This is a genomic window from Pseudomonas sp. GL_093, from assembly GCF_057837605.1.
The window spans coordinates 1497949-1554891 of the sequence record NZ_CM174448.1 but is presented as its reverse complement, the minus strand read 5'-3'; the positions used below and the strand labels follow the sequence as shown (position 1 = coordinate 1554891).

Below are 56943 nucleotides of genomic sequence, written 5' to 3'. Positions count from 1 at the left end.
CGGCCGTGTGATGAGTCGGTTACGGGTGTACGCGCGGATTGCGCGAGTGTTGGTGGTGGTGGCGCTGGGTTTGAGTATGGCCAGTCTGTTCGGGTTGTTCGAACGTCTGGGGATTGCTCATTCGATGGTCCGTCGCCAGCGCTGGTCGCGATTTTTCATGGCGCGCCTGAGCAATGCCCTGCCCTTTCGCGTGACCCTGCACGGTGAATTGCCGAAGGCGCCGATGCTCTGGGTCAGCAACCATGTGTCCTGGACCGACATTCCGCTGCTGGGCATGCTCACGCCGCTGTCGTTCCTGTCCAAGGCCGAAGTGCGCACCTGGCCGGTGGCGGGCTGGCTGGCGGCCAAGGCCGGCAGTTTGTTCATTCGTCGCGGGTCGGGCGACAGCCAGTTGATTCGCAAACAGATGACCCGTCATCTGGAGCAGGAACATCCGCTGCTGATGTTCCCGGAAGGCACCACCACCGATGGCCGTTCGTTGCGCACTTTCCACGGTCGATTGCTGTCTGCGGCGATCGACTCCGAAGTGAAGTTGCAACCGGTGGCGATTCGTTATCTGCGCGACGGAAAGCTCGATTCACTGGCGCCGTTCATTGGCGATGATGATTTGCTCTCGCACTTGATGCGCTTGTTTGCCCATGATCGGGGTGAGGTGGAGATTCATTTGCTCAAGCCGATCGCGTGTGAAGGTCGCGAGCGTGCGGCACTGGCGTTCGAGGCGCAGCAGGCGGTGCAGAAGGCGTTGTTTGGGGCGATCCCGGAAACACAGCAAGTCCCAATGCGCCCGGCGATTGCGGCCTGACACCTGTCTACTGAAGGAACAAAAATCCCCTGTGGGAGCGAGCTTGCTCGCGATGGCGGCTTCACATTCAACAAAGATGTTGAATGACACACCGCAATCGCGAGCAAGCTCGCTCCCACATTTGTTTTATGTCGTTGAGTAGTTCTGCGCGAAATCCTGAAGCTGCGGATAGAACAATCTGAAATCCTCGCTCAACGGTTCATACAACACCCGCAATTCCTGCATCGCTGCGGCCAGCTCCTCCGGTCGCGTCAGCCTCCGTGAAATCCCTCGCAGCACCTGCTCAAGCACCGCAAACTCCCGATAAGAACCCAACCAGTCATTGGCCACCATGTGCGGCGCGATCTGCGCCAGACGTTCCGGCAATTGCGCCTCGGCGGACAGCACCCGGTACACGCCCGAAGTGAATTGCTCCAGTGGCTGATCGGCGTACAGCGTCCAGTCCCGGGCCAGGCAATGGTCGAAAAACACGTCGAGCACGATCCCGGCGTAACGCCGGCGGGTCATGGAAAACCGTGACAACGAAACGTCCACCAACGGATGGCGGTCGGTAAAGACATCGATGCTGCGATGCAGCTGGATGGCCGCTTCGATCTCCGGATCGAACTGCCCTTGCAGCCGCCCTTTGACGAAATCGCCATACAGACTGCCGAGCAATTGACCGGGGCGCTGGCCACCGAGGTGCAGATGTGCGAGATAGTTCATGCGCGCAGCTTAGCACTGCGCCTTTGTATCGTTACACTCAACATATCGTTATAACTCGATATACCGAATTACTAGGTCGTCAGACCAAAATCATATTGGTATATCGCGAAGTACCGATTTAAAATTCGCCTCATCGCGATATAGCGTTTTACTCATCACGAGCCCAAACCATGACCATCGACCTCGACGAAATAATAAAAGCCCTGGCACACCCAGTACGCCGAGACATCCTCATCTGGCTGAAAGATCCCAAAGCCCAGTTCCCGGAACAGATCCACAACCACGAGTACGGCATTTGCGCCGGACAGATCGATCAACGCTGCGGCCTGTCGCAGTCGACCGTGTCCGCCCATTTGGCGAACTTGCAACGTGCGGGACTGATCAGTAGCCAGAAAGCCGGTCAATGGCACTTCTTCAAACGCAACGAGGACGTGATTCAGGCGTTCCTCGATGCCATCGTCAAGGAGCTCAGCGCTCCGGCAAGGAATTAACAATGCCCCTCTCGCTACTCATTCTGGCCTTGAGCGCCTTCGCCATCGGCACCACCGAATTCGTCATCATGGGCTTGCTACCCGATGTGGCGGCCGACCTCGGTGTGTCGATCCCCGGCGCCGGCTGGCTGGTGACCGGTTACGCCCTGGGCGTGGCCATCGGTGCGCCGTTCATGGCACTGGCCACCTCTCGATTGCCGCGCAAGGCCGCGCTGGTAGCGTTGATGGGCATCTTCATCATTGGCAACCTGCTCTGTGCAATGGCGACCGACTACAACGTGCTGATGTTCGCCCGTGTCGTGACCGCCCTCTGCCACGGTGCGTTCTTCGGCATTGGTTCGGTGGTGGCAGCGGGTCTGGTGCCGGCTAACAAGCGCGCTTCGGCGGTGGCCCTGATGTTCACCGGGCTGACCCTGGCCAACGTGCTCGGCGTTCCGCTGGGCACCGCGCTCGGTCAGGAAGCCGGCTGGCGTTCGACCTTCTGGGCGGTGACCGTGATTGGTGTGATCGCATTGATCGGCCTGATCCGTTTCCTGCCGGCCAAGCGTGATGAAGAGAAACTCGACATGCGCGCCGAACTGCGTGCCCTCAAAGGCGCCGGGATCTGGCTGTCCCTGAGCATGACCGCGTTGTTCGCAGCTTCCGTATTCACCCTGTTCACCTACGTCGCTCCGCTGCTCGGCGATGTCACCGGCGTCTCGCCCAAAGGCGTGACCTGGACCTTGATGCTCATCGGCCTGGGCCTGACGGTCGGCAACATCATCGGCGGCAAGCTGGCTGACAAAGGCATGGCCGCGACGCTAATTGGCGTCTTCATCTCGATGGCCGTGATCTCGACCGTGCTGACCTGGACCAGCGTTGCGCTGATCCCGACCGAAATCACCCTGTTCCTCTGGGCCACCGCGTGCTTTGCCGCCGTGCCCGCCCTGCAAGTGAACGTCGTGACCTACGGCAAAGCCGCACCGAACCTGGTGTCGACCCTGAACATCGGCGCTTTCAATATCGGCAACGCACTGGGTGCCTGGGTCGGTGGCAGCGTCATCGCCCACGGTTTCGGCCTGACCAGTGTTCCTCTCGCGGCAGCCGCACTGGCGGTACTCGCCCTGCTGGTGACCCTGATTACCTTCCGTCAGAGCGGCAATCCCGAACTGGCCCCTGCTACCAACTGATCTCTACAAGAGAGCTATTTCATGACGACTATTTTCGATCCGATCAAACTGGGCGACCTTGAGTTGGCCAACCGCATTATCATGGCGCCGCTGACCCGTTGCCGCGCCGACGAAGGCCGCGTGCCAAACGCGCTGATGGCCGAGTACTACGTACAACGCGCCTCGGCCGGCCTGATCCTCAGCGAGGCCACGTCGGTCACGCCGATGGGCGTCGGCTACCCGGACACCCCGGGTATCTGGTCCAACGATCAAGTGCGTGGCTGGGCCAATGTGACCAAGGCAATTCACGGCGCGGGCGGCAAGATTTTCCTGCAACTGTGGCACGTCGGCCGTATTTCCCACGGGTCGTACCTGGGCGGTGAAGCGCCGGTCGCACCGAGCGCCATTCAGCCAAAAGGTCATGTCAGCCTGGTTCGCCCACTGGCCGACTTCCCAACCCCACGCGCCCTGGAAACCGCTGAAATCGCCGACATCGTCGACGCCTACCGCGTCGGTGCCGAGAACGCCAAGGCGGCTGGTTTTGACGGTGTGGAAATCCACGGCGCCAACGGTTACCTGCTCGACCAGTTCCTGCAAAGCAGCACCAACCAGCGCACCGACAACTACGGCGGTTCCGTGGAAAATCGTGCGCGCCTGTTGCTGGAAGTGACCGATGCCGCGATCGAAATCTGGGGCGCTGGCCGCGTTGGTATGCACCTGTCGCCCCGTGCCGATCTCCATGACATGGGCGACGACAACCTGTCCGAGACCTTCACTTACGTCGCTCGCGAACTGGGCAAACGTGGCATCGCCTTCATCTGCTCCCGCGAGAAAGAAGATGGCGACAGCCTGGGTCCACAATTGAAAGAAGCATTCGGCGGCCCATACATCGTCAACGAACGCTTCACCAAAGACAGCGCCAACGCCTGGCTCGCCAGCGGCAGGGCTGATGCGGTGGCCTTCGGCGTGCCATTCATTGCCAACCCTGACTTGCCGGCACGGTTGAAGGCCGATGCGCCGCTGAACGAGGCGCGTCCTGAACTGTTCTACGCCAAGGGCCCGGTCGGCTACATCGACTACCCGGTGTTGTAAGCGTCCCCCCTTGAAACACAAAAGCCCCGACTCGAAAGAGCCGGGGCTTTTGCGTATGGAAGATCAAAGGATCGCTGCTTTCGGCAGCTACAGGGTGTACGCCTTTCGAATAATGTAGGCGCTATCGAAGGCTGCGATCTTGTCAGCGCTTGCGCTGTCCCCAGGCCACCGCAAGACCGCTGAGGCAAATCACCGCAATCCCGATCACGCCGAAGCTGTCCGGGGTATGGTCAAAGATCAAATACCCGTACATCCCGGCAAACAGGATCTGTCCGTAACTGAAGGGGGCCAGCATCGCCGGTGCCGCATGGCGGAAGGCCTGGGTCAGCAACATGTGGCCGAGCATGCCGCAAGTGCCCAGGCCAATCATGAACAGGCCGTGCAGCAACGTCGGCGTACTCCAGAAGAACGGCAACAGCGCACTCATGATCAGGCTGTTGAGAATGCCGGTCAGAAAGTTGCTGGTGGTCGGGCTGTCGATACCGCTGAGCAGGCGGGTGAGCAATTGATAGAAGCCAAAACACAAGGCCGAGCACAGTGGCAACAAGATCGCCGGGGTGAACAGAGCGCCGCCGGGCCGCACGACGATCAACACGCCGACAAATCCACCCAGTACCGCCAGCCACTGATTGCGTGTTACCCGCTCATGCAGCAACGGTACAGACAATGCGGTTACTAATAACGGTGCAAGAAAGGTGACGGCCGTGGCCTCAGCCAAGGGGATGTAACGCAGACCGGTGGTGAAAAACAAGCTGGTGCCGATCAAACACAGGGCGCGTAATAACTGCAGTCCGGGACGCTTGGTGCGCACCACCGCCAAAAAACCACTGCGCGGCACGAAAATCACCAGCATCAACAAGGTGTGCACCACGTAGCGCGCCCAAACCACCATCACGATCGGGTAGAAGCCGGACAGGTACTTGGACAACGTGTCGTGGCTGGCGAACAACAATACCGCCAGACAGATCAGCGCTATGCCCTTGATCGGCTGCTCGACGCCCTTGTAGCCCGGGTCGTTCACACTCATTCACACACTCGACACAAAATCCCTACAAAATACGTAGCTCGCTACCTATCAACCTGGCGAACGTACGTATATAAAAGCACCCCATTACAGAAAGGCGAGCGACGCAGGGATATTCCCCGCTTCAAGTCTTGACACAAACTGATCCAATTACACACTTTGTTTCATTTGCGCAGGCTGGGGCTGAAGCGCAGCATGTCCAACCCTGTATCGACCCAACGCTCGGCGTCGATGTGCAGTTCAAAGCTGTCGGGCGCCAACAGCCACTGATACAGGATGCCATCGATATAAGCATGAATGCTGATGGCCGCGCGGGCCGTATCGAGGTTTTCCGGTAACTGCCCCCGATTGACCGCATTGCTCAGCGCCAGGGCGATTCGCACATTGCAATCAAGGCTGACCTCTCGGCGCTGCTGGCGCAGGTCGCACATTTCATCGGTGAATTCGCACTTATGAAACAGAATCTCATTGATGCGTCGGGTTTTCGGGTCCAGGGCAACTTGATGAAACAAATGAATCAGCAGCTTGCGCATACAGCCGAGGGGATCGAGTTCATCTTCACTTTCACTGGCCTTGGCCATTTCATCCAGCGGCTCTTGCAGGGTATCAAGCATGGCCTGCACCAAATCCGCCTTGTTGCTGAAATGCCAGTAGATAGCGCCGCGCGTGACCCCGGCCAGGGTAGCGATATCCGCCAGTGTCGTGCGCGCCACGCCCCTTTCGTAAAAGGCTTTTTCTGCCGCTTCCAGTATCTGGCTGCGGGTTTCTTGAGCTTCCTCTTTGGTGCGACGGACCATGGCAGTACAACCTCAATCAGGATGCTTCAGCGATGCCTGAACATCCGCTGAATAAAAGTGGGGCGAGCGCTCTTGGGCGTCTTCCCCGGCCTACAATTCGAACCCTTGAACGGCTTTTGTAATGGTGTGGATACGCGGCCAAGGTATTTACAAACAACCATGAACGTAAGTATATTACTTAGCAAGCTACTTATCCACTCAGCGCACATTTTTTACCTTTCCACATTTCTAGTGCGCAAATTGCGCGCCTGACCCGAGGATTTTCATGCAATTCAAGCCAGCTGTTACCGCTCTGGTCACCGCCCTCGCCTTGGCATCGCTGCTCAGCGGATGCAAAAAGGAAGAGGCGGCACCTGCCGCACCACCCCCTCAGGTCGGCGTCGTTACTCTGCAACCTCAAGCCTTCACCCTGACCTCCGAACTTCCGGGCCGTACCAGCGCGTACCGCATCGCCGAAGTTCGCCCTCAGGTCAACGGCATCATTCTCAAGCGCCTGTTCAAGGAAGGCGGCGACGTCAAGGCCGGCCAGCAGCTGTATCAGATAGATCCGGCCGTTTATGAAGCCACCCTGAAAAGCGCCGAAGCCAACCTGCAACAGACCAAATCGATCTCCGACCGCTACAAGCAGTTGGTCAACGAACAGGCCGTGAGCCGTCAGGAATACGACACAGCCCTGGCCAACCGGTTGCAATCGGAAGCCGCCCTGCAAAGCGCCCAGATCAATGTGCGTTACACCAAGGTTTACGCACCACTCTCCGGCCGCATCGGCCGCTCGACCGTGACTGAAGGCGCGCTGGTCACCAGCGGCCAGGTCGACGCGATGGCGGTGATTCAGCAACTGGACCCAATCTACGTCGACGTGACCCAGTCTTCGGTTGAGCTGCTGGAACTGCGCCGCGAACTGGAAAGCGGCCGTCTGCAAAAGTCCGGCGACAACGCGGCCAAGGTCAAGCTGACCCTCGAAGACGGCAGCGAGTACAAACAGGAAGGCAAGCTCGAGTTCTCGGAAGTCTCGGTGGACCAGACCACCGGTTCCGTGACCTTGCGTGCGGTATTCCCCAACCCTGACCACACCCTGCTGCCAGGCATGTTTGTACACGCCCAATTGCAGGCCGGTGTGAACAGTGCAGCGATCCTCGCCCCGCAACAAGGCGTGACCCGTGATCTCAAAGGCACCCCGACCGCGCTGGTCGTCGGTCCGGACAACAAGGTCGAACTGCGTCAGCTCAAGGCCAGCCGTACTGTCGGTAGCCAGTGGCTGATCGAAGACGGTCTGAAGGCCGGCGATCGACTGATCACCGAAGGGCTGCAATTCGTTAAACCTGGCGTCGAAGTAAAGGCCAGTGAAGCGACTAACGTTGGCGCAAAGAACCCGGCCCCCGCAAAAGTAGCTGACAAGGCTTCCAGCGGCAAAGGGGAGTAAACCATGTCCAGATTTTTTATCGACCGTCCGATTTTTGCCTGGGTAATTGCCCTGGTCATCATGCTGGTCGGGGCACTATCGATCCTCAAACTCCCGATCAACCAGTACCCGAGCATTGCGCCTCCGGCCATTGCGATCCAGGTGACCTACCCGGGCGCATCCGCACAAACCGTGCAGGACACCGTGGTGCAGGTCATTGAGCAGCAGCTCAACGGTATCGATAACCTGCGTTATGTCTCGTCGGAAAGTAACTCCGACGGCAGCATGACCATTACCGCGACCTTCGAGCAGGGCACCAACTCCGATACCGCGCAGGTTCAGGTCCAGAACAAACTGAACCTGGCCACCCCGCTGCTGCCGCAAGAAGTGCAGCAACAGGGTATCCGCGTGACCAAGGCAGTGAAGAACTTCCTGTTGGTGATCGGCGTGGTATCGCGCGACGGCAGCATGACCAAGGACGACCTGTCCAACTACATCGTGTCGAACATGCAGGACCCGATCTCCCGGACCGCCGGTGTCGGTGACTTCCAGGTCTTCGGCTCCCAGTATGCGATGCGTGTCTGGCTCGACCCGGCCAAGCTGAACAACTTCAACCTGACGCCAGTGGACGTCAAAGCAGCCATCGCGGCGCAGAACATCCAGGTGTCTTCCGGCCAGTTGGGCGGCTTGCCTGCTGCACCCGGCCAGCAGTTGAACGCCACCATCATCGGCAAGACCCGTCTGCAGACCGCCGAGCAGTTCAACAAGATCCTGCTCAAGGTCAACAAGGACGGTTCGCAAGTGCGCCTGTCCGATGTCGCCGATGTCGGTCTGGGTGGTGAAAACTACAGCATCAACGCGCAGTTCAACGGCGCACCGGCTTCCGGTCTGGCGGTGAAACTGGCCAACGGTGCCAACGCCCTCGACACCGCGAAAGCCCTGCGCAAGACCATCGAAACCCTCAAGCCATTCTTCCCGCAAGGGATGGAAGTGGTGTTCCCGTACGACACCACGCCGGTGGTGACCGAGTCGATCAAGGGTGTGGTTGAAACCCTGGTCGAAGCGATCGTGCTGGTGTTCCTGGTGATGTTCCTGTTCCTGCAAAACTTCCGCGCCACCGTCATCACCACGATGACCGTGCCCGTGGTACTGCTGGGGACCTTCGGGATCCTCGCGGCATTCGGTTTCAGCATCAACACCCTGACCATGTTCGGTATGGTGCTGGCCATCGGCTTGCTGGTGGACGACGCCATCGTCGTGGTGGAAAACGTCGAACGGGTCATGAGCGAAGAAGGCCTGTCACCCAAGGAGGCTACCAAGAAATCCATGGGGCAGATCCAGGGTGCACTGGTCGGTATTGCCCTGGTGCTGTCGGCGGTACTGCTGCCGATGGCGTTCTTCAGCGGTTCCACCGGTGTGATCTACAAGCAGTTCTCGATCACCATCGTCTCGGCCATGGCCCTGTCGGTACTGGTCGCGCTGATCTTCACCCCGGCGCTCTGCGCGACCATGCTCAAGGCGATTCCGAAAGGCGAGCACGGCACGCCGAAACGCGGCTTCTTCGGCTGGTTCAACCGCAATTTCGACCGTGGCGTCAAAAGCTACGAACGTGGCGTGGGCAACATGCTCGCGAACAAGGCCCCGTACTTGCTGGCCTACCTCGTCATCCTGGTCGGCATGATCTGGCTGTTCACCCGCATTCCAACGGCGTTCCTGCCCGAAGAAGATCAGGGTGTACTGTTTGCTCAGGTGCAGACTCCGGCCGGCTCCAGCGCCCAGCGTACGCAAGTGGTGATCGATGAGATGCGCTCCTACCTGCTGGATAAGGAATCGAGCGCCGTGGCCTCGGTCTTTACCGTCAACGGCTTCAACTTCGCCGGTCGCGGCCAAAGCTCGGGCCTGGCGTTCATCATGCTCAAGCCGTGGGATCAGCGGGATGCGGAAAACAGCGTGTTCAAACTCGCTGCCCGCGCCCAGCAGCACTTCTTCACCTTCCGCGATGCAATGGTGTTTGCCTTCGCCCCGCCGGCGGTACTGGAACTGGGTAACGCCACCGGTTTCGACGTCTTCCTGCAAGACCGTGCCGGTATCGGTCACGACAAGCTGATGGAAGCGCGAAACCAGTTCCTCGGCATGGCCGCGCAGAGCAAGGTGCTCTACCAGGTGCGTCCGAACGGCCTGAACGACGAGCCGCAGTACCAGCTGGAAATTGATGACGAAAAGGCTAGTGCTCTGGGCATCACCCTCACCGACATCAACAGCACCCTGTCGATCGCCTTGGGCAGTAGCTACGTCAACGACTTCATCGACCGTGGTCGAGTGAAGAAAGTGTACGTGCAAGGCCAACCGGGTGCGCGTATGAGCCCGGAAGACATCAAGAAGTGGTATGTACGCAACGCCAAGGGAACCATGGTGCCTTTCTCGGCCTTCGCCAAGGGTGAGTGGATCTACGGTGCACCGAAGCTCTCGCGTTACAACGGCGTAGAAGCGATGGAAATCCTCGGTGCCCCGGCTCCGGGCTACTCCACCGGTGAAGCCATGGCGGAAGTCGAAGCCCTGGCCAAGAAACTACCGGCCGGTGTCGGTATTTCCTGGACCGGCCTGTCGTACGAAGAACGGCTGTCCGGCTCTCAGGCTCCCGCGCTGTACGCGTTGTCGCTGCTGATGGTGTTCCTGTGCCTGGCAGCGCTGTACGAAAGCTGGTCGATTCCGATCGCGGTGATGTTGGTGGTGCCTTTGGGGATCATCGGTGCATTGTTGGCAACCAGTCTGCGGGGACTCTCCAACGACGTTTACTTCCAGGTGGGCCTGTTGACGACCATTGGTCTGGCGGCGAAAAACGCCATTTTGATTGTCGAATTTGCCAAGGAACTGCATGAACAAGGGCGTAGCCTGCGCGATGCCGCAGTCGAAGCCTGCCGGATGCGTTTACGACCGATCATCATGACGTCGCTCGCTTTCGTCCTCGGTGTGGTACCACTGGCTATTTCCACGGGTGCAGGTTCGGGTAGCCAGCATGCGATCGGTACCGGGGTGATTGGCGGTATGCTCACGGCCACGATCCTGGCGATCTTCTGGGTCCCACTGTTTTTCGTCACCGTGTCGGCCATGGGGCAGCGCAAAATCGCTGACCAGGACGACGCTCTAGAACCTTCTAAAGAGGCTGGCTTATGAGCAAGTCGCTACTTTCCCTGGCTGTTGCCGCCTTCGTGCTCGGTGGTTGCTCGCTGATTCCCGATTATCAGCAGCCTGAAGCTCCGGTGGCGGGCCAGTACCCGCAAGGTCCGGCGTATTCGTCGGCCCAGGCGCCTGCCCAGGCTGCCGCCGAACAGGGCTGGAAGCAGTTTTTCCATGACCCGGCGCTGCAACAACTGATCCAGGTCGCCCTGGAAAACAACCGTGACCTGCGTGTCGCGGCGTTGAACATCGACGCCTTTGCGGCTCAATACCGCATCCAGCGTGCCGATCTGTTCCCTGCCGTGTCGGCCAACGGCACCGGCAGCCGCCAGCGGGTCCCGGCTCGGGCCTCGCAGACAGGCCAAGCGGACATCACCAGTTCCTACTCGGCCACGGTCGGCATCAGCGCCTATGAACTCGACCTGTTCGGTCGGGTTCGCAGCCTGAGCGAAGAAGCGCTGCAGAAGTACTTCGCCACTGAAGAAGCACGACGCACCACCCAGATCAGCCTGGTGGCCAGTGTGGCCAACGCCTACCTGACCTGGCAGGCCGACAAGGAACTGCTGAAACTGACCCAGGACACCCTGGCTGCGTTCGAGGAGAGCTACAAGCTCACCGCCCGCAGCAACGAAGTGGGTGTCGCCTCGGCGCTGGACCTGGCCCAGTCGCGTACCTCGGTGGAAAACGCCCGCGCGCAAATGGCCAAGTACACCCGTCAAGTCGCCCAGGATGAAAACAGCCTGGTGTTGCTGCTCGGCACTGGCGTCCCGGCCAATCTGCAAGCGGCCAAGCCATTGGCTGACGACCTGCTGAGCGAAGTGCCGGCCGGTCTGCCATCGGACTTGCTGCAACGTCGTCCGGACATCCTCCAGGCCGAATACAACCTGAAAGCCGCCAACGCCAACATCGGCGCGGCGCGGGCGGCGTTCTTCCCGAGCATCAGCCTGACGGCCAACGCCGGAACCCTGAGCCCGGACCTGTCCGGTCTGTTCAAGGGCGGTTCGGGCACCTGGCTGTTCCAGCCGCAGATCAACCTGCCGATCTTCAACGCCGGCAGCCTGCGCGCCAGCCTGGATTATTCAAAAATCCAGAAAGACATCGGCGTGGCGAACTACGAGAAGTCCATTCAAACGGCCTTCCAGGAAGTCGCCGACGGCCTGGCCGCCCGCCAGACCTACACCGATCAGTTGCAGGCCCAGCATGATTTCGTCACCGCGAACCAGGACTACTACCGTCTGGCCGAGCGTCGTTATCGCATTGGTGTCGACAGCAACCTGACCTTCCTCGATGCCCAGCGTCAGCTGTTCAGTGCTGAACAGGTACTGATCACCGACCGTCTGGCGCAACTGGTCAGTGCCGTCAATCTGTACAAGGCACTGGGCGGTGGCTGGAACGAGCAGACGGCGAAGAACGAGCCGTTGAAAGAAGAAGCGCCGAAGATGAAGTTGTTCTGATAGCGCTGTAAAACAAGAAGCCCACCGATTGGTGGGCTTTTTGTTAACCACAGGAAAGTTGTGTTGGCCTCACTGGCCTCTTCGCGAGCAGGCTCGCTCCCACAGGGGGCTACCTGTGTGTATGTCATTTGAGCCAGACACAGATCTCTTGTGGGAGCGAGCCTGCTCGCGAAGAGGCCAGCACTCACGCCACAGAACCTCAGTCCAATTCTGGTTCGATAATCGCCCACAACCCGCTTTAGCCGATTGAACCATCCGGTACATTCCCCGCACCATTCGTCGTACAAGACCAATAACAACAGGTTCGACACCATGCCCCCGCGCCCTGCCCTGTCCGGCTGATCCCGTTCGTTTTTATCCCGAATTCAAATTTTGGTCTGCAACCCCCCAAGTTGCGGCAGCGCCCCGTTTCACGCCTAAAAACTAGAGAGACCCGAGCACATGACACCTTCCAGCACGCAATACTTGTTCCCCAGCCTCATCGCCGTTGCACTGGCCAGTACGGCTCTGCCCGCCATGGCCGAGGAGTCAGGCTTTGTCGAAGGTGCCAAGGTCAACCTGAACCTGCGCAACTTCTACATCAATCGCAACTTCACCAACCCGACCAAAGCTCAGGGCAAGGCAGAAGAATGGACACAAAGCTTCATCCTCGACGCCAAGTCCGGGTTCACTCAGGGCACCGTGGGGTTCGGCATGGATGTGCTGGGGCTGTACTCGGTGAAGCTCGACGGCGGTAAAGGCACGGGCGGTACGCAATTGCTGCCGCTGGATCACGACGGTCGCCCAGCGGACAACTTCGGGCGCACCAACGTGGCGTTCAAGGCCAAGTTGTCACAGACCGAAGTGAAGGTGGGCGAATGGATGCCGGTGTTGCCGATCCTGCGTTCGGACGACGGTCGTTCCCTGCCGCAAACGTTCCGTGGTGGTCAGATCACCTCGAAGGAAATCAACGGCCTGACGCTCTACGGCGGCCAGTTCCGCGCCAACAGCCCGCGCGACGACAGCAGCATGAACGACATGTCGATGACCGGAAAACCGGCGTTCACCTCCGACCGTTTCAACTTCCAGGGCGGTGAATACGCCTTCAACGAGAAACGCACCCAGATCGGTATGTGGAACGCCGAACTCAAGGACATTTACAGCCAGCAGTACGTGAATCTGATCCACAGCCAGCCCATCGGCGACTGGACCCTGGGCGCCAACCTCGGTTTCTTCTACGGCAAGGATGACGGCAGTGCCCGGGCCGGCGAGTTGGACAACAAGACGTGGTCGGGCCTGTTCTCGGCCAAATACGGCGGCAACACCTTCTACGTCGGCCTGCAAAAACTCACCGGCGACAACGCCTGGATGCGGGTCAACGGCACCAGCGGCGGCACCCTGGCCAACGACAGTTACAACGCCAGTTATGACAATGCGAAAGAAAAATCCTGGCAGGTACGGCATGACTACAACTTCGTCGCCCTCGGCATTCCCGGCCTGACCCTGATGAACCGCTACATCAGCGGCGACAACGTCCACACCGGCACCATCACCGACGGCAAGGAATGGGGCCGCGAAAGCGAACTGGGCTACACCGTGCAGAGCGGCGCGCTAAAAGACCTCAACCTCAAATGGCGCAACTCGACCATTCGCCGCGACTTCAGCAACAACGAGTTCGATGAGAACCGGTTGATCGTCAGCTATCCGATCAGTTTGTTGTAAGGCTCAGGGACGTCTTCGCGGGCAAGTCGGATCGCCGCACCGCTCGCTCCTACAAGGGATCTTTGGTGAACGCAAATTCTGTGTTCACACCGGATAACTGTGGGAGTGAGCCTGCTCGCGATGGCGTCAGCTCAGACACCTAAAAACGCCAGGATCACTCCCGCGATTCAACCCCCAACTCATCCCACACCGACTCCGCGAGATGGAACGTCGCATTCGCTGCCGGAATGCCGCAGTAGATCGCGCTCTGCATGATCACTTCCTTGATCTCGCCGCGGGTCACGCCGTTGTTGGCGGCGGCGCGCAGGTGCAGTTTGAGTTCTTCGTTGCGGTTCATGCCGATCAGCATGGCCATGGTGATCAAGCTGCGGGTATGGCGCGGCAGCCCCGGACGGGTCCAGATGTCGCCCCAGGCGTGACGGGTGATCATTTCCTGAAATTCCGAATTGAACTCGGTCAGCGCGTTCAGGCTGCGGTCGACGTGAGCGTCACCGAGTACCGCGCGGCGGACTTTCAGGCCTTCGTCGTAACGTTGTTTCTCGTCCACAAAAAAACCCTCAATGACCTGACAAAAACGCCAACACGCGCTCGCTGAATGCAGCACCGGCCTGAACGTTGGACAGGTGCGCGGCATAGAACTCGGCGTACTCGGCGCCCTGCACATGTTCCTGAATGAAGTGCCCGCCGGACGGCGGCGTGACCGCGTCTTCGGTGCCGGCGATGACCAGCAGCGGCACCTTGATCGAGGACAGCTGATCGCGGAAATCGGCATCGCGCACGGCGGCACAGTTCGCGGCATACCCTTCAGGCGAGGTGGCCGCGAGCATGTCAGTAATCTTCTTCGCGGCAGCAGGATTGGCTTCAGCAAAATCCGCGGTGAACCAGCGCGCAATCGACGCATCACGCAAAGCGACCATGGCGGCCGGACCGTCACGCAGCACGGTTTCAATGCGCGGGTTCCATACCGACGGATCACCGATTTTCGCTGCGGTGTTGCACACCACCAGTTTGTTCAGGCGATGACCGGCGTTGATCCCCAGCCACTGGCCGATCAAGCCGCCCATGGACAGGCCGCAGAAATGTGCGCGTTCGATGTGCAACGCATCCAGCAACGCCAGCACGTCATGGCCCAGTTGCTCGATGCTGTACGGCCCCGGCGTGACCAGCGATTGGCCATGACCCCGGGTGTCGAAACGCAGCACGCGGAAATGCTCGGTGAACGCCGCAATCTGTGCGTCCCACATGTTCAGGTCGGTGCCCAGCGAGTTGGACAACACCAGCACCGGCGCATCCGCCGGTCCATCGAGTTGCGGCCCTTGTATTTGGTAGTGCAGTTCGCCCTCGGCGAGTTGTACGAAAGCCACAGCAATCTCCTTCAGGCAGTCAACGCAGAATGTTCAGCCACCGCTCGTTCGACCCAGGTATGGGCCTGACCGAGGTAATGGGCGGGGTTCAGCAGATGATCGAGTTCAGCATCCGACAGTTCGGCGGTCACTTGCGGCTCGTCGCCGAGTACCGCTCGCAGATGACGTTGTTCAGCCACGGCACGCTTGCAGCATTGCTCCAGCAAATGGTGCGCAGTGTCGCGGCCGACCCGTTGGGCGAGGACGATGCTCACCGCTTCGGCGAGCACCAGCCCTTGAGTCAGATCGAGGTTACGGGCCATGCGCTCGGCGTCCACTTCCAGTCCCTCCGCCACCAGCCGCGCCTGCTTCAGGCTGCCGGACACCAGGCAGCAAATCTCTGGCAGTGTTTCCCATTCGGCATGCCACAGGCCCAGGCTGCGCTCGTGTTCTTGGGGCATGGCGCTGAACAGGGTCGAGAGCAAACCGGGTACGCGAGTCGCAGCACCGATCAACACCGCCGCGCCCACCGGGTTGCGTTTGTGCGGCATGGTCGAAGAACCGCCCTTGCCCGGCGCAGATGGCTCGAACACTTCAGCGGCTTCGGTCTGCATCAACAGACTGATGTCACGCCCCAGTTTACCGAGGCTGCCGGCGATCAATCCCAGTACCGAGCCGAACTCCACCAAGCGATCTCGCTGGGTGTGCCAAGGTTGATCCGGTAGTGTCAGTTTCAATTCTTCAGCCAGCGCCTGGGCAATCGGCATCGCTTGCTGGCCGAGGGCCGCGAGGGTTCCGGAGGCACCGCCAAATTGCAGCACCAGCAGCCGCGGTTTGAGTTCCCGCAGACGCTGACGACTGCGAGTGACAGCGCCCAGCCAACCGGCGATTTTCATACCGAGGGTGACGGGTGTCGCGTGCTGCAACCAGGTGCGCCCGGCCAGTGGTGTGGCGACGTAACGCTGGGCTTGGCTCGAGAGGGTTTCGCCCAATTGCGCCAGATCGCTTTCGATCAGCTCCAGCGCGCCACGCAGTTGCAGCACCAGACCGGTGTCCATCACGTCCTGGCTGGTCGCGCCCAGATGCACGTAGCGCTCGGCTTCGGCATGCTTGGCCGCGATCTGCTTGCCCAACGCCTTGACCAACGGAATTGCTGAATTGCCCGCCGTGGCAATCGCCTCGCCGAGGGCGACAAAGTCGTAATGCCCGGCCTGACAGGCCGCTTCAATCGGCGCGACAGCCGTCTGCGGAATCAGCCCGACTCGCGCCTCGGCACGGGCCAGTGCCGCTTCGAAATCAAGCATCGCTTGAACCCGACCCTGATCGCAGAACACCTCACGCATGTCGCGGGCAGTGAAATAGGCATCGAACAATTGATTGCCCGGTCGCTCGTTCATAAACAGTCCCTGGAGGCGTGGGCCGGTCAGGCCCACGGGTAAAGATCAAAGGTCGTTTTCCAAATACTTCGCCTGTTTCGGCAAGCGCAGGCTGAACAGGAACGCCACCGCCATCATCACCGTCACGTACCAGTAGAAGGAGTTTTCCATGCCCCCGGCTTTGAGGCTCAGGGCCACGTATTCCGCCGAACCGCCGAAGATTGCATTCGCCACCGCATACGCCAGGCCGACGCCCAAGGCACGCACCTCCGGCGGGAACATTTCGGCTTTTACCAGGCCGCTGATGGAGGTGTAAAAACTGACGATCGCCAGCGCCACGGTAATCAGCACGAAGGCCAGGAACGGACTGCTGACGCTTTTCAGACTCAGCAGGATCGGTACGGTGAACAACGTCCCCAGAGCGCCGAACCACAGCATCGAGTTACGTCGGCCGATCTTGTCCGCGAGCATGCCGAACAGCGGCTGCATGCACATATAAAGGAACAGCGCGCCGGTCATGATGTAGCTGGCGGTCTTGGCCTGCATGCCGGCGGTGTTCACCAGGTATTTCTGCATGTACGTGGTGAAGGTGTAGAAAATCAGCGAGCCACCGGCGGTGTAACCGAGCACGGTAATGAACGCCGCCTTGTGGTCGCGGAACAGCGCACTGATGCTGCCGGCGTCCTTGTTTTCACGCATTTCCTTGCTGCTGGTTTCCTTGAGCGAGCGACGCAGGAACAGCGAAATCAACGCCGCCAACGCACCGACGACAAACGGGATCCGCCAGCCATAGGCGCGCAAATCATCCTCAGTGAGGAACTGTTGCAGGATGACCACCAGCGACACCGCCAGCAGTTGCCCACCGATCAGCGTCACGTACTGGAAGGAGGCGAAGAAACCGCGCTGGCCTTTGAGGGCCACTTCACTCATGTAGGTCGCAGTGGTGCCGTACTCACCGCCCACCGACAGGCCCTGCAACAAGCGGGCGAACAGCAGCATGATCGGCGCCCAGACGCCGATGCTGTTGTAGGTCGGCAGGCAAGCGATGAGCAACGAACCGAAGCACATCATCAGAATCGAGATCAGCATCGAATTCTTGCGCCCGTGCTTGTCCGCCAGCCGGCCGAAGATCCAGCCGCCGATGGGCCGCATCAGGAACCCGGCGGCGAACACGCCCGCCGTATTCACCAGCTGCACAGTCGGGTTATCGGACGGGAAAAAGGCAGGGGCGAAATAGATCGCGCAGAAGGCGTAGACGTAGAAGTCGAACCATTCGACGAGGTTGCCGGACGAGGCGCCGACTATCGCGAAGATCCTTTTGCTGCGCTCTTCACCGGTGTAGTGCGCTGTAGTAGCGGTGTTAGTTGTCATTGTTTTTTACTCAATGGGGACTGTGAGAGTCTAGACACACTTTGCAACAGCCCCGTTCCACAGATGCATCAGCAACACATACCCCCCCTGTAGGAGTGAGCCTGCTCGCGATAGCGGTGTGTCATTCAGCATTGATGCCACTGATACACCGCTATCGCGAGCAAGCTCGCTCCCACAGGGATTGCGGTGTTCTCAATAGTCGAAGAACACTGTCTCGGCATCCGTTCCCTGCAGGATCACATTCCACTGGTACACACCGGACGCATCTTTCTTCGCCAGCAAGGTGCTGCGACGTTCAGCCGGCACACATTCCAGCAGCGGATCCGCCACGTTGGCCGGTTCGCCATCAAAGTAAATCCGCGTCAGCAAGTGCTTCACCAACCCGCGAGCAAACACCAGCACCACCAGATGCGGCGCCTGAGTCGTGCCTTTCAAGCCTTCCACCGTGCCCGGCTTGATCGTGGTGAAACGGAAACGCCCTTCCGCATCCATCGGCACCCGGCCAAACCCTTCGAAGTTCGGGTCCAGGGGTTTGTCCTGATCGTCTTCGGGGTGGTCATACTTGCCGGCGGCGTTGGCTTGCCAGACCTCCAGCATCGCGTCGTTGACGACGTCGCCGTTGCCATCGATGACTTGCCCGGTGATCGCCACGCGCTCGCCCAGGGTTTGTTCGATGGTCAGGTCTTCGCGGTTCAGCCAGGTCAGGCCGATGTGGTAATACGGCCCGACGGTGTGGGACGTGGTCGCGTTCAGCGTCATCTTATTTCTCCATCGGCGTGGCTTCGCGGCCGCGCAAGACGATGTCCCAGCGATAACCGAGGGCATAGGAAGGGATGGTTTTTTCCAGGTCGAAACTGGCGATCAAACGCTCTTTGGCGCTGGTATCGGGTACGCAGTTGTAGATCGGGTCGTAGGCCAGCAACGGATCGCCCGGAAAATACATCTGCGTGACCAGGCGCGTCAGAATACTCGGCCCGAACAGTGAGAAATGGATGTGCGCCGGGCGCCACGCGTTGTGGTGGTTGCCCCACGGATAGGCGCCGGGCTTGATGGTCTGGAACTGGTACCAGCCATTGGCGTCGGTCACGGTGCGGCCGGTGCCGGTGAAATTCGGGTCCAGCGGCGCATCGTGCAGGTCGCGGTCATGGTTGTAGCGGCCGGCGGCATTGGCCTGCCAGATCTCCACCAGAATCCCTGGCACCGGCAAGCCATCCTCATCCAGCACGCGGCCGTGAATGATGATGCGCTCACCCAATGGCTCACCCTTGTGCTGGGCGGTCAGGTCGTTGTCCTTCTCCTGCACACGCTCGGTGCCGATGGTCGGACCGGTAATTTCCGACAGCGAATGGGGCAAAAACACCAACGGCTTGGACGGCGAGCGACGGTTGGTGGATTGATAGGCCGGGTGCAGGTATTCCGGCTGGGTGCCCTCTTGCGGGCGGCGGTAACCAGGCTTGTCAGTCATGAAGCATTCCTCAGTTCTTATTCATCAACGCTGCGCGTCAGACCCGTTCGATCGCCAAGGCCAGACCCTGGCCCACGCCGACGCACATGGTCGCCAGACCTTTCTTGCCGCCAGTCTTTTCCAGCTGATGCAGCGCGGTCAGTACCAGACGCGCGCCACTCATGCCCAACGGATGGCCCAAGGCAATGGCGCCACCGTTCGGGTTGACCTGGGCTGCGTCGTCCGCCAGCCCCAGTTCCCGCAGCACCGCCAAGCCTTGGCTGGCGAACGCTTCGTTGAGTTCGATCACATCGAAGTCGCTGACGGCCAGACCGAGGCGCTCGGTCAGTTTGCGCACCGCAGGCACCGGGCCGATGCCCATGACCCGTGGTGCAACACCGGCACTGGACATGCCAAGTACTTTGGCGCGAGCCGTCAGGCCGTGCTTTTTCACCGCTTCGGCCGAGGCCAGAATCAATGCCGCCGCACCGTCGTTCACCCCGGAAGCATTGCCGGCGGTGACGGTTTTGTCGGGACCGTTGACCGGTTTGAGTTTGGCCAGGGTTTCCAGCGTGGTGTCGGCGCGAGGATGCTCATCCTGACTGACGACACTTTCACCCTTCTTGTGGGCAATGCGTACTTCAACGATTTCTTCGGCGAAAAATCCTGCGGCTTGCGCGGCGGCTGTCCGCTGCTGGCTGCGCAGTGCGAAAGCGTCCTGATCCTCGCGGGAAATTTCGTAATCGTCAGCCACGTTATCGCCGGTCTGCGGCATCGCATCCACGCCGTATTGGGCTTTCATCAACGGGTTGATGAAGCGCCAGCCGATGGTGGTGTCTTCCAGCTTCATGTTGCGCGAGAACGCCGCGTCAGCCTTGCCCATCACGAACGGCGCGCGGGACATCGACTCGACGCCGCCGGCAATCGCCAGCTCCATTTCGCCGCTGGCGATGGCCCGGAAGGCAGTGCCAATGGCATCCATACCCGAGGCGCAGAGGCGATTGAGGGTCACGCCCGGAATGGTTTCCGGCAGGCCCGCCAGCAACAACGCCATGCGCGCCACGTTGCGGTTGTCTTCGCCGGCCTGGTTGGCGCAACCGAGGAACACCTCGTCCACCGCATTCCAGTCCACCGACGGGTTGCGCTCCATCAGCGCCTTGATTGGCACGGCGGCCAGGTCGTCGGCGCGTACCGCCGACAGGCCACCGCCGAAACGGCCGATGGGGGTACGAATCGCGTCGCAGATATAAACATCACGCATCAGGCTTCTCCGGGTGCTTGGCCGTGGGCCGCGGCAGTGCGGGCTTCCAGATCCCTGAGTGCCGTCAGTTCGACATCCGTTGGCTCGGCTGTGTTTTCAACATTTTCTGCAAAACGAATAGCCCAACCGGTAGCCGCGGTCACTTGCTCGCGGGTCACGCCTGGGTGCAACGCGGTGACCACGAATTCATGGGTGCCGGCTTCCGGTTCCATGATGCACAGGTCAGTGATGATGCCGACCGGACCGGCGCCCGGCAGGCCGAGACGCTTGCGCGAATCACCGCCCTCGCCATGGCCGACCGAGGTAATGAAGTCGAGTTTGTCGACAAAGGAACGCGCCGACTGCTTGAGGATGATCAGCACGCTTTTGGCCGAGCCAGCGATCTCCGGCGCACCGCCGGCACCCGGCAGGCGGACTTTCGGCGCGTGGTAATCGCCAACGACCGTGGTGTTGATATTGCCGAAGCGGTCGACTTGCGCGGCACCGAGGAAACCGACGTCGATGCGCCCACCCTGCAACCAATAGCGAAAAATCTCACCGGTCGGCACAACGGTGTCAGCGGTTTCCGCCAGCTCACCGTCACCGATCGACAGCGGCAGTACGCTCGGCTTGGCACCGATCGGACCCGATTCGTAGATCAGGACTACATCCGGCGAGGAAGTCAGACGCGCCAGGTTGGCGGCTTTCGACGGCAGGCCGATGCCGACGAAACACACCGAACCGTTTTTCAGACGGCGGGCAGCGGCGACGGTCATCATTTCATTGGTGGTGTAAGTCATTACTTGGCCTCCGAAGCAGCGGCCAGTTTGGCCTGGAACTCGCTGAAGTCAGCGCAGCCGTGGATGTACTCGTTGATCCACGCGGTGAAGGTTTCACGGTCGCGGGCAATCGGATCCCAAGCCTGGTAGAAACGGTTATCACGCTCGTTGTAGCCGTGAGCGTAGGACGGATGCGCGCCGCCGGGAACGTGGCAGACCGCGCTCAACGCCCAGGTCGGCAGAACGCAGGAGTTCATCGGTGCATTGAGGTCGTCGACGATTTCCTCGACGGTAACGATGCAGCGCTTGGCGGCCAGTGCCGCCTCTTTCTGTACGCCGAGAATGCCCCACAGCAACACGTTGCCTTTGCGGTCGGCTTTCTGTGCGTGAATCACGGTGATGTCCGGTCGCACCGAAGGCACGGCCGCCAACACTTCACCGGTGAATGGGCAAGTGACCGTTTTGATCAGCGGGTTGACCTTCGGCAGGTCGGAACCGGCGTAGGCACGCAGCACCGCGAACGGTAGGCCGGAAGCGCCAGCGACGTAGGCATTGGCCAGGTCGGCGTGGCTGTGTTCTTCGATTTCCAGCGCGTGGGGCCACTGCTTCTCGACGGCGTCACGCAGGCGATGCAGCGAACCGACGCCCGGGTTGCCGCCCCAGGAGAAAATCAGCTTGCGAGCACAACCGGCGCCGATCAACTGGTCGTAGATCAGGTCAGGCGTCATCCGCACCAGGGTCAGGTCTTTCTTGCCCTGGCGAATGATTTCGTGACCCGCCGCCGTAGGAATCAGGTGAGTGAAGCCTTCGAGCGCGACGGTATCGCCGTCGTTAACGAATTGCTTCACCGCGTCGTGCAGCGAAAGGATTTCAGCCATGGGGCAGGCTCCCGTTTTGTTATGAACCGACAGTGGAAGAAAAAGGCGCGATGCGCAGCGCCGGAATGACTGAAGAGTAAGCCCCTGAAAAACGCCAAACAATCCGATAATCGACTGAGTGTTCGTTTATCGAACACATTGTTGTCTCACTACCTATCCGTTTTCTGATCGTTTCCACGCGCAGCAAAGGAATGCAACCCGGGACGCTGCGCGTCCATTGAACAATCAAAAGCATCGCGAGCAGGCTCACTCCCACAGTTGACCGCGTTCCCCTGTGGGAGCGAGCCTGCTCGCGATGAGGGCCGCAAGCTCAACGAAAAATCAGAAGCCTGTCCTTAAGTCGCATCCGCATGGCTGACCATGCCTTTGATCACCACCGCCGTGGTCGCCAATGCCGCCGGAATCACCAGCGCTGTCAGCACCTGCTCGAAGTTCCAGCCCAGGCCCAACAGCGTTGCGCCCATCCACGCACCGAGAATCGCGCCAAAGCGGCCAATCCCGAGCATCCACGACACCCCGGTCGCCCGCCCCTGCGTCGGATAAAACCGCGCCGCCAATGAAGGCATCGCCGATTGCGCGCCGTTGACGCACATCCCGGCCACGAGCACCAACGTCGCCAATAGCGTGATGTTGCCCAGGCTCTGCCCTACCGCGTAGGCAAACACCCCGGCGAATAGATAGAAAATGCCGATAACCTTGTGCGGATTGAACCGGTCCATCGCCCAGCCCACGCCCACCGCGCTCAATACCCCACCAAACTGGAACAACGCACCAATGAACGCCGCCTGCTCCATGCTCGCGCCACTGTCACGCATCAGCGTCGGCAGCCAACTGGTCAGCAGATAAACGATCACCAACCCCATGAAGTAGGTCAGCCACAGCAACAAGGTGCCGGTGCTGTAGGTGCCGGAGAAAATCACCGCGAACACGTTGCGGGCCTTCACGGTTTTCTGTTCTGGCACGCTGAAGCTGGAAGCCTGAGCGACGACGATTGGATCGATGGGCGCCAGGGTCTTGCGCACTTTGTCAGTGCCGCGATTGCGGACGACGAGGTAGCGCGCCGATTCCGGCAGCCAGAACAGCAATACGACGGCGAGGATCAGCGGCAAAATCCCGCCGATCATCAGCAGACTGTGCCAGCCAAACGCCGGGATCAGTTTGGCGGAAATGAAACCGCCGCCCGCCATGCCGAGATTGAAGCCGCAGAACATGCTGGTCACCAGCAGGGATTTCTTGCGCTCCGGGGTGTATTCGGACAGCAGCGTCGTGGCGTTCGGCATGCCGGCGCCAAGGCCCAGGCCAGTGAGGAAACGCAGCACCAGCAACTGATCGACGTTGGTGCTGTAAGCCGAAGCCAGGCTGAACGCGCCGAACAACAGCACCGCGCCTACCAGTACGACTTTTCGCCCGAAGCGGTCAGCCAATGGGCCAGAACCCAGTGCGCCAAAGACCATGCCGATCAACGCCGCGCTCATCACCGGGCCGAGACTGGCGCGGTCGATGCCCCAATCCTGAGACAGGGCGGGCGCAATGAAACCCATGGCCGCCGTGTCGAGGCCATCGAGGAAAACAATCAGGAAACACAGGATCACCACTCGCCATTGGTAGCGCGAAATGGGTTGAGCATTGATGAAGGACTGCACGTCGAGGCAGTTTCCTACAGCAGACTGAGGCTGGTTCATTATTTTTATTCCACGCAAAGAACGCAGTCGAACAGGTGCCAGCCGAGGCTGACGCTGTCACAAGAAAGAGGTGTCGGGATCAGGCGATGCGGTTCCGGCAGGGAAACCGTTGGGAACAGCGACAGTCGGGAAACGTACGCATGGGAGGTGCCTCTTCTCATTATTATTGGGGTCGTCGCCCGGCAATGGAGCGAGAACAGCAGCGCCGGATGACGCTGCCGCGACATTAATGATCCAAGGGAAAGAGCGTCAATTCGATAAACGCGACTCTGTGCGTTTATCGAACAGCTTAGGCGAAGAGTTGCGCGCTGAGGTCGCGACTCGCGCTCAGGAGGCCAGGCAGGAAACGTTGTTCCAGCTCGTTGCGGCTGACTCGACCGGCGTGGGTACTGACGTTTAGCGCCGCGACCACTTGGCCGGAAGCGTCGTACACCGGAACGGCAATCGAGCGCAGCCCCTGCTCCAGTTCCTGATCGACGATGCACCAGCCTTGCTGCCGCACCTCTTGCAGGCATTCGAGCAACGCCTCGGGGGTGTGCAAGGTTCGACTGGTCTTGGCTTGCAACTCTGCATGGTCGAGGTACTCGCGCAGTGACGTATCGTCCAGCGCCGCGAGAAGAATCCGACCCATCGAGGTGCAATAGGCGGGCAGACGTCCACCCACTGACAGGTCGACGGAAATCAGTCGCTGGGTGGTGGCCGAACGAGCGATGTACAAGATGTCATCGCCTTCCAGAGTGGCCATGTTGCAGGCTTCATGCAGTTGCTCACTCATGCGGTCCAGGTAGGGCTGGGCGGAAACCGCCAACGGCGTCGAGGACACATAGGCATGGCCAAGCGTCAGCACTTTGGGCAGCAGCGAATACGTGCGGCCGTCGGTGGTGGCGTAGCCGAGTTTGATCAGCGTGTGCAGGCAACGTCGCACAGCGGCGCGGGGAATTTCCGTGCGGTGACTGATCTGGGCGATGGTGAGGTGACGTTTGCGTTCCTGGAACGCTTGCACCACGGCCAGGCCACGGGCCAGTGAGGTCATGAAATCCGGGTCGCCGGTCAGTGCCTGAATCCGCTTGGCGGGCGAGGCAACGATCGGCGGAGCCACTGAAGCGAAGGAATTGCGCATTTGATCGTTCATATAAGGTCCTTTTCCACGCGGATCAACGGCTATTACAAGCGGCAGCCGGTCCCTCACACAACCCCGGGCAGCCAAGACTGTGCGATTATCGAACCATCGGCCGATAATCGCAATCGACTCCCACCAGGACCAGCCGATTTTTGAGCGGGCTTGTACCTGTTTTTACACTGGATCTGACGCAGACTAGAAGTGGTCGATGTAATTGTCCTAACTTGTTCGACTTAATGGCGTCAGAAAGACATCACTGTAACGTCGTGCCGCCGAACGACCTAGTTAGCCGTATAAAGTTGCGAGTAACAAAACAATCACACATCAAGACCCACTTTTAACTCTTTGGCGATAGTGTTCTTCGAATCGACCGCTATAATGAAATTCAGTGGTGACCGGTTTTTAATTGCCGATTCCGCCATCCGGTAGCGCGATGTTCCATCGCCGTTACCCGCAGCTAGCGCCTGACACTCATTTCATATGCTTCGCCAAGGCGTTCGCTGAAACAGGAAACTGATGCTGCGTCAGCTGTTTATCTCTGGTGTCGTGGCCGCCTGCAACATGGAAGTAATTGATCGCAATGCCGTAAAAAATGATGCCTTTGCGGGCCTTGTCCATTCGGTGAGCGTGGTTAAATACATTTGATGCAGCGCGTTTCACCAGAATTCAACTCAACTCAATCAGGTAGCACTGTGACGAAAGACGAACTGCGCGCGGAACTTGAGCGCCAGGAACAACGTTACAAGGAAGTTTACGGCGGGGAAGTCACCACCTACGCCGCTCAGCCCGAACCGGAACGCAAACCCTGGCGTAAACGCGCCACCGTTCAGGATCAGGCTTTCACTCAAGAATTGCAGAAAATGGAAAAGGAACTCAAAGCCGAAGAGCCATAAGCCCTCGGCCTGAATCCTTTCAAGGGTCTGCGTCTGCATCCGTTAAAAACGGGATGTATCGATGATGCCTTTCGCGCCCGCTACAAGCGGGCAGCGGCCACCTCACCCATCGGATGAGGCAAATGGCTCATGTCTGGCCCTCTTTTCAGATATTTCACACAAGCGTTCAAACCTCTTGCTCCGACGAGAAGACGCCTTGTGGCTGCGGCCTTTTCAAAGAAATTCAATGACTTGCAAAACCCAGTAAAAACCTGGGGTTTTGGCTGCTGCCACAAATTAATTCGTTGAAGAATGTTACCGATGAGCAGCAAGTGCATTGATTAGCAGTCTTTTCTGGCATAATCGCGCCCCCTTACGACCGGGTCAGAAAACCTTCATGATCGATTTATTCAGCGGACTAGATGCTTGGGTGCTTGTGAGCCTCTTGCTCGCCCTGGCCTTTGTCCTCGCCTTCGAGTTCATCAACGGCTTTCATGACACCGCTAACGCGGTGGCCACTGTTATCTACACCAAAGCCATGCCGCCTCATCTGGCAGTGTTCTTTTCCGGTGTGTTCAACTTTCTCGGCGTGCTGCTGGGCGGTGTCGGCGTGGCGTATGCCATCGTCCACCTGCTGCCGGTAGAACTGCTGATCAATGTGAACACCGGTCACGGGCTGGCCATGGTGTTCTCGTTGCTCGCCGCCGCCATCACCTGGAACCTGGGCACCTGGTACTTCGGTATCCCGGCTTCCAGCTCCCATACGCTGATCGGGTCGATCCTCGGTGTCGGCCTTGCCAACGCCTTGATCAACGATATTCCGTTGGCTGATGGCGTGAACTGGCAGAAAGCGATCGATATCGGTGCGTCCCTGGTGTTCTCGCCAATGGCCGGTTTCATCGTTGCCGCTCTGGTGCTGATCGGACTGAAATGGTGGCGCCCACTGTCGAAGATGCACAAGACGCCGGACCAGCGCCGCAAGCTCGATGACAAGAAGCACCCACCATTCTGGAACCGTCTGGTATTGGTGATCTCGGCCATGGCCGTGAGCTTCGTGCATGGTTCCAACGATGGCCAGAAAGGTATCGGCCTGATCATGCTGGTGCTGATCGGTATCGTGCCGGCGCAGTTCGTACTCGACCTGGGCAGCACAACCTACCAGATCGAACGGACTCGCGACGCAACCCTGCACCTGAGCCAGTTCTACAAGCGCAATGCCGATACGCTGGGTGAGTTCCTGGCCCTGGGCAAAAGCGTGGAAGGCGACCTGCCGGAGAAATTCCGTTGCAATCCGCAACAGACCGAACCGACCATCACCGCGCTGCTCGGCACCCTTAAAGGTGTAGCGGACTACCACTCGCTGCCGTCGGAAAGCCGCATCGAAGTGCGTCGCTACCTGCTCTGCCTGGACGACACGGCGAAGAAAGTCAGCAAGCTTCCTGGTCTCGCTGCCCGTGAAAAGGCTGACCTGGACAAGCTGCGCAAAGACCTGACCACCACCACCGAATACGCCCCGTTCTGGGTGATTCTGGCGGTCGCCCTGGCCCTCGGCCTGGGTACCATGGTGGGCTGGAAGCGCGTGGTTCTGACCATCGGCGAGAAGATCGGCAAGCAGGGCATGACCTACGCTCAAGGCATGTCTGCGCAGATCACCACCGCGTGCATGATCGGCCTGGCCAACATCTTCAGCCTGCCGGTTTCCACCACCCACGTCCTGTCGTCGGGCGTGGCCGGCACCATGGTCGCCAATAAAAGCGGCCTGCAAGGTGGCACCGTCAGAACCATCCTGCTGGCCTGGGTCCTGACCCTGCCAGCCACAGTGGCCCTGTCGGCCGGTCTGTTCTGGCTGGCGTCGAAGGCATTGGGCAGCTGATACATCGCTGCAACGAAAAAGGCGCGCCTCGTAAGAGCCGCGCCTTTTTCATGCCTGCTGGAAAGTAGATCGTTCCCACGCTCTGCGTGGGAATGCCTCAAGGGACGCTCCGCGTTCCAGCTTTCGAAAGGGACGCGGAGCGTCCCGGGCTGCATTCCCACGCAGAGCGTGGGAACGATCAGGCATAGGTCGGCGTATTCCGATAGATTTTCAGACACAAAAAAAAGGGCAACCGAAGTTGCCCAAAATGCCTTGCGTGCTCATTGCTTCCAGAAAGACCTACGGTTTGCGCTTATGCGAATCCTTCCAGATAAAAAATCCAAACCCTGCAAAAAACAGAACCATGAGGCCGACTGTCAGCACTCCGGCGATCACCACGTTGTCTAAAAACATGACTGGCCTCCTGCACTTGCCTTGTTGCGATGGGGCTAAGTTAACCAATCAGGCAGGAGAAGAAATTGACCGGGATCAATGTCGCCCGAGACTGGGCGTAAAGGAGGGGGAATAACTGACCTGCATCAACCGATGCAGGGTGTTTCAACGCTTTTTCGGTTTATTCTTCGGCTTTTTCTTCGCTTTACCCAACGGCATGGCGTGCTCGAACGCCTGGCGCACTTCGTTCAGGCGCTTTTCATTAAGGTCATGAACCCGCTTGGCGCGTTCGGCGTTGAGGTCGATCAGCTTGTCGTCTTGGCTCATGGTGCTCAGTGCATCGCCTGGAATGAAATTCAGTTGCCGCATCTGCAGGCAAGGATGTGCCAATAATGCGGTCTGATGGCGGCGCTGACCAGTCGTGACCTCAAATCTGGATATCGACCCACAAACCCTGACGTGGCTGATCTTCCATCAATGGCGCCACCGGCACGGTATTGTCAGCATTGAGCTCGTCACCGGGAATCGCCAGGTGCACTTCAGGATCTTCATCGGCTTCGCGGCGGCGCCTTTGCTGTTCCTGCTTGCGACGCTGTTCCTCGCGCAGCTGAAACCCCGCCTCTTCCGGATCGCGCTGTTGCAGGTCGATGGTGCTTTCGTTGGAGCTTTCCTGCACCGGCACCACGGGGGGAATATCCGGCCGCTGGCGAATCGGATCCTGCTGTGAGGTGATTGGCACGGCACTCAAGGGGAGCATCGGTAGAAGCATAATTATTAGTCTCCTGTCAGCAGGCTGTCGGCTGAGGGGATGGCGACTTGAGCCATCGGTCGCAAACTGTGACCCGTTTGGCACGAATAGGTGCCCCGACCTGCAAGCGCTGCATCGTTGGACTAACGTAAGACTTCGGGTTTTTATGAGAGTCCTTTGGCCCTGAAGCCCTCATTCCGTTAAGATAGCCCGCTTTTTCAAGGTGGGAGTCAGGCAGCATGGCGCAGCAGTATCAACCGGGGCAACGCTGGATCAGTGACAGCGAAGCCGAGCTGGGTTTAGGCACCGTTCTGGCACAGGACGGCCGCTTGTTGACCGTGCTCTACCCGGCCACTGGCGAGACTCGCCAGTACGCGCTACGGAATGCGCCCCTCACCCGCGTGCGGTTTTCGCCGGGTGACTCGATCACTCACTTCGAAGGCTGGAAACTGACCGTACAAGAAGTCGACGACGTCGACGGCCTGCTGGTTTACCACGGCCTCAACGGGCATAACGAAGTGGTTACCCTGCCGGAAACCCAACTGTCGAACTTCATTCAGTTCCGTCTGGCCAGCGATCGTTTGTTCGCCGGGCAGATCGACCCGCTGGCCTGGTTCTCCCTGCGCTACAACACCCTGGAACACACCAGTCGCCAGTTGCAGTCTGCGCTTTGGGGCCTCGGTGGCGTGCGTGCGCAACCGATCGCGCACCAGCTGCACATCGCCCGTGAAGTCGCTGACCGCATTGCGCCGCGGGTTTTGCTGGCAGACGAAGTGGGCCTGGGCAAAACCATCGAAGCCGGTCTGGTGATCCATCGCCAACTGCTCTCGGGCCGCGCCAACCGCGTGCTGATCCTGGTTCCGGAGAACCTTCAGCACCAGTGGCTGGTCGAGATGCGCCGCCGCTTCAACCTGCAAGTCGCGCTGTTCGACGAAGAACGCTTCATCGAAAGCGATGCCGCCAACCCGTTCGAAGACACCCAGCTCGCGCTGGTTGCACTCGAGTGGCTGGTGGAAGACGAGAAGGCCCAGGACGCACTGTTCGCCGCCGGTTGGGACCTGATGGTCGTCGACGAAGCGCACCACCTGGTGTGGCACGAAGACAAGGCCAGCCCGGAGTATTCGCTGGTTGAGCAACTGGCCGAAGTCATTCCCGGCGTCCTGCTGCTGACCGCGACCCCGGAACAACTGGGTCAGGACAGCCACTTTGCGCGTCTGCGCCTGCTCGATCCGAACCGTTTCCATGACCTGCACGCCTTCCGCGCCGAGAGCGAAAACTATCGCCCGGTGGCCGAAGCCGTTCAGGAGTTGCTGGACAAGGGGCGCCTGTCGCCTGAAGCGCACAAGACCATCCACGGTTTCCTCGGCAACGAAGGCGAAGCCTTGCTGACTGCGGTCAACGATGGCGACACCGAAGCCAGCGCCCGTCTGGTCCGCGAACTGCTGGACCGCCACGGTACCGGCCGCGTGCTGTTTCGCAACACCCGCGCCGCCGTGCAGGGTTTCCCGGAGCGCAAGCTGCATCCGTACCCGCTGCCATGCCCCGACGAATACCTCGAACTGCCGTTGGGCGATCACGCCGAGCTGTACCCGGAAGTCAGCTTCCAGGCCCAGCCGGACGCCAACGAAGAAGAACGCTGGTGGAAATTCGACCCACGCGTCGAGTGGCTGATCGACACGCTGAAGATGCTCAAGCGCACCAAAGTGCTGGTGATCTGCGCCCACGCCGAAACCGCCATGGACCTGGAAGACGCACTGCGCGTGCGTTCCGGCATCCCGGCCACGGTCTTCCACGAAGGCATGAACATCCTCGAGCGTGACCGCGCCGCAGCCTACTTCGCCGACGAAGAATTTGGCGCGCAAGTGCTGATCTGCTCGGAAATCGGCAGTGAAGGTCGTAACTTCCAGTTCTCGCACCACTTGGTGCTGTTCGATCTGCCATCGCACCCGGACCTGCTCGAGCAGCGTATCGGCCGTCTGGACCGGATCGGCCAGAAGCACATCATCGAACTGCACGTGCCGTACCTGGAAACCAGCCCGCAACAGCGCCTGTTCCAGTGGTACCACGAAGCGCTGAACGCGTTCCTCAACACTTGCCCGACCGGCAATGCCTTGCAGCATCAGTTCGGCCCGCGCCTGCTGCCGCTGCTGGAAAACGCCGATGACGGCGAGTGGCAAGCGCTGATCGACGAAGCCCGCGCCGAGCGTGAACGCCTGGAAGCCGAGTTGCACTCTGGCCGCGACCGCTTGCTGGAGCTCAACTCCGGCGGTGCTGGCGAAGGTGATGCACTGGTCGAAGACATCCTCGAGCAAGACGATCAGTTCGCCCTGCCGATCTACATGGAAACCCTGTTCGACGCCTTCGGCATCGACAGCGAAGACCATTCGGAAAACGCGCTGATCCTCAAGCCGAGCGAAAAAATGCTCGACGCCAGCTTCCCACTGGGCGACGACGAAGGCGTGACCATCACGTACGACCGCAACCAGGCGCTGTCTCGCGAAGACATGCAGTTCATTACCTGGGAGCACCCGATGGTTCAGGGCGGCATGGACCTGGTCCTGTCCGGCTCCATGGGCAACACCGCCGTGGCGCTGATCAAGAACAAGGCGCTGAAACCTGGCACCGTGTTGCTGGAACTGCTTTACGTCAGCGAAGTGGTTGCTCCGCGCTCGCTGCAATTGGGTCGTTACCTGCCGCCGGCCGCCCTGCGCTGCCTGCTCGATGCCAACGGTAATGACCTGTCGGCCCGGGTGTCGTTCGAAACCCTTAACGATCAGCTGGAAAGCGTGCCGCGTGCCAGCGCCAACAAGTTCATCCAGGCCCAGCGCGATCAGCTGACGCCACGGATCAACGCCGGCGAAGAGAAAATCTTCCCGCGTCACGCCGAGCGCGTGGCTGAGGCGCAGCGTCGTCTGGCCGCCGACACCGACGAAGAACTGGCGCGCCTGACCGCGTTGCAAGCGGTCAACCCGACCGTGCGTGACAGCGAACTGGTTGCCCTGCGCAAGCAACGCGAGCAAGGCCTGGCCATGCTCGACAAGGCTGCGCTGCGACTGGAAGCGATTCGGGTGTTGGTGGCGGGTTAACGCCCCTGCTCTGCCCCGCTAAAACAAAAAGGCCCGCAGCGATGCGGGCCTTTTTTTGCCTGGTTGATTGTTGCTGTGCTGCTGATGACCTCTTCGCGAGCAGGCTCGCTCCCACAGGGGAATGCATTCCAAATGTGGGAGCGAGCCTGCTCGCGAAAGCGGTTAAGCAGTCACCGCAGAACCCACAGGCTCAACCACAGCCACCAACCCTTCCTTCATCCGCTTCGCATCGCGCACAAAACACCGCGACGCCAAAAACAGAAACACCATGGTGAAAAACAGCGCCACCGGAATCAAATACATCGCGTCATGCAAACCGACTGCCTTGAACGCCTCGGTCATCTGTTCAGCACCGGCCGAGAGCATCGCCGTATGCGCAAAGTGGTCGGACAATGCGCCCACCACCACCGGCCCCAAACCACCACCCAGCAAATACAACCCGGCGAAGAACAGCGCCATGGCCGTAGCCCGCAAGCGCGGCTCGACCACGTCCTGAATGGCGGTGTAAACGCAGGTGTAGAAGTTGTAGGCAAACAACCAGCCCACACTGAACACCGCCACAAATACCCCGATCTCGATCCGCCCGGAATGCAGCGCCCAAGCCGTGCACACCGTCGAGATGATCAAGCTGAACGCGGCAAACAGCAGTCGCCCATTGGCCACCCGCTGGTGAATCTTGTCCGCCACCCAACCGCCCAGCGTCAGGCCGAACAACCCGGTCACGCCGACGATCACCCCGGTCGCCACCGCCGCTTCCTGCAACGGCATCAGGAAATAGCGTTGCAGCATCGGTACCAGAAACGAGTTGCAGGCATACGTGGCGAAGTTGAAGCACAGCCCCGCCATCACCAGCCACAGGAAAGTCGGCACCGCCAGCACCCGACGGATCGGCCGGTCTACGCGCTCCTGCGAGACTTGCACACTCTCTGCGGCGCCGCGTTTCGGTTCCTTGATGAAGAACATGAAAATCGCGAGGATCAGCCCCGGCACTGCCGCGATAAAGAACGGCGCGCGCCAGCTGTCGAAGGCCTTGACCATGGCGCCGATGGTGAAGAACGCCAGCAGCAGCCCCAACGGCAGCCCCAGCATGAAAATGCCCATCGCCCGTGCCCGGCGGTGGGCCGGGAACAGGTCGCCGATCAGCGAGTTGGCGGCCGGTGCGTAACTGGCTTCACCGATGCCGATGCCCATGCGCACGATCAGGAAAGCCCAGAAACTCCCCACCAGTCCGTTGATTGCTGTCAGCCCGCTCCACGCCGCCAGGCCCCAGCCCATCAATTTACTGCGCGAACCGGTATCGGCCATCCGCCCCAGAGGCAGGCCGGCAATGGCATAAACGAGGGTGAATGCGGTACCGATGATCCCCAGCTGAAAGTCGCTGAGGTGCCATTCCATGCGGATCGGTTCGATGATGATGGCTGGAATGGTGCGGTCGAAGAAGTTGAACAGATTGGCCAGGAACAGCAGGAACAGAATGCGCCAGGCATTCGCCGCTTGGGTCGAGTTCTGCATGGGTCCGTCTCTTTTATTGTTATTGGGGCTTCACTGCCAGCGCATCCGAGCCCGGAGCCTGCAATCTAGTCAGGCCCGCCAGAGCTGTCTGTCATTATTTGTAAAGCTGATATCCGCCCATGGAAGATGTCGCAGCTGATACAACAGTTATTTCCAAATGCTCTAATGCTCATTCCAAAATGGTTAGGGCCAATTTGCCACTATCGTTTGCACTCTAAACATGCCTTCTATACTCCAAAGCATTCGCCAGCGTTCATGGCGTCAGCCAGGATGACAATGGGGCATGCTATGGAGTGGCTTGGCTTGCATTTCATTACCGAGCTGACGGCGAACGGCCAGGTAATACTCAACTGCACACATGACCCTTTTCTGGTACTGCTGGCGTATTTGGTCGCCTGTGTCGGCAGCTTTGCCACATTGGACATGGCCGAACGGGTCGGTCACGTGGAAAAACCCGCCTCGCAGCGGCTCTGGCGCTGGGTCGGCGCCAGTTGCCTGGCGGGCGGGATCTGGGCCATGCACTTCATTGGCATGCTGGCGTTTCAGGCGCCGATCGACATTCAATATGAATTACCCATCACTCTTCTTTCTCTGTTGATCGCCCTGCTCGCCTCGTGGCTGGCCATGCATACTCTCAGTCATCCCCGCCTGAGTTTTTGGCAATATCTCCAGGCTTCGATCTGCATCGGCCTGGGCATCGCCACCATGCATTACGTGGGCATGAGCGCCATGCGTTCGAGTGCGGTGGCGTATTACCAACCCACGCTATTCGCCCTCTCCGTTGTGATCGCCATCGGTGCCAGCCTTGCAGCCCTGCTGATATCAAGTCATCTGCGCGACGGCACCGGCCTGTTCCATCAACTGCTCAAATACAGCGCCAGTCTGGTGCTCGGGGCAGGCATCATCTGCATGCACTTCACCGGCATGGCTGCCTTCAATCTGGTGCTGCCCGCCGACAGCCTCCAGCCGCTGCCCGGCGTAAACAATCATCTGCAACTGGGTCTAACGGTGGCGGTCATGACGCTGCTGATCATCGGCAGCAGCATCAGCGCCGCGCTGGCGGACAAGAAGCTGCAAAACAAAGAGCGCGACCTGCAGCGGGTCAACGCCCTGCTCAGTCAACTGGACCAGGCGAGGATGTCGTTACAACAGGTGGCGCACTACGACCCCCTGACCAACCTGATCAACCGCCGTGGCTTCAACCAGATCTTCGCCGAGAAGCTCATGGAGAAAACCAACGAAGGCGGCATGCTGGCGGTGCTGTTCCTGGACATCGACCATTTCAAGCGGATCAACGACAGCCTCGGCCATGATGCCGGCGACGAATTGCTCAAAGTCCTGGCCAGCCACATAAAATGCTCGGTGCGCAGCCACGAAGATGTGGTTGCGCGCTTCGGAGGCGACGAGTTTTGCATCCTCATCAGCCTGCATGATCGTGATGAAGCGCGGCACATGGCCCAGCGCATCATGGCGAAAATGAAGGAGCCCATCGAGCTGTCCGGGCGGCGCATGGTCATGACCACCAGTATCGGCATCAGCGTGTTTCCGGAAGATGGCAAGACCTGTGAAGAGTTGCTGAAAAACGCTGACCTGGCGCTGTATCAGTCCAAGGACAGCGGGCGCAATGGCCTGAATTTTTTCAGCGAAAACCTGAAAACCCGCGCGACGCTGGAACTGCAACTGGAAGAAGAGCTGCGCCACGCCCTGCGTGAAAACACCGGGCTGATGCTCTATTACCAACCGATCTATGACCTGAAAACCGCTCAGGTCAGCAAACTTGAAGCGCTGGTCCGCTGGCAACATCCGGTTCACGGACTGCTGGCACCGGACCGGTTCATTGCCATCGCCGAGGCCAACGGCCTGATTGCCGAACTGGACAACTGGGTCCTGCGCAAAGCCTGTGAGGATCTGGGCGAGTTGTCGCGTCAGGGTTGCGAAGAACTCCACATCGCCGTGAACTGCTCGCCCCTGAACCTGGCGCGCGAAGAATTGGCCGATGAAATCGAACACGCGCTACGGGTCGCCGGAGTGGCGCCGCAGCGGCTGGAACTGGAAGTGACGGAAAATGCGCTGATGGGCAACATCGCCGATACGCTGGTGTTGCTGCGCCAGATTCGTGCCCTCGGTGTGTCGCTGTCGATTGATGACTTCGGCACCGGTTACTCATCACTGGCCTATCTCAAACGACTGCCACTCAACACGCTGAAGATCGACCGCTCGTTCATCCAGGACATTCCCAAGGCCACCCAGGACATGGAAATCGTTCAAGCGATCATCGTCATGGCCCACACGCTGCATTTGCAGGTGGTGACCGAAGGCGTCGAAACCGTTGAGCAATACGAGTTTCTGGAGCGTAACGGCTGCGACTTCGTGCAGGGCTACCTGCTCAGTCGTCCAATCCCGCTGGCGCAGTTGCGTCCGGTGCTGAGCGAAATCAACCAGCGCAAACACCTGCACACTGTCAGCCCTTTGAGTCTGGCTCGCGGTACAACTGCACTAGCGTCGACGGATCTTTTTCCAGGAATCCCTGGCTCCCATGCAGTCGCATCAATTGTGCGGCCAGTCCACTGATCGGCGTGGCCGAGCCTTGCTCGCGGGAAAACTTCACCGCGGTGTCGAGGTCCTTGAGCAGCGTGCGCACATGCCATTTCACTGGTTCGAAACGGCTTTCGGCCATTTGCGGAGCAAGGATCTGCAAGGGCTTTGAATCGGCAAACCCGCCTGCCAGAGCCTCGGCGATCAGACTGGCCTGCACCCCGGAACGTTCGGCCAACGCCACCACTTCGGCGATCACCAGCGCATTGCAGGCGACGATCATCTGATTACAAGCCTTGGTCACCTGCCCCGCTCCGACAGCGCCCATGTGGGTCACGCGCTGGCCGAGGCTCAACAGCACAGGCCTGACGCGCTCAAGGTCCGCCGTTTCACCGCCCACCATGATCGCCAGGCTGCCGGCCTCGGCGCCGACCACTCCGCCGGACACTGGTGTATCCAGCCAGCTCATGCCGGTTTGGCTGACCAGCGCTGTCGCCATTTCCCGCGTCGCGGTAGGTTCCAGGCTGGAAAAATCCACCAGCAATTGACCGCTTTTCGCACCTTGCGCAATCCCTGCCGCGCCAAACACCACCTCACGCACCACCGACGTGTCCGCCAGACACAACATCACCACGTCGGCGTGCCGGCACAGCTCAGCTGGCGTGGCGACTTGTCGTGCGCCGGCCTCGACCAGCGGCGCGCACTTGGCTGGATTGCGGTTCCACACCGTCAGCGGATAACCCGCTGCCAGCAAGCGCCGGCACATTGGCAAGCCCATCAGGCCGACCCCGGCAAACCCGAGCGAAGGTAACGATGCCATCATCTGGCCTCCTTTTGATTAAAGATTGGCGAATATTGGCCGATTCATCATGACTTAGGAAAGGATTCCCCCGAGTAATGCTCAGGCCAAGGCCCTGACGCTTGGGCCAAATACGCGCTAAAAAAAGACGCGAGATCCCATCCGTGATGGTTCGACGACATCGTGTCGCTCAACCAACCAGCCCAGGTACATGGCGCACAATGACTTCTAAAAACAATCCGGCCCCTGCGATATCCGATCTGACGTTGAGCCCCGCGGCAAACAGCCCCGCACCGTCGAAGCCATTGACGCCATCGCGCCCGTTGGCAACTCAGCAATACCTGTACTTCACCGAAACCAATACCGACCGCATCCTCGATAATCTCGACGGTCTGCGCGACATGGTGTTCCCGCGCCCACCGCACCTGGAAGGCGACAGTGAACATCACAGCGATCAGGAATTCCCGTCGGTGTGCCTGATCGGCCTGGGCCGCTGCGGTTCGAACATCGCGCTGGACGTCGCCGAGCTGGTGTACAACGCCCGCAAGTTCTACCTCAACGAATTCAATAACGAAGACCGCCTGTCACCGGACAAACGCTTCGCCGAAAAGGGCTACAGCCCGGCACAGTGGATTCGCAACAACCTGCGTCTGGGTCCGAACAAGGCGACCAAACCGGTATTCCTGGTAGAACCGCTGGTTATGCTCGGCGACCTGGACAAAGACATCGCCGGTCGCATCCGTTTCTCGCGCAAAGGCGAAAAAAGCGGTTTCCTGCGCGACTACAGCAAAATGAAAATCATGGACTTGTCGGAAGTCCACGCCGGTGGCGCCGGTAACGCGCCGATCCTCGGTCAGTACCTGGCCAAGATTATCCTGAACAAGGACACCCAGCGTTTCTCCAGCCCTGACTGGAAGATGATTCACTCGTACCTGATCGACAGCTGCGGGATCAAGGCCAACCAGTCGCGCCTGTATTTCTCGATCTTCAGTGCCGGTGGCGGTACCGGTTCGGGCATGGCCTCGGAATTCGGCCTGGCCCAGCAGCACTCGTACATGAACAAGACGTTCGACACCAAGCCGATGGACGAGCACGACGGCAAGAGCGGTCACTCCTTCGTCTTCGAGCCGATCTTCACCAGCGGCATTTGCGTGTTGCCGAACATTTCCGATCACCGCAGCGAAATGTCCGAGGCGCTGCATATCAACGCCGGTCGCCTGCTGTGCAAATACCTGTCGGAAGAGTGGGACTTCTCCTACAACTTCGCCAACGAAGACAGCAGCGAAGCCAGTGTCATGGGCCGTATTCGCCCATGGAACGCCATGATGCTGATCTCCAACGACATCATGCGTTATGCCGAAGAAAGCGATGACGGCAACATTCAGAACATCGACGTCAACGCGATGGAAAAGCACGCTAACCAGTACATCTCACAGCAGATCTTCAACATTCTGACGGCTCAGGCGGTGACCACCGACTACGATCAGAACTATTTCCGTCGCGCCGGCATCGACATTGGCGAAACCATTCGCCTGGACGCCAACGACCTGTTCATGAGTCTGGCCGGCCCGGTGGCGATTGCCTACGCCGAGTCCGTGGTGCCGGAAACCCCGCCGCCGAGCAGCGACAAGTTCAAGGTGTTCGAGAAAGAACCGCAGCGCCTGAACATCGACGACCTGTTCTTCCGCTCCATCGACTTGCCGCACTTCAACAAAGTGACCCAGGCAATCGAAGGCATCAGCCTGTTGCCGATCGAATCCAAGCGCTATCGCGCCTCGCTGGAGCAGTACAAGAATTCGGGGTATGACGCGGCCGCGTTGCACGACCTGCACTTCTTCAAGAACTGCTCGTCGGTGGTGTCGATTGTTTCGCTGCCAAAAGACTACAAGCTGTCCTACATGGACTTGAACCGGTTGAAGACCCACCTCAACAGCCTGTTCCCGAACACCACGCTCAAGCGTTATGCGCTGGTCATCGGCGCCTCGGCCAACCTGTCGCTGACCACCCTGATCGCCAAGAGCCCGTGCCTGTCGGACGACTTCCTGACCCTGATCGTGGCCTTCATCAAGCGTTGCTTCGCGAAAAACCCGTACCGCTTTGACGAGACCCTGGATAACTCGATCCTGGATTTCATCATTAATGAAGAGTTCGACGAGGACCGGATCGACGAACTGCTGAATGAATTCGAGAACCCGGCGAAGATCCTCGACACCAACTGGTACGCGATCAAACCGATGTACGAGAAGAAGTACCGCGAGCTGATCAACGACAAAGACAAGTTCGTCTCGATCAATGACATTCGTCTGTCCCGGGATTGCGTGAAGAAGGCGATCAAGTACTTGCGCGAGATTTATCGTCACCGGATTGGCAAGACCAAGGTTATTTCGCTGAATAACCATACCGGTAAAACCGCTTAATCAGCGGCGCCCCAATCGCGAGCAGGCTCGCTCCCACAGGGATCGCATTCTTTCTGAAGAAACGCGGTCAACTGTGGGAGCGAGCCTGCTCGCGATGGCGGTCTCACATTCACGACAAATCCCAACATCCAGAAACAATTAAGCAGCCCTCAAGCTGCTCGATAAACTGTTCCCGTTACGTTTACGTCACCGTGATGCTGGCCCGCCTGTGGCCTTTCTCTACGGCAACATGCCATCACGCTACTCGGCTACACACTTTTGCTCGACAAAGTAGCGCACCAATAGAGTGCGCACCTTCAGCTCGTCGCCCTTTCCTGGATCAGAATCCACGGCGAAACGACCACTGCCCACAGCTCCGGATCACGTTCGAAAAGATCCAGCGCCCGCGTTTCAGACAGCTTGGCGACCTTGTCGGCGGCCAGCCAGGCAGCCACTTTCTCGCCTTCATCGGTCGCGACTGCCTCCGCTGCAGCAATCAAATCCAGACCGGGGTCGACCCACAATAGGGCACCCTTGGCGAAGAACGGCTCCAGCTCCTTCCAGGTAATAGATGCGGTTTCACCAAGCAGCTTGGCATAGAGGGTGCTAGGTTCTTGAGTCATGGGTCCTGTCCGGAAAAGAAATCGACGTCATCATAACGTTGGTGGTCTGGCAGAAAAACCCGGATGCAATTGAGTTACCGATTGAAAACAGCAGGAAAGCCAAGGATTGCTGATATTTCAGCTATAACCCCCGCCGCCATTCTGTCTTTTTCTTTCAAAAAAGCGACACCCTCTGATTTTGCCCCCTGGCGCCAGCTTCCCAGGCTAACAATTGGCGCTCTACACTGTACCGGTACAGTTGCCGGGGGCATTTTCCGGAGGATATCGAAGATATCTGACCCGGTTCTGCTGCTACGGCGCCAGGACTATAAAAACTACAACAGTAAGAGTGGAGCACTATGACTAAGGCTACTAAGCAGATTTCCAAACTGTTTGCCGCTATGGTTCTGGCCGGGGTTGCCAGCCATTCGTTCGCAGCTGACACCATCAAGATCGGCATCGCCGGCCCTAAAACCGGCCCTGTAGCCCAATACGGCGACATGCAGTTCAGTGGCGCCAAAATGGCCATCGAACAGATCAACGCCAAAGGCGGCGTAGACGGCAAGAAACTCGAAGCCGTTGAATACGATGACGCCTGTGATCCAAAACAAGCGGTAGCGGTCGCGAACAAAGTCGTCAACGACGGCGTCAAGTTCGTGGTCGGTCACCTGTGCTCCAGCTCCACTCAACCGGCTTCGGACATTTACGAAGACGAAGGCGTGATCATGATCACCCCGGCTGCCACCAGCCCGGACATCACTTCCCGTGGTTACAAAATGGTGTTCCGCACCATCGGTCTGGACAGCGCCCAGGGCCCTGCCGCCGGTAACTACATTGCCGACTTCGTAAAACCGAAAATCGTTGCTGTTCTGCACGACAAACAGCAATACGGTGAAGGCATCGCCACCGCCGTGAAGAAAACCCTGGAAGGCAAAAACGTCAAGGTTGCCGTGTTCGAAGGCATCAACGCCGGCGACAAAGACTTCTCTTCGATGATCTCCAAGCTCAAGCAAGCCAACGTCGACTTCGTCTACTACGGCGGCTACCACCCGGAGCTGGGTCTGATCCTGCGTCAAGCCCAGGAAAAAGGCCTGAAAGCCAAGTTCATGGGTCCGGAAGGCGTGGGTAACGACTCCATTTCGCAGATCGCCAAAGACGCTTCCGAAGGTCTGCTGGTAACCCTGCCGAAATCCTTCGACCAGGATCCGGCCAACATCGCCCTGGCTGATGCGTTCAAAGCCAAGAAAGAAGACCCGAGCGGTCCGTTCGTGTTCCCGGCCTACTCGGCTGTGACCGTGATTGCCGACGGTATCAAGGCTGCCAAGTCCGAAGACGCTGCCAAAGTGGCTGAAGCCATCCACGCAGGCACCTTCAAGACTCCGACTGGCGACCTGAGCTTCGACGCCAAGGGCGACCTGAAAGACTTCAAATTTGTGGTTTACGAGTGGCACTTCGGCAAACCTAAAACTGAAGCCAAGCCTCAGTAAGGCGTTGCCTGACTGACTGCCAATAAAGCCCACGGCGTGCCGTGGGCTTTGTTTTACGAACGTATTGGGCCGCGCTGGCGTGATCCGCCAGTCTCCCCACCTGAAAATCTCAAAACCGTCATCAGCGGTTCGCTGGCAAACCTCGCGTTCGAAGTGGATGCAGATCCACGGGGCTCGAGCGGGAAAATGACTCCACCAGTGAAATGCGTATCAGGTTTTTAGGAGCGCTGTAATGCCTGACATCTATCACTTTTTCCAACAGCTGGTTAATGGTCTGACCATTGGCAGCACGTATGCCCTGATCGCCATCGGCTATACGATGGTTTACGGCATCATTGGAATGATCAACTTCGCCCACGGCGAGGTGTACATGATTGGTTCCTACGTGGCGTTCATCGCCATTGCGGGCCTGTCCATGATGGGACTCGACAGTGTTCCGCTGTTGATGACCGCCGCTTTTCTCGCGACCATCGTCGTGACCAGTGCCTACGGTTACAGCATCGAACGGATCGCCTACCGCCCTCTGCGCGGCAGCAACCGTCTGATCCCGCTGATTTCCGCCATCGGCATGTCGATCTTCCTGCAGAACACGGTTCTGCTGGCGCAAGACTCCAAGGACAAATCCATCCCCAACCTGATCCCCGGCAACTTCTCCATCGGGCCAGGTGGCGCACAAGAAGTGCTGATTTCCTACATGCAAATCGTGGTGTTCGTGGTGACCTTTGTCGCCATGCTCGGCCTGACGTTGTTCATCTCCCGCTCTCGCCTGGGTCGCGCCTGCCGCGCCTGTGCCGAAGACATCAAGATGGCCAACCTCTTGGGTATCAACACCAACAACATCATCGCCCTGACCTTCGTCATCGGTGCCGCACTGGCAGCCATCGCGGCTGTGTTGCTGAGCATGCAATACGGCGTGATCAACCCGAACGCCGGCTTCCTGGTCGGTCTCAAGGCCTTCACCGCCGCGGTACTGGGCGGTATCGGCAGCATCCCCGGGGCCATGCTCGGCGGGATCGTGCTTGGGGTGGCGGAAGCCTTTGGTGCCGATATCTTCGGCGACCAGTACAAGGACGTCGTGGCGTTCGGCTTATTGGTTCTGGTGTTGTTGTTCCGGCCAACCGGCCTGTTGGGCCGTCCGGAGGTTGAAAAAGTATGACTAGGAATCTTAAACAGGCGTTGTTCAGCGCCTTGCTGGTGTGGGCCGTTGCCTACCCGGTACTCGGTCTGAAACTGACCATTGTCGGCATCAACCTCGAAGTCCATGGCACCAGCAACACAACGCTGATCACCATCGCCGTGTGCTCGGTGCTGATGTTCCTGCGGGTGTTGTTCGATCAGCAGATCAGCTCGGCCTGGAAATCCTCGCCAAACATGCCGGTGATGCCGGCCAAGGCCAGTACGTTCCTGACCCTGCCGACCACTCAGCGCTGGATCATCATCGCGTTGATCATCGGTGCGCTGGTCTGGCCGTTCTTCGGCTCCCGCGGTGCGGTGGATATCGCCACGCTGGTGCTGATCTACGTGATGCTCGGCCTGGGCCTGAACATCGTGGTCGGTCTGGCCGGTCTGCTCGACCTCGGTTACGTCGGCTTCTATGCCGTCGGCGCCTACAGCTATGCGCTGCTGTCGCACTACTACGGTCTGAGCTTCTGGATCTGCCTGCCGATCGCCGGGATGATGGCGGCCACCTTCGGCTTCCTGCTCGGCTTCCCGGTCCTGCGTCTGCGCGGTGACTATCTGGCGATCGTGACGCTGGGCTTCGGTGAAATCATCCGTCTGTTCCTGCGTAACCTGACCGGCCTCACGGGGGGTCCGAACGGCATCAGCAACATCGAGAAACCGACGTTCTTCGGCCTGACCTTCGAACGTAAAGCCGCTGAAGGCCTGCAGACCTTCCACGAGTACTTCGGCCTGGAATACAACTCGATCAACAAGGTGATCTTCCTTTACCTGGTTGCGCTGTTGCTGGCGCTGTTCGCCCTGTTCGTCATCAACCGCTTGCTGCGCATGCCGCTGGGCCGTGCCTGGGAAGCGTTGCGTGAAGACGAAATCGCCTGCCGTGCGTTGGGTCTCAATCCTACCGTCATCAAGCTCTCCGCCTTTACCCTCGGTGCATGTTTCGCCGGTTTCGCCGGCAGCTTCTTCGCCGCGCGTCAGGGCCTGGTGACGCCGGAGTCGTTCACCTTCATCGAGTCGGCGACCATCCTCGCCATCGTGGTGCTGGGTGGCATGGGCTCGCAACTGGGCGTCGTACTCGCCGCCACGGTGATGATCCTGTTGCCGGAAATGATGCGTGAGTTCAGTGAATACCGCATGTTGATGTTCGGCGCCTTGATGGTGCTGATGATGATCTGGCGTCCTCAAGGACTGCTGCCCATGCAACGTCCTCACATGGAGCTGCGCAAATGAGCCGCGAGATCCTTAAAGTCGAAAATCTGAGCATGCGCTTCGGCGGCTTGCTGGCGGTCAACGGCGTAGCCCTGAGCGTGAAGGAAAAACAGGTCGTGGCACTGATCGGCCCCAACGGCGCCGGCAAGACCACCGTGTTCAACTGCCTGACCGGTTTCTACCAGCCGAGTGGCGGCAGCATCCTGCTGGACGGCGAGCCAATCCAAGGCCTGCCCGGCCACAAGATTGCCCTCAAAGGCGTGGTGCGCACCTTCCAGAACGTGCGGTTGTTCAAGGACATGACGGCGGTCGAGAACCTCTTGATCGCCCAGCACCGTCACCTGAACACTAACTTCCTGGCCGGTCTGTTCAAGACCCCGGCGTTCCGCAAGAGCGAGCGCGAGGCCATGGAGTTCGCCGAGTTCTGGCTGGACAAGGTCAACCTCAAGGCGTTCGCCAACCGTCCGGCCGGCACCCTGGCCTACGGTCAGCAACGTCGCCTGGAAATCGCTCGCTGCATGATGACCCGTCCACGGATCCTCATGCTCGACGAACCGGCCGCCGGCCTGAACCCGAAGGAAACCGAAGATCTTAAAGCGCTGATCAGCATGCTGCGTGAAGAGCACAACGTCACCGTGCTGCTGATCGAACACGACATGAAACTGGTCATGAGCATTTCCGACCACATCGTCGTGATAAACCAGGGCACGCCTCTGGCCGACGGCACGCCGGAACAGATCCGCGACAATCCTGAAGTGATCAAAGCCTACCTGGGGGAAGCGTAAATGCTGCAATTCGAAAACGTTTCCACCTTCTACGGCAAGATCCAGGCCCTGCACAGCGTCAACGTGGAAATCCGTCAAGGCGAAATCGTCACCCTGATCGGTGCCAACGGCGCGGGCAAATCCACCTTGCTGATGACGCTTTGCGGTTCGCCGCAAGCCCACAGCGGCAGCATCAAGTACATGGGTGAAGAGCTCGTGGGGCAGACCTCGGCGCAGATCATGCGCAAGAGCATCGCCGTGGTTCCGGAAGGTCGTCGGGTGTTTGCCCGTCTGACCGTGGAAGAAAACCTCGCCATGGGCGGATTCTTCACCGACAAGGGCGATTATCAGGAACAGATGGACAAGGTTCTCGGACTTTTCCCACGCCTGAAAGAACGCTTCGCCCAACGCGGCGGCACCATGTCCGGCGGCGAACAGCAAATGCTCGCCATCGGCCGTGCGCTGATGAGCAAACCCAAGCTGTTGCTGCTCGACGAACCTTCGTTGGGCCTGGCACCGATCATCATCCAGCAGATCTTCGACATCATCGAACAGCTGCGCAAGGACGGTGTAACGGTGTTCCTGGTGGAGCAGAACGCCAACCAGGCGCTGAAAATTGCCGACCGTGCGTACGTTCTGGAGAACGGCCGGGTGGTGATGACAGGCACTGGGGAAGCGCTGCTGACTGATCCGAAAGTACGTGAAGCGTACTTGGGTGGTTGAGTCTTTGCAGTAAACAAAAAACGGCCTTCGGGCCGTTTTTTTGTGCTTGAGATCAATCCACTAACGATGAAAATCCCCTGTGGGTGGTGAGCCGCTATCGTTGGAGCCGATCCAGTGCCTCGCCGCTACGCTTGAACCAGCCAATCAAGTAATCCGCCAACACCTGCGTGCGCTTCGGCAAACCGCCCTGATACGGGTGAACCAGGTACATCGGCATGCGACGGGTCTGATAGTCACGCAAGAGCCAGCGCAAACGTCCGTCAGCCAATTCCGCTTGCAGCAAGTACGACGGCAACCGCGCAATGCCGGCGCCGGCCAGTGCCGCTTTCTTCAGCAGGCTGTAATGGTTGCTGGCGAACGGCCCCGAAACCCGTACCCGCAACAATTCGTGTTGCTGGTGATAGAGCCACTCTTCGCGACCGCTGTAATGACTGTTGAGCAGACAGCGGTGCTCAGCGAGTGCTTGAGGCGTCAACGGTTCGCCGTACTGCTCAAGGTAAGCCGGGCTGGCGCAGGTCATTTCGTGCCAGGCTAAAAGCGGTCGGGCCACCAGGCGCTCGTCATTGCCCACTTCGGAGCGAACCGCGAGATCAAACCCGTCACGGGACAAATCACGGTAGTTGTTGCTCAGGTCCAGCTCGATCTGCACCTCTGGATATTTGCCAGAGAACTCCAGCAGCAAGCCATCGAAGAAGGTTTCCCCCAGCGATACCGGAACCGTCATACGCACCGGGCCGGCCATGTCGTCCTTCAGCCGCGCCAATGCCTGACGCGCCCTCTCGACCTGGACTACGAGCGCCTGGGCTTGCGGCAACAGCGCCGCACCCGCGGCGGTCAAACTCAAGCGCCGGGTGGTGCGTTGCAACAGGACCACGGAAAACCGTGTTTCCAGCAGGCTGATGCGCTTGGACAATTGGCCCTTGCTACAGCCCAATTGTTGCGCCGCCAAGGTGAAACTCCCCGCCTCGATCAACACCGCAAACGCCGCCAGATCATCCATTTCGCTCATGGATTGTTTCCATTTGAAAACCAAAGGTTGCCTATTAGCGCGCTTATCAATGGAAAAAACCACTCTAGACTTCAACCTCGTTTAACCACTTCGAGGAACAGCACGATGAAAATTCTTTTGATAGGCGCAGGCGGCACCATCGGTTCGGCGGTCGACAAGGAACTGTCCGAGCGTCACGAGATCATCCGCATCGGCCGCAACAGCGGTGATTTCCATGTGGATATCAGCGACAGCGCTTCAATCCGCAAGCTGTTCGAACAAACCGGCAAGTTCGATGCACTGGTCTGCGCCGCCGGCAACGTGACCTTCGCACCCCTCGATGAAATGACCGAAGAAAGCTTCGCGCTGGGCCTGAAAGACAAGTTGATGGGTCAGGTCAATCTGCTGCTGATCGGCCGCGAGTTCGCCAATGACGGCGCCTCGTTCACCTTCACCACCGGCGTGCTCAGCCACGACCCGATTCGCAGCGGCGCCTCGGCAGCGCTGGTCAATGGCGCCCTCGACAGCTTCGTCCGCGCCGCCGCCATCGAACTGCCTCGCGGCCTGCGCGTCAATTCGGTGAGCCCGAACGTACTGGTCGAAGCCATGGGCAGCTACGCGCCGTACTTCCGCGGCTACAAACCGGTTCCGGCAGCGGATGTGGCATTGGCCTACGCCAAAAGTGTGGAAGGCCTGCAAACAGGTCAGACCTTTCACGTGGGCTAAACCCTTGTGATGAACGGTCAGGCTGAGTAACGTGGCGGCACTTGTCTGGAGACTCAAAGATGCGTGTTGCCCGTTCCTTAGTCCTTGTTGCCCTGCTTCCGTTGTTCGCCGCTTGCCAGTTGCTCGATGGCCCGCGTGAAAGTGCCTCCCACGTGGGCGAGACCCGCATGCAGGGCCAGTTGATGGCGGCCGACGGCAAGCTGTTGTTCCAGCCGTGCAATGAGCAGCGCAGTTACGTGGTCAACGACACCGGCGGCACCAGCGTCCTGCAAGAGGCCGCAACCCTGGCCGATGCCCAGGGCAAGCTGTTTGCCGACGTGCGTGGCCGAGTCAACGCCAGCGGTGCCGACAGCCGCCTCGATCTTGCGCAGCTCTACCGCGTCGAGCGCTCGGGCACCGCGTGCAACGATCCGAATTTCAAATTGCTGATTCTGCGCGCCGCCGGTCATGGGCCTGAGTGGAACGTGAAAGTCAGCGGCAAAGGCATGGTCATCGAGCGCGCCGGTCAGCCGCCATTGGCCGTGCCCTACGTTGAAGAGCAACTGGGCGATGGCCGCTTCAACCTCAGCACCGAAGCCAATAACCAACGCATTGAACTGTGGGTTGCGCCGCAACGTTGCGTCGACAGCAGCACCGGCAGCGTCCAGCACATGAGTGCCGAATTGCGCATCGACGGCCAGGTTCAGCGTGGCTGCGGGTATTTCGGCGGATCGCGTAACGACTGATCGTTTTAGCCTCACGGGAATCATTCGTTGAGGCTTATAATCGCGGGCTTCAAACGCCTTGGCGCAGTTGTGCGCCCCGCGAACCGGATCCTGTCATGTTACGAATCACCGAACTCAAGCTGCCGATCGACCATCCCGAAGAAGACCTGCGCCCTGCCATCGTGCAGCGCCTGGGCATCACCAGTGATGACCTGCTCGACTTCACCTTGTTCAAGCGCAGCTACGATGCGCGCAAAAAGTCCTCCGAACTGTGCTTCATCTACACCATCGACCTCAACGTTCGCGATGAGGCGGCGGTGCTGCACACGTTCGCCGATGACCGTAACGTCAACGTGGCGCCGGATGTCAGCTACAAAGCGGTCGGCCAGGCGCCAGCTGATCTTGAGCAACGTCCTGTCGTCGTGGGCTTCGGTCCGTGCGGGATTTTCGCCGGGCTGCTGCTGGCGCAAATGGGCTTCAAGCCGATCATCCTCGAGCGTGGCACCGAAGTGCGTCAGCGCACCAAGGACACTTGGGGCCTGTGGCGTAAAAGCGTGCTTAACCCGGAATCCAACGTGCAGTTCGGTGAAGGTGGCGCGGGGACATTCTCCGACGGCAAGCTCTACAGCCAGATCAAGGACCCGAAATTCATCGGTCGCAAAGTCCTGCACGAGTTCGTAAAAGCAGGCGCGCCGGAAGAAATTCTCTACGTCAGCAAACCGCACATCGGTACGTTCCGTCTGACCGGCGTTGTGGAAAACATGCGTGAGCAGATTCGCGCATTGGGTGGCGAAGTGCGCTTTCAGCAGCGCGTTACCGACGTGTTGATCGAAGACGGCCAACTGGTCGGCGTCGAGCTCAATGGCGGCGAGCAGATCCATTCCAAACACGTGATTCTGGCCCTCGGCCACAGCGCCCGCGACACCTTCCGCATGCTCCACGGCCGTGGCGTGTTCATGGAAGCCAAGCCGTTTTCGGTGGGTTTCCGCATCGAACACCCGCAATCGCTGATCGACCGCGCGCGTCTGGGCAAGTACGCCGGCCACCCGAAACTCGGGGCCGCCGACTACAAACTGGTGCACCACGCCAGCAACGGACGTTCGGTCTACAGCTTCTGTATGTGCCCGGGCGGCACCGTGGTAGCGGCGACGTCCGAGCCGGGTCGCGTGGTCACCAACGGCATGAGCCAGTACTCGCGTAACGAGCGCAACGCCAACTCCGGGATCGTCGTCGGGATCACCCCGGAAGTCGATTATCCGGGCGGTCCGCTGGCGGGTATCGAGTTGCAGGAACGCCTGGAATCCCACGCTTTTGTGCTAGGCGGCAGCAACTACGAAGCGCCGGCGCAACTGGTCGGCGACTTCATTGCCGGCAAGCCGTCCACCGAGTTGGGCAGCGTAGAACCCTCTTACAAACCGGGGGTTGCCTTGGGTGATTTGGCGCTGGCCTTGCCGGCGTTCGCCATCGAAGCCATTCGCGAAGCGTTGCCCGCGTTCGAGAAGCAGATTCGCGGTTACTCGCTGCACGACGCGGTGTTGACCGGGATCGAGACGCGTACGTCGTCGCCGCTGCGGATCACCCGTGACGAGTCGATGCAGAGCCTGAACGTGAAAGGCTTGTTCCCGGCAGGTGAAGGCGCGGGTTATGCGGGCGGGATTCTGTCGGCGGGTGTCGATGGGATTCGGATTGCAGAAGCCGTGGCCCGCAACATCCTCGGCCTCAAGGCCTGACCTGCATTACCTGGAATAAATGCAAAACCCTGTGGGAGCGAGCCTGCTCGCGAAAGCGGATTAACATTCAACAGATGTGTTGACTGAGCTATCCATTTCGCGAGCAGGCTCGCTCCCACATTGGTTCAGCGTTGTGTCAGATGTTGGCGCGCAGCACGGTCGCGGGCAACGGTTCCCCCCGCTCGACACTCCCCGCCACGGCATCCATCAAACCGCTCAACTCATACCCCTGGGCCTTGAGCCAAGCCTGATCGTAATAGGTGGTCGCATAGCGCTCGCCGCCATCACACAGAATCGCCACGATTGACCCCGACTCCCCCGCCGCCGCCATCTGCTGGGCCGCCATCAAGGCGCCGATCAGGTTGGTCCCACTCGACCCGCCAACCCGTCGTCCCAAACGCTGCGCCAGGTAATGCATGGCCGCCAGAGACAACGCGTCCGGAACCTTGACCATCGCATCGATCACTTTGGGCAGGAACGACGCTTCTACCCGAGGCCGGCCAATGCCTTCAATCCGCGAACCGCAATCCAGGCGCAGACTGGCGTCGCCGGTCTGGTAGTAATCGAAGAACACCGAGCGCTCGGCATCGGCGCAGAGCACGCGGGTGCAATGTTGGCGATAACGTACGTAACGCCCCAGCGTCGCGGTGGTGCCGCCGGTGCCGGGGCTGGAGATCAGCCAGCTCGGCTCGGGGTGCAGTTCGAAGCGCATTTGCTGGAAGATCGACTCGGCGATGTTGTTGTTCGCCCGCCAATCGGTAGCGCGCTCGGCATAGGTGAACTGGTCGATGAAATGTCCATCATGTTCACGGGCCAGGCGTTCGGATTCGGCGTAGATCTGCGTCGGATCGTCGACCAAATGACTCTTGCCGCCGTAGAAAGCGATCTGCGCGATCTTCTCCTTGGAGGTGGTCGCCGGCATCACCGCAATGAACGGCAAGCCCAGCAAACTGGCGAAGTACGCCTCGGAAATCGCCGTCGAACCGCTTGACGCTTCAATCACCGGCGCCCCGGGCTTGAGCCAGCCGTTACACAGCGCATACAGAAACAGCGAGCGCGCCAAACGGTGTTTCAGGCTGCCGGTGGGATGACTGGACTCATCCTTGAAATACAACTCGATGCCCGGAAAACCCGGCAGCGGCAAGGGAATCAGGTGGGTGTCGGCGCTGCGCTGGAAGTCGGCCTCGATGATCCGGATGGCTTCGCGGGCCCACTGTCGGTTGTCGCTCATGGTGGTTTTCTCGTTGAGTCGGCCTTGTTGCAAGGCTCAGCTAACAAGCTTAGGAAAAAACCTACATCACGCACAGGTACAGCTGAGGTTCAATACGCCCGACAACTGCTAGGCTCAGGTCCCTGCTGGTCGTTCACGTTGTAACGGCATATAACAAAAAAGAATATAACTTTTGTTTTAACAACTAACGGTACGGGTTAGGGTGTGCCACCTTTTGAATTCATCGATGGAGAGCGACCTTGCCTCTGCGTAGCACTTTCACGCGTTTCTTCCAGTTGGAAGCTGCCAGCGGTCTGTTACTGATCGCCGCTGCGGCCCTGGCTTTGATCATCAACAATTCCCCGCTGTCGTGGCTTTACAGCAGTTTTCTGGACACTCCGGTAGTGGCGCAGGTCGGCGCGTTGCAAATCGCCAAACCGGCGCTGCTGTGGATCAACGACGGCCTGATGGCCCTGTTCTTCCTGCTGATCGGGCTGGAAGTGAAGCGCGAAGTTCTTGACGGTCAACTGTCGAAACCGTCGCAAATCGTCCTGCCCGGTGCGGCGGCGATTGGCGGCATGGTGGTTCCGGCGTTGGTCTACTGGTTTCTGAACCGCGAAGACCCGGCAGCCCTGGGTGGCTGGGCCATCCCAATGGCCACCGACATTGCCTTCGCCCTCGGCGTACTGGCCCTGCTGGGTAAGCGGGTGCCGGTGTCGCTGAAGCTTTTCCTGATGACGTTGGCGATTATTGACGACCTCGGCGCAATCATCGTCATTGCGATCTTCTACTCGGGTACGCTCTCGACCCTTTCGCTGTCTCTGGCCGCGACGTGCATCGTGGCCCTGATCGCGATGAACCGGCTCGGGGTGGTCAAGCTCGGGCCGTACATGATCATCGGCCTGATCCTTTGGGTTTGCGTGCTCAAGAGCGGCGTCCACGCGACACTGGCCGGTGTGACCCTGGCCTTCTGCATTCCACTGCGCACGAAAAACGCCGAACCTTCGCCGCTGCTGACCCTCGAACACGCCCTGCATCCGTGGGTGGCCTACGGCATCCTGCCGCTGTTCGCCTTCGCCAACGCCGGCCTGTCCCTGAGTGGCGTAACGGTCGAAAGCTTCACCCACCACGTGCCGATGGGCATCGCGGTTGGCCTGCTGCTGGGCAAAACCCTCGGCGTCTTCGGCCTGACCTGGCTGGCCGTGAAAATCGGCATCGCCGCCCTGCCTCAAGGCGCCAACTGGGGCCAGGTGTTGGGCGTGGCAATCCTCTGCGGCATCGGTTTCACCATGAGCCTGTTTGTCGGCTCCCTGGCGTTTGAGCCGGGTGTCAGTGAGTACGCCGGGATGGATCGGATGGGGATTTTGACCGGGTCGATACTGGCGGCATTGATTGGTTATGCGGTGACGGCGGCGGCGAGTCGCAAGAGCAGCGCGCTGCAATCCTGATAAACAGAGACAACTCCTAGAGTCATTGAAGACTCGTCCTACAGCCACGATCAGCCTCGTTCGTTAACGTCGCACAGCCCCTTTGTTGGGGGCTGTCGACGGACGAACGCAAGGAAGATCAGTGGCTGGCAACAAGGACATTCCCCGGGTTCAGAACCCACCGTCAGGCGACGGGCATCACGTCACTCACCGCTTCATGACGGCCACCGAACTGGCCGCGCGGGATGCCAGACAAAACGCTTACGACGCCATGCTCGCGAGGCAAGACGCCTTCGAACGGAGTCGTGAGGTCGTCGCGAGAAAGCACGAAGCCGTTCGCGCGGGCTGCGTCTTTGCCAAGTCCTGCAAACTGCCGGACGCCATCATCGATTACTCGAATCCTTCGGGGATGGTGCCTACCGACAGTCTCAAGGACTACGGAGAAGTCGCCTGGCTCGGCGCTCGCGAGGTAGACGATGCCGGGCTGCTGAATCTTGAAACGATCAGTGGCAGCACCGTTTCGCTTGGCATTGGCCGTCTGGCACTTCACGCCCCGGCGCTTGCCGCTCCGGCCGCTGCACTTGGCACTGCTGGATCCGCCGTATTGGCCGGCGTGGTCGCGCTGTTCTGGACGCCGAGCCTGGGCGACAGCGCGCTCTATACCGAAGATCAATTGCGCGCCCTGAAACAGGCCAGAACCCGTGTTCGTCTACAGGTCGAGCAACAGGCTGACGGTAGTCTCAAGGGGTATGGCTTCTACACCGGCAAGAACCGCGATTGGGAAATGGTCGATGTCGTGCAGTTCAGCTTGCGCGGCAGTCAGCAAGTGGCGGATCTCGGGGATGGTGTTGAGCTGATCTGGACACCGGCTGTGGATGGTTCAGACATCCTAGGCACCCCAGCGCTGGAGGCTGCGCCGCAAGCGCCGCACATCTGGGTTTATCCGCCGACGAAAGCGGCGGATAGCATCATCGTGAATCCGGTTTACCCGCCTGAGTACAAGGATTTCATTCTTGTGTTTCCGGTGGGTTCCGGGGTGATGCCGGTTTACATCGTGCTGAGCATGTCTCAGCAGAACTACCATCCAAAACCTTCGTTTCTCCCTGCATTTCCAGACGCGAAATGGGCTACTCCCAAAACACCCATCAAAGGTGGAGGAGGATTACGTCCACGATGGAAAGATAGAAGCGGAACGATTTATGAATGGGACTTTCAGCATGGAGCAGTTGAAAAGTATAACAAGCGAGGAAAACACCTTGGCGAATACGATCATGAAACTGGCACCCAGAACAAACCTGCAGATCCAACAAGGAAAGTAGAGCCATGAAACATCAAATTATGGGAGTTCCGAAAGGAGAAGACTTTCCTTCATTCGAGAAACAGATTCCCATTGCCACCAGCGCACTCAGACTCATCATGGGATGGGAGAATGACGAAGACCCGCTACATGATTACCGATTAACCGACGAACAAATCCTCGGTATAGAAAAAGCGTGCGCAATGGAGCTGCCTAAACATCTTGACTTGTTTCTGACTTCACACGACTAACAAAACATCGAAAAAAGTTTTCATAGGACGTCTGTCAGCATCCGAGTCATCTTGAACAATCCCCAAAAACACAAAACCCCGACCAGTCACCTGATCGGGGTTTTCTTTTACCCGTTCCCCCGCTTAGTGCGAAACGCGGCTAGTCCCATCTACAGTAGCAATCCGCACCCGCTCGCCAACACGGAACACTTCATTCTCCTGAACCTGCTGCACGTAGGCGCGCATGCTGCCGTCGTCTTCGCGCACGGTGATTTCCACGCCCTGGGTGCGGGTCAGGCCTTCTTCGGCTGCAGAACCTGCCAAGCCACCGGCGACTGCGCCGATAACTGCAGCAACGATGCTGCCACGACCGCCACCGATGGCGCTACCGCCGACACCGCCCACGACGGCGCCAGCTGCGCCGCCGATCGGGGTTTTGGTGCCTTCGATTTTGACCGGGCGCAGGGATTCGATGGTGCCCATGCGAACGGTCTGCACGCGACGCGCTTCGTCACGGGAGTAGGAGTCACCGGTCAGGCTCGATTGGCAGCCGGTGAGCAACATCGCCATCGTGGAAAAGGAAGCAACCAGCAGAACAGACTTACGCATAGCATCAACTCCAAAGGACAAGTATTCATTAAACTCCGCAGCTTGACGCCTGTCACGGCCTCGCCCGGATAAAATTGGTTTGATTCAGGCCCGGTACAGGCCCCTCCACGAACTCAACACACAGTAGCGGCAAATTCCGGAATCTGCGCCGCTGCCCCAAGGATTGTCATGGATTACTTCATCATTGTCGCCACTACCGTTGCCGGATTGTATTTCCACTGGTGGCTATACGTGCGGATCAAACGCTGGATGGACCGCGATCTGGCGTTGGCACTGGCGGGTAAAGACGAGCAGAAAAAGGCGTTCATGCTCCAGCAACTGGCGAACGCTCAAGCGCAGAAGATCAAGCGCCGAGACCTGCCGCAGTGGCTTGAAGCCGCTGCGGCAGGCTATCCCGATCGGTAGACGGCTTAAGGTGCCAGACGTTCAAGAATCCAGTCGGCGCCCTGCAAACGGTAGTTGAGGCGATCGTGCAGGCGGCTCGAACGGCCCTGCCAGAACTCGATGCGCTCCGGTAACAAACGATAACCGCCCCAATGCTCAGGGCAATGAGGTTGCGTGTCGCTGAAACGTTGCTCGGTGTTCTTGAGCAGCGCTTCCAGTTCGGCACGATCGGTGATCACCTGGCTCTGGGGCGAAGCCCAGGCACCGAGGCGACTGCCCAGTGGACGGACCTGGAAGTAGGCGTCGGACTCTTCAGGCGTAACCTTCACCACCCGCCCTTCGATGCGCACCTGGCGCTCCAGGGCCGGCCAGAAGAAGGTCATGGCCGCGAACGGGTTCGCGGCCAGATGCTGGCCCTTGGCACTGTCGTAGTTGGTGAAGAAGGTAAAGCCCTGCTCGTCCAGCCCCTTGAGCAGCAGAATGCGGCAATGCGGCCGACCGTCCTGATCGACGGTGGCCAGGGTCATGGCGTTGGCTTCCACCGGCGCCTGCTCGGTTTTCACCGCGTCGGCGAACCACTGATGGAACAGCGCGAACGGCTCGGCCGGGGCTTGCGCCTCGGTCAGGCCATCACGGGTGTAGTCGCGACGCATATCAGCCAGGCCCTGGGTCATGGCGCATTCCTTTTGGTTAACGAATTACTTCTTTGTGGCGTCGGCGTCGGCAGCAGCGGCGGTGACTTTTTTCGTGTCGGCAGCGGCTTTGGACGGAGCAGTCTTTTTCGCCGGGGTCGCGGTTTTAGCCGGTGCCTTCTTGGCGGCGGCTTTCTTGGCCGGGGCCTTTTTCGCAGCAGGCACATCGGCTTTCTTCGCGGCTGGTGCCGGGGTGACCGGCTTGACCACTGGCTTGACGTCCTGGGCAGCGACCAACTTCACTGGCGCCGGGGCCGGCATGTTGTACTTGCTCAGCAACGCGACCATGGTGTTTTGCGGGGTCACCAGCAGTTCAACACGACGGTTCAAGGCACGGCCTTCATTGCTGTCGTTGGCAGCACGCGGGGCTTCGCCACCCATACCGCGCAGCATCAGACGATCACGCTGCAGACCGCTGAGGCGGAAAATCGCTGCCACGGCCTGGGCACGCTCCTGGCTCAGTTTTACGTTGGCCGGTGCGGCGCCCGACGTATCACTGTGGCCGAGAATCAGCACGGAAGTTTTCGGATCAACTTCAAGAATTTTCGCGACGCGAGTGAACGGGCCGAGGGTCACCGGCAGCAGCATGGCCGGACGGTCAGGGTTGAACGAGCCTTCTACCGGCGCGGTCACCACCAATACGTTTTCACGGCGCTCGAGTTGCAGGTTGCTGCCCTTGATCGCTTCGCGCAAGCGCGGTTCGTAGTCGTCGAGCCAGGCCTGGGTAACTTTAGGATCGGGCATCGGCACGGCTTTAGCGGTGCTTTGCTCTTTGCCGCCGAACGGCCACCACCAATTGCCACCTGCATCGGCCTTGGCCTTGGCCACCTCGACCGGCTTGGCTTCAGGCTTGGCTTCAGCTTTCACCTCAGGCTTCTTGTCGAGAACTTCATCGGAACCGAATGGCCAGTACCAAGGGTTGGAGCTTTCAGCCTTGGCCACCGGAGCGGTCGCGGCAGGCTTCAAAGGTGCCGGAGCTGGGGTCGGAGCCGGACCTTTAGCGGCAACTTTGTCGGAGGAACCGAACGGCCACCAGCTGCTGCCATCCGAGTCATTTTGTGGAGTTTGTGCGCAACCGGTAATAGCGAAGCACAGGGCCAAAGCGAGAGTTTTATTGGAAGACATTGGATATCCACAAAATAAGTAATGAACAATCAGGCCGGGTTGACCCGGATAAACAGACGCTTGGAAACCATAAAGGCCTTGGGGTTCCGGCCCTGGAACCCCTGAGCGCGTTTTACAGACAAGTGGCCAGTGCGCGCACCAGCTTTTGCGCGCGCGGATCCATCAAGACGTACGGCCCTAGGGTATTTGTCACAAAGCCGAAGGCCACATCGTGTTCCGGGTCGGCAAAACCGGTGGAACCGCCGGCACCCGGATGACCGAACGCACGAGGGCCGAGGCCGTAGGTGGCGTTGGGGACGTCCGGTTGATCGAGCATGCAACCCAGGCCGAAACGGGTCCGGGTCAGTAAAGTCTTGTCCTCGCCGAGGCTGTGCTCGCGCGTCAGTTCTTCGAGCATTTCGCTTTCCAGCAAGCTGCCATCGAGCAGACCGGCATAGAACCCGGCCAGGCTGCGGGCATTGCCGTGGCCATTGGCGGCCGGCTGCTGCATGCGCCGCCACTCGGGTTTGTTGGTGCTGGTCATGATCGACGGCGGGTTAGTGAACGCCCTCGTGGTCATGGCCGTCGGCTCGCGCATGGTCACTTGCAGCAAGCGCTGGGCGGCGGCATCGCCGACATTGCCCTTGCCACGGGCGATG

General features: G+C 59.5%; 53 protein-coding genes (2 of these 53 cut by a window edge). 27 read left to right on the top strand and 26 right to left on the bottom strand.

Annotated elements, in window-relative coordinates; genetic code table 11:
* Both olsB and AC3IUE_RS07005 read left to right on the top strand, forming a co-directional pair.
* Positions 1–11, top strand: the final stretch of a protein-coding gene (olsB, locus tag AC3IUE_RS07010; RefSeq protein WP_056739359.1) for an L-ornithine N(alpha)-acyltransferase. It extends 745 nt beyond the left edge of the window; only the last 11 of its 756 coding nucleotides appear in the window; the start codon falls outside the window, past its left edge; it ends in the stop codon at positions 9–11.
* Positions 11–802, top strand: a complete 792-nt coding sequence (locus tag AC3IUE_RS07005; protein ID WP_489266396.1) for a lysophospholipid acyltransferase family protein — start codon at positions 11–13, stop codon at positions 800–802. Before olsB ends, AC3IUE_RS07005 begins: the two co-directional genes overlap by 1 nt.
* A 126-nt stretch (positions 803–928) precedes the next feature.
* Here AC3IUE_RS07005 and AC3IUE_RS07000 read toward each other — a convergent pair whose 3' ends face one another.
* Positions 929–1507, bottom strand: coding sequence for an acyl carrier protein phosphodiesterase (locus AC3IUE_RS07000; protein ID WP_489266394.1), 579 nt, complete (start codon positions 1505–1507; stop codon positions 929–931).
* 170 nt (positions 1508–1677) lie between these two features.
* On the opposite strand from AC3IUE_RS07000, the gene AC3IUE_RS06995 reads away from it, so the two are divergent.
* From AC3IUE_RS06995 to AC3IUE_RS06985, 3 genes are read left to right on the top strand one after another with little or no spacing between them, the layout of a single operon-like run.
* On the top strand, positions 1678–1998 hold the full coding sequence (locus tag AC3IUE_RS06995; RefSeq protein WP_056739353.1) for an ArsR/SmtB family transcription factor: 321 nt from the start codon (positions 1678–1680) through the stop codon (positions 1996–1998).
* A gap of 2 nt (positions 1999–2000) precedes the next feature.
* Positions 2001–3167, top strand: a complete 1167-nt coding sequence (locus tag AC3IUE_RS06990) for an MFS transporter (RefSeq protein ID WP_489266392.1) — start codon at positions 2001–2003, stop codon at positions 3165–3167.
* Positions 3168–3188: 21 nt separating this feature from the next.
* The gene (locus AC3IUE_RS06985) at positions 3189–4238 is read left to right on the top strand and encodes an alkene reductase (protein ID WP_056739351.1); all 1050 of its coding nucleotides are present in this window, start codon (positions 3189–3191) and stop codon (positions 4236–4238) included.
* Between the two features lie 142 nt (positions 4239–4380).
* Here the strand turns inward: AC3IUE_RS06985 and AC3IUE_RS06980 are convergent, their stop codons facing one another.
* Both AC3IUE_RS06980 and emhR read right to left on the bottom strand, forming a co-directional pair.
* Positions 4381–5265 carry a DMT family transporter gene (locus AC3IUE_RS06980; RefSeq protein WP_056739349.1) on the bottom strand — a complete coding sequence of 295 codons (885 nt, stop codon included), beginning with the start codon at positions 5263–5265 and terminating at the stop codon, positions 4381–4383.
* Between the two features lie 161 nt (positions 5266–5426).
* Positions 5427–6059: an efflux system transcriptional repressor EmhR gene (gene emhR / locus AC3IUE_RS06975; RefSeq protein WP_056739348.1), complete on the bottom strand. Its 633-nt coding sequence runs from the start codon at positions 6057–6059 to the stop codon at positions 5427–5429.
* Between the two features lie 265 nt (positions 6060–6324).
* On the opposite strand from emhR, the gene emhA reads away from it, so the two are divergent.
* The 4 genes from emhA to AC3IUE_RS06955 all read left to right on the top strand — a co-directional run bounded on the left by emhA (position 6325) and on the right by AC3IUE_RS06955 (position 13793).
* Positions 6325–7482: an efflux RND transporter periplasmic adaptor subunit EmhA gene (gene emhA / locus AC3IUE_RS06970; RefSeq protein WP_056739346.1), complete on the top strand. Its 1158-nt coding sequence runs from the start codon at positions 6325–6327 to the stop codon at positions 7480–7482.
* A gap of 3 nt (positions 7483–7485) precedes the next feature.
* Positions 7486–10635 carry an efflux RND transporter permease subunit EmhB gene (emhB, locus tag AC3IUE_RS06965; RefSeq protein ID WP_056739344.1) on the top strand — a complete coding sequence of 1050 codons (3150 nt, stop codon included), beginning with the start codon at positions 7486–7488 and terminating at the stop codon, positions 10633–10635.
* A complete protein-coding gene (gene emhC / locus AC3IUE_RS06960; RefSeq protein WP_489266388.1) occupies positions 10632–12092 on the top strand; it encodes an efflux RND transporter outer membrane subunit EmhC in 1461 nt (486 codons plus the stop codon). The genes emhB and emhC overlap by 4 nt, the downstream gene beginning before the upstream one ends.
* Before the next feature lie 441 nt (positions 12093–12533).
* Positions 12534–13793 (top strand): OprD family porin, encoded by a 1260-nt coding sequence (locus AC3IUE_RS06955; protein WP_489266386.1) that lies wholly within the window; start codon positions 12534–12536, stop codon positions 13791–13793.
* A 154-nt stretch (positions 13794–13947) separates the two neighbouring features.
* Here the strand turns inward: AC3IUE_RS06955 and pcaC are convergent, their stop codons facing one another.
* The 11 genes from pcaC to pcaR all read right to left on the bottom strand — a co-directional run bounded on the left by pcaC (position 13948) and on the right by pcaR (position 25038).
* A complete protein-coding gene (gene pcaC, locus AC3IUE_RS06950) occupies positions 13948–14340 on the bottom strand; it encodes a 4-carboxymuconolactone decarboxylase (RefSeq protein WP_033060940.1) in 393 nt (130 codons plus the stop codon).
* A gap of 10 nt (positions 14341–14350) precedes the next feature.
* Positions 14351–15157: a 3-oxoadipate enol-lactonase gene (gene pcaD, locus AC3IUE_RS06945; RefSeq protein ID WP_489266384.1), complete on the bottom strand. Its 807-nt coding sequence runs from the start codon at positions 15155–15157 to the stop codon at positions 14351–14353.
* A gap of 11 nt (positions 15158–15168) precedes the next feature.
* Positions 15169–16533, bottom strand: coding sequence for a 3-carboxy-cis,cis-muconate cycloisomerase (locus tag AC3IUE_RS06940; RefSeq protein WP_489266382.1), 1365 nt, complete (start codon positions 16531–16533; stop codon positions 15169–15171).
* A gap of 45 nt (positions 16534–16578) precedes the next feature.
* A complete protein-coding gene (locus tag AC3IUE_RS06935; RefSeq protein WP_489266380.1) occupies positions 16579–17883 on the bottom strand; it encodes an MFS family transporter in 1305 nt (434 codons plus the stop codon).
* A 192-nt stretch (positions 17884–18075) separates the two neighbouring features.
* Positions 18076–18642 (bottom strand): protocatechuate 3,4-dioxygenase subunit alpha, encoded by a 567-nt coding sequence (pcaG, locus tag AC3IUE_RS06930; RefSeq protein ID WP_489266378.1) that lies wholly within the window; start codon positions 18640–18642, stop codon positions 18076–18078.
* Between the two features lies 1 nt (position 18643).
* On the bottom strand, positions 18644–19348 hold the full coding sequence (pcaH, locus tag AC3IUE_RS06925; protein WP_489266376.1) for a protocatechuate 3,4-dioxygenase subunit beta: 705 nt from the start codon (positions 19346–19348) through the stop codon (positions 18644–18646).
* A 37-nt stretch (positions 19349–19385) separates the two neighbouring features.
* Positions 19386–20591 (bottom strand): 3-oxoadipyl-CoA thiolase, encoded by a 1206-nt coding sequence (gene pcaF, locus AC3IUE_RS06920; protein WP_489268761.1) that lies wholly within the window; start codon positions 20589–20591, stop codon positions 19386–19388.
* Complete coding sequence (locus tag AC3IUE_RS06915; protein WP_489266374.1) at positions 20588–21367, bottom strand: CoA-transferase subunit beta; 780 nt, start codon at positions 21365–21367, stop codon at positions 20588–20590. The genes pcaF and AC3IUE_RS06915 overlap by 4 nt, the downstream gene beginning before the upstream one ends.
* Entirely contained in the window at positions 21367–22224 is an 858-nt protein-coding gene (locus AC3IUE_RS06910; protein ID WP_007947285.1) for a CoA transferase subunit A, read from the bottom strand. Before AC3IUE_RS06910 ends, AC3IUE_RS06915 begins: the two co-directional genes overlap by 1 nt.
* Before the next feature lie 335 nt (positions 22225–22559).
* Positions 22560–23906, bottom strand: coding sequence for a 4-hydroxybenzoate transporter PcaK (pcaK, locus tag AC3IUE_RS06905; RefSeq protein WP_489266372.1), 1347 nt, complete (start codon positions 23904–23906; stop codon positions 22560–22562).
* A gap of 289 nt (positions 23907–24195) precedes the next feature.
* Positions 24196–25038 (bottom strand): pca regulon transcriptional regulator PcaR, encoded by an 843-nt coding sequence (gene pcaR, locus AC3IUE_RS06900; RefSeq protein ID WP_008147316.1) that lies wholly within the window; start codon positions 25036–25038, stop codon positions 24196–24198.
* Positions 25039–25542: 504 nt separating this feature from the next.
* Here pcaR and AC3IUE_RS06895 point away from each other — a divergent pair.
* The 3 genes from AC3IUE_RS06895 (at position 25543) to AC3IUE_RS06885 (ending at position 27771) form a co-directional block, all read left to right on the top strand.
* Complete coding sequence (locus AC3IUE_RS06895) at positions 25543–25671, top strand: hypothetical protein (RefSeq protein WP_489266369.1); 129 nt, start codon at positions 25543–25545, stop codon at positions 25669–25671.
* Between the two features lie 47 nt (positions 25672–25718).
* Entirely contained in the window at positions 25719–25919 is a 201-nt protein-coding gene (locus tag AC3IUE_RS06890; RefSeq protein WP_007935837.1) for a hypothetical protein, read from the top strand.
* 376 nt (positions 25920–26295) lie between these two features.
* Entirely contained in the window at positions 26296–27771 is a 1476-nt protein-coding gene (locus AC3IUE_RS06885) for an inorganic phosphate transporter (RefSeq protein ID WP_056739323.1), read from the top strand.
* Positions 27772–28050: 279 nt separating this feature from the next.
* On the opposite strand, the gene ccoM is transcribed toward AC3IUE_RS06885, so the two are convergent.
* The 3 genes from ccoM to AC3IUE_RS06870 all read right to left on the bottom strand — a co-directional run bounded on the left by ccoM (position 28051) and on the right by AC3IUE_RS06870 (position 28912).
* A complete protein-coding gene (ccoM, locus tag AC3IUE_RS06880; protein ID WP_318183103.1) occupies positions 28051–28164 on the bottom strand; it encodes a cytochrome c oxidase subunit CcoM in 114 nt (37 codons plus the stop codon).
* A 144-nt stretch (positions 28165–28308) separates the two neighbouring features.
* Positions 28309–28470 (bottom strand): hypothetical protein, encoded by a 162-nt coding sequence (locus AC3IUE_RS06875; protein ID WP_095128014.1) that lies wholly within the window; start codon positions 28468–28470, stop codon positions 28309–28311.
* 100 nt (positions 28471–28570) lie between these two features.
* Complete coding sequence (locus tag AC3IUE_RS06870) at positions 28571–28912, bottom strand: aspartate-semialdehyde dehydrogenase (protein ID WP_489266366.1); 342 nt, start codon at positions 28910–28912, stop codon at positions 28571–28573.
* Between the two features lie 218 nt (positions 28913–29130).
* Between AC3IUE_RS06870 and rapA the strand changes: the two genes are divergently transcribed.
* Positions 29131–31977 carry an RNA polymerase-associated protein RapA gene (gene rapA, locus AC3IUE_RS06865; RefSeq protein ID WP_489266364.1) on the top strand — a complete coding sequence of 949 codons (2847 nt, stop codon included), beginning with the start codon at positions 29131–29133 and terminating at the stop codon, positions 31975–31977.
* Between the two features lie 162 nt (positions 31978–32139).
* Here the strand turns inward: rapA and AC3IUE_RS06860 are convergent, their stop codons facing one another.
* Positions 32140–33489 carry a spinster family MFS transporter gene (locus tag AC3IUE_RS06860; RefSeq protein ID WP_461997223.1) on the bottom strand — a complete coding sequence of 450 codons (1350 nt, stop codon included), beginning with the start codon at positions 33487–33489 and terminating at the stop codon, positions 32140–32142.
* A 288-nt stretch (positions 33490–33777) separates the two neighbouring features.
* On the opposite strand from AC3IUE_RS06860, the gene AC3IUE_RS06855 reads away from it, so the two are divergent.
* Positions 33778–36060 (top strand): putative bifunctional diguanylate cyclase/phosphodiesterase, encoded by a 2283-nt coding sequence (locus AC3IUE_RS06855; protein ID WP_082555755.1) that lies wholly within the window; start codon positions 33778–33780, stop codon positions 36058–36060.
* On the opposite strand, the gene AC3IUE_RS06850 is transcribed toward AC3IUE_RS06855, so the two are convergent.
* Positions 35951–36847 carry an NAD(P)-dependent oxidoreductase gene (locus AC3IUE_RS06850; RefSeq protein ID WP_489266361.1) on the bottom strand — a complete coding sequence of 299 codons (897 nt, stop codon included), beginning with the start codon at positions 36845–36847 and terminating at the stop codon, positions 35951–35953. The genes AC3IUE_RS06855 and AC3IUE_RS06850 overlap by 110 nt on opposite strands.
* A 197-nt stretch (positions 36848–37044) precedes the next feature.
* On the opposite strand from AC3IUE_RS06850, the gene AC3IUE_RS06845 reads away from it, so the two are divergent.
* Entirely contained in the window at positions 37045–39240 is a 2196-nt protein-coding gene (locus tag AC3IUE_RS06845) for a hypothetical protein (protein WP_056739313.1), read from the top strand.
* A 296-nt stretch (positions 39241–39536) separates the two neighbouring features.
* On the opposite strand, the gene AC3IUE_RS06840 is transcribed toward AC3IUE_RS06845, so the two are convergent.
* Positions 39537–39842, bottom strand: a complete 306-nt coding sequence (locus AC3IUE_RS06840; RefSeq protein WP_033059033.1) for a DUF2288 domain-containing protein — start codon at positions 39840–39842, stop codon at positions 39537–39539.
* A 338-nt stretch (positions 39843–40180) separates the two neighbouring features.
* Between AC3IUE_RS06840 and AC3IUE_RS06835 the strand changes: the two genes are divergently transcribed.
* The 5 genes from AC3IUE_RS06835 (at position 40181) to AC3IUE_RS06815 (ending at position 45183) form a co-directional block, all read left to right on the top strand.
* Positions 40181–41308, top strand: coding sequence for a branched-chain amino acid ABC transporter substrate-binding protein (locus tag AC3IUE_RS06835; RefSeq protein ID WP_056739311.1), 1128 nt, complete (start codon positions 40181–40183; stop codon positions 41306–41308).
* A 232-nt stretch (positions 41309–41540) separates the two neighbouring features.
* Positions 41541–42464 carry a high-affinity branched-chain amino acid ABC transporter permease LivH gene (gene livH / locus AC3IUE_RS06830; protein ID WP_046046220.1) on the top strand — a complete coding sequence of 308 codons (924 nt, stop codon included), beginning with the start codon at positions 41541–41543 and terminating at the stop codon, positions 42462–42464.
* Entirely contained in the window at positions 42461–43717 is a 1257-nt protein-coding gene (locus AC3IUE_RS06825) for a high-affinity branched-chain amino acid ABC transporter permease LivM (RefSeq protein ID WP_489266358.1), read from the top strand. Before livH ends, AC3IUE_RS06825 begins: the two co-directional genes overlap by 4 nt.
* The gene (livG, locus tag AC3IUE_RS06820; RefSeq protein WP_046046222.1) at positions 43714–44481 is read left to right on the top strand and encodes a high-affinity branched-chain amino acid ABC transporter ATP-binding protein LivG; all 768 of its coding nucleotides are present in this window, start codon (positions 43714–43716) and stop codon (positions 44479–44481) included. The genes AC3IUE_RS06825 and livG overlap by 4 nt, the downstream gene beginning before the upstream one ends.
* The gene (locus AC3IUE_RS06815) at positions 44482–45183 is read left to right on the top strand and encodes an ABC transporter ATP-binding protein (protein ID WP_046046223.1); all 702 of its coding nucleotides are present in this window, start codon (positions 44482–44484) and stop codon (positions 45181–45183) included.
* A 94-nt stretch (positions 45184–45277) separates the two neighbouring features.
* Here the strand turns inward: AC3IUE_RS06815 and AC3IUE_RS06810 are convergent, their stop codons facing one another.
* Positions 45278–46192: a LysR family transcriptional regulator gene (locus AC3IUE_RS06810; protein WP_489266355.1), complete on the bottom strand. Its 915-nt coding sequence runs from the start codon at positions 46190–46192 to the stop codon at positions 45278–45280.
* A gap of 105 nt (positions 46193–46297) precedes the next feature.
* On the opposite strand from AC3IUE_RS06810, the gene AC3IUE_RS06805 reads away from it, so the two are divergent.
* The 3 genes from AC3IUE_RS06805 to AC3IUE_RS06795 all read left to right on the top strand — a co-directional run bounded on the left by AC3IUE_RS06805 (position 46298) and on the right by AC3IUE_RS06795 (position 49331).
* Complete coding sequence (locus AC3IUE_RS06805) at positions 46298–46897, top strand: short chain dehydrogenase (RefSeq protein WP_056739306.1); 600 nt, start codon at positions 46298–46300, stop codon at positions 46895–46897.
* 59 nt (positions 46898–46956) lie between these two features.
* Positions 46957–47622, top strand: coding sequence for a COG3650 family protein (locus AC3IUE_RS06800; protein WP_489266352.1), 666 nt, complete (start codon positions 46957–46959; stop codon positions 47620–47622).
* 95 nt (positions 47623–47717) lie between these two features.
* Entirely contained in the window at positions 47718–49331 is a 1614-nt protein-coding gene (locus AC3IUE_RS06795) for an NAD(P)/FAD-dependent oxidoreductase (protein WP_489266350.1), read from the top strand.
* 136 nt (positions 49332–49467) lie between these two features.
* Here the strand turns inward: AC3IUE_RS06795 and AC3IUE_RS06790 are convergent, their stop codons facing one another.
* Complete coding sequence (locus AC3IUE_RS06790) at positions 49468–50562, bottom strand: PLP-dependent cysteine synthase family protein (RefSeq protein ID WP_283183284.1); 1095 nt, start codon at positions 50560–50562, stop codon at positions 49468–49470.
* A gap of 239 nt (positions 50563–50801) precedes the next feature.
* Here AC3IUE_RS06790 and nhaA point away from each other — a divergent pair, with 239 nt between their 5' ends.
* The 3 genes from nhaA (at position 50802) to AC3IUE_RS06775 (ending at position 53516) form a co-directional block, all read left to right on the top strand.
* Complete coding sequence (nhaA, locus tag AC3IUE_RS06785; RefSeq protein ID WP_056739300.1) at positions 50802–51989, top strand: Na+/H+ antiporter NhaA; 1188 nt, start codon at positions 50802–50804, stop codon at positions 51987–51989.
* A 121-nt stretch (positions 51990–52110) separates the two neighbouring features.
* Complete coding sequence (locus AC3IUE_RS06780; RefSeq protein ID WP_489266347.1) at positions 52111–53295, top strand: colicin E3/pyocin S6 family cytotoxin; 1185 nt, start codon at positions 52111–52113, stop codon at positions 53293–53295.
* Positions 53292–53516: a pyocin S6 family toxin immunity protein gene (locus AC3IUE_RS06775; RefSeq protein WP_489266345.1), complete on the top strand. Its 225-nt coding sequence runs from the start codon at positions 53292–53294 to the stop codon at positions 53514–53516. The genes AC3IUE_RS06780 and AC3IUE_RS06775 overlap by 4 nt, the downstream gene beginning before the upstream one ends.
* A gap of 123 nt (positions 53517–53639) precedes the next feature.
* Here AC3IUE_RS06775 and AC3IUE_RS06770 read toward each other — a convergent pair whose 3' ends face one another.
* Positions 53640–54104, bottom strand: coding sequence for an outer membrane lipoprotein (locus AC3IUE_RS06770; protein ID WP_056739294.1), 465 nt, complete (start codon positions 54102–54104; stop codon positions 53640–53642).
* Between the two features lie 168 nt (positions 54105–54272).
* Here AC3IUE_RS06770 and AC3IUE_RS06765 point away from each other — a divergent pair, with 168 nt between their 5' ends.
* Positions 54273–54509: a hypothetical protein gene (locus AC3IUE_RS06765; protein WP_056739291.1), complete on the top strand. Its 237-nt coding sequence runs from the start codon at positions 54273–54275 to the stop codon at positions 54507–54509.
* 5 nt (positions 54510–54514) lie between these two features.
* On the opposite strand, the gene pdxH is transcribed toward AC3IUE_RS06765, so the two are convergent.
* The 3 genes from pdxH to AC3IUE_RS06750 all read right to left on the bottom strand — a co-directional run.
* Positions 54515–55162, bottom strand: a complete 648-nt coding sequence (gene pdxH / locus AC3IUE_RS06760) for a pyridoxamine 5'-phosphate oxidase (RefSeq protein WP_489266342.1) — start codon at positions 55160–55162, stop codon at positions 54515–54517.
* A gap of 24 nt (positions 55163–55186) precedes the next feature.
* The gene (locus tag AC3IUE_RS06755; RefSeq protein ID WP_489266340.1) at positions 55187–56305 is read right to left on the bottom strand and encodes an OmpA family protein; all 1119 of its coding nucleotides are present in this window, start codon (positions 56303–56305) and stop codon (positions 55187–55189) included.
* Between the two features lie 112 nt (positions 56306–56417).
* A protein-coding gene (locus AC3IUE_RS06750) for a serine hydrolase domain-containing protein (RefSeq protein ID WP_489266338.1) crosses the window boundary here: on the bottom strand, positions 56418–56943 show its final stretch. The gene runs 620 nt beyond the window's last position; 526 of the gene's 1146 nt are visible here — the last part of the coding sequence; the start codon falls outside the window, past its right edge — the gene reads right to left on this strand; its stop codon occupies positions 56418–56420.

Excerpts from the sequence above, each read along its gene's own strand:
- ccoM (WP_318183103.1), bottom strand. The coding sequence starts at position 28,164 with ATGTTTTTAGACAACGTGGTGATCGCCGGAGTGCTGACAGTCGGCCTC.
- livH (WP_046046220.1), top strand. The coding sequence starts at position 41,541 with ATGCCTGACATCTATCACTTTTTCCAACAGCTGGTTAATGGTCTGACC.
- AC3IUE_RS06985 (WP_056739351.1), top strand. The coding sequence starts at position 3,189 with ATGACGACTATTTTCGATCCGATCAAACTGGGCGACCTTGAGTTGGCC.
- AC3IUE_RS06795 (WP_489266350.1), top strand. The coding sequence starts at position 47,718 with ATGTTACGAATCACCGAACTCAAGCTGCCGATCGACCATCCCGAAGAA.
- AC3IUE_RS06800 (WP_489266352.1), top strand. The coding sequence starts at position 46,957 with ATGCGTGTTGCCCGTTCCTTAGTCCTTGTTGCCCTGCTTCCGTTGTTC.
- AC3IUE_RS06765 (WP_056739291.1), top strand. The coding sequence starts at position 54,273 with ATGGATTACTTCATCATTGTCGCCACTACCGTTGCCGGATTGTATTTC.
- AC3IUE_RS06995 (WP_056739353.1), top strand. The coding sequence starts at position 1,678 with ATGACCATCGACCTCGACGAAATAATAAAAGCCCTGGCACACCCAGTA.
- AC3IUE_RS06870 (WP_489266366.1), bottom strand. The coding sequence starts at position 28,912 with ATGCTTCTACCGATGCTCCCCTTGAGTGCCGTGCCAATCACCTCACAG.
- AC3IUE_RS06885 (WP_056739323.1), top strand. The coding sequence starts at position 26,296 with ATGATCGATTTATTCAGCGGACTAGATGCTTGGGTGCTTGTGAGCCTC.
- pdxH (WP_489266342.1), bottom strand. The coding sequence starts at position 55,162 with ATGACCCAGGGCCTGGCTGATATGCGTCGCGACTACACCCGTGATGGC.
- AC3IUE_RS06825 (WP_489266358.1), top strand. The coding sequence starts at position 42,461 with ATGACTAGGAATCTTAAACAGGCGTTGTTCAGCGCCTTGCTGGTGTGG.
- AC3IUE_RS06815 (WP_046046223.1), top strand. The coding sequence starts at position 44,482 with ATGCTGCAATTCGAAAACGTTTCCACCTTCTACGGCAAGATCCAGGCC.
- pcaG (WP_489266378.1), bottom strand. The coding sequence starts at position 18,642 with ATGACGCTGAACGCGACCACGTCCCACACCGTCGGGCCGTATTACCAC.
- AC3IUE_RS06935 (WP_489266380.1), bottom strand. The coding sequence starts at position 17,883 with ATGACAACTAACACCGCTACTACAGCGCACTACACCGGTGAAGAGCGC.
- AC3IUE_RS06775 (WP_489266345.1), top strand. The coding sequence starts at position 53,292 with ATGAAACATCAAATTATGGGAGTTCCGAAAGGAGAAGACTTTCCTTCA.
- AC3IUE_RS07005 (WP_489266396.1), top strand. The coding sequence starts at position 11 with ATGAGTCGGTTACGGGTGTACGCGCGGATTGCGCGAGTGTTGGTGGTG.
- AC3IUE_RS06770 (WP_056739294.1), bottom strand. The coding sequence starts at position 54,104 with ATGCGTAAGTCTGTTCTGCTGGTTGCTTCCTTTTCCACGATGGCGATG.
- AC3IUE_RS06910 (WP_007947285.1), bottom strand. The coding sequence starts at position 22,224 with ATGGCTGAAATCCTTTCGCTGCACGACGCGGTGAAGCAATTCGTTAAC.
- AC3IUE_RS06855 (WP_082555755.1), top strand. The coding sequence starts at position 33,778 with ATGGAGTGGCTTGGCTTGCATTTCATTACCGAGCTGACGGCGAACGGC.
- AC3IUE_RS06895 (WP_489266369.1), top strand. The coding sequence starts at position 25,543 with ATGCTGCGTCAGCTGTTTATCTCTGGTGTCGTGGCCGCCTGCAACATG.
- rapA (WP_489266364.1), top strand. The coding sequence starts at position 29,131 with ATGGCGCAGCAGTATCAACCGGGGCAACGCTGGATCAGTGACAGCGAA.
- pcaH (WP_489266376.1), bottom strand. The coding sequence starts at position 19,348 with ATGACTGACAAGCCTGGTTACCGCCGCCCGCAAGAGGGCACCCAGCCG.
- emhB (WP_056739344.1), top strand. The coding sequence starts at position 7,486 with ATGTCCAGATTTTTTATCGACCGTCCGATTTTTGCCTGGGTAATTGCC.
- AC3IUE_RS06845 (WP_056739313.1), top strand. The coding sequence starts at position 37,045 with ATGACTTCTAAAAACAATCCGGCCCCTGCGATATCCGATCTGACGTTG.
- AC3IUE_RS06850 (WP_489266361.1), bottom strand. The coding sequence starts at position 36,847 with ATGATGGCATCGTTACCTTCGCTCGGGTTTGCCGGGGTCGGCCTGATG.
- AC3IUE_RS06940 (WP_489266382.1), bottom strand. The coding sequence starts at position 16,533 with ATGAACGAGCGACCGGGCAATCAATTGTTCGATGCCTATTTCACTGCC.
- emhC (WP_489266388.1), top strand. The coding sequence starts at position 10,632 with ATGAGCAAGTCGCTACTTTCCCTGGCTGTTGCCGCCTTCGTGCTCGGT.
- pcaR (WP_008147316.1), bottom strand. The coding sequence starts at position 25,038 with ATGAACGATCAAATGCGCAATTCCTTCGCTTCAGTGGCTCCGCCGATC.
- AC3IUE_RS06755 (WP_489266340.1), bottom strand. The coding sequence starts at position 56,305 with ATGTCTTCCAATAAAACTCTCGCTTTGGCCCTGTGCTTCGCTATTACC.
- emhR (WP_056739348.1), bottom strand. The coding sequence starts at position 6,059 with ATGGTCCGTCGCACCAAAGAGGAAGCTCAAGAAACCCGCAGCCAGATA.
- AC3IUE_RS06860 (WP_461997223.1), bottom strand. The coding sequence starts at position 33,489 with ATGCAGAACTCGACCCAAGCGGCGAATGCCTGGCGCATTCTGTTCCTG.
- AC3IUE_RS06840 (WP_033059033.1), bottom strand. The coding sequence starts at position 39,842 with ATGACTCAAGAACCTAGCACCCTCTATGCCAAGCTGCTTGGTGAAACC.
- AC3IUE_RS06980 (WP_056739349.1), bottom strand. The coding sequence starts at position 5,265 with ATGAGTGTGAACGACCCGGGCTACAAGGGCGTCGAGCAGCCGATCAAG.
- AC3IUE_RS06835 (WP_056739311.1), top strand. The coding sequence starts at position 40,181 with ATGACTAAGGCTACTAAGCAGATTTCCAAACTGTTTGCCGCTATGGTT.
- AC3IUE_RS06875 (WP_095128014.1), bottom strand. The coding sequence starts at position 28,470 with ATGAGCCAAGACGACAAGCTGATCGACCTCAACGCCGAACGCGCCAAG.
- AC3IUE_RS07000 (WP_489266394.1), bottom strand. The coding sequence starts at position 1,507 with ATGAACTATCTCGCACATCTGCACCTCGGTGGCCAGCGCCCCGGTCAA.
- AC3IUE_RS06810 (WP_489266355.1), bottom strand. The coding sequence starts at position 46,192 with ATGAGCGAAATGGATGATCTGGCGGCGTTTGCGGTGTTGATCGAGGCG.
- AC3IUE_RS06915 (WP_489266374.1), bottom strand. The coding sequence starts at position 21,367 with ATGACTTACACCACCAATGAAATGATGACCGTCGCCGCTGCCCGCCGT.
- emhA (WP_056739346.1), top strand. The coding sequence starts at position 6,325 with ATGCAATTCAAGCCAGCTGTTACCGCTCTGGTCACCGCCCTCGCCTTG.
- pcaK (WP_489266372.1), bottom strand. The coding sequence starts at position 23,906 with ATGAACCAGCCTCAGTCTGCTGTAGGAAACTGCCTCGACGTGCAGTCC.
- AC3IUE_RS06990 (WP_489266392.1), top strand. The coding sequence starts at position 2,001 with ATGCCCCTCTCGCTACTCATTCTGGCCTTGAGCGCCTTCGCCATCGGC.
- AC3IUE_RS06790 (WP_283183284.1), bottom strand. The coding sequence starts at position 50,562 with ATGAGCGACAACCGACAGTGGGCCCGCGAAGCCATCCGGATCATCGAG.
- livG (WP_046046222.1), top strand. The coding sequence starts at position 43,714 with ATGAGCCGCGAGATCCTTAAAGTCGAAAATCTGAGCATGCGCTTCGGC.
- AC3IUE_RS06805 (WP_056739306.1), top strand. The coding sequence starts at position 46,298 with ATGAAAATTCTTTTGATAGGCGCAGGCGGCACCATCGGTTCGGCGGTC.
- AC3IUE_RS06955 (WP_489266386.1), top strand. The coding sequence starts at position 12,534 with ATGACACCTTCCAGCACGCAATACTTGTTCCCCAGCCTCATCGCCGTT.